The organism is Dorea sp. AF36-15AT, from assembly GCF_003477705.1.
GTDB lineage: Bacteria > Bacillota > Clostridia > Lachnospirales > Lachnospiraceae > Claveliimonas > Claveliimonas ammoniilytica.
On the sequence record NZ_QUDV01000001.1, the window covers coordinates 57,672 to 115,342 of the forward strand.

Below are 57,671 nucleotides of genomic sequence, written 5' to 3' on the forward strand. Positions count from 1 at the left end.
ATCCAAGTATACTACAAATTATATCCTGTTTACAATATTTTCATAAATTATTTGTTGATTTTAAATGGGTCGATATTTATAATTAGAACTGATAAACACAGGAGGACCACTATACTATGGATAATCAGAATAACAGAAATAGTAATAGAAATAATCAGAATGATAATAAGAATAACAAACCGGACAGACAGGGTGTCTCCTTTGTCCTGCTGATCGCGTTGATTACTACATTTCTGGTGCTGTCACTCTATCAGTTCCAGAAGACATCATCTGCAGAAGAGATTACGTATGACAAGTTTCTGAACATGATCAAGCATCACAAGGTGCAGGAAGTTACGATTTCCAGTGACAAGATCATGATCAAGGCCAAGAAGGAAAAAGGCGAGACTACAGCGAAGGAATATTATACCGGAGTTGTGGATGATAATACCCTTTCCGAACGACTGTATGAGGCAGGTATTAAATATGAACAGGAGATACCGGATACGACTTCGATGATGGTATTGAATGTGATTGCGACCTTCCTGCCGGTCGTACTGATCGTGGCGATGTTCTACTGGAGCTTCAAGCGGATGTCTAAGGGTGGAGGCATGATGGGTATTGGCAAGAGCAATGCCAAGATGTATGTAGAAAAAGAGACCGGCGTTACGTTTAAGGATGTAGCGGGACAAGACGAAGCGAAGGAATCTTTGCAGGAAGTCGTAGATTTCCTGCATAACCCTGGCAAATACACCGGTGTGGGAGCGAAGCTTCCGAAGGGAGCCCTGTTAGTAGGACCTCCGGGAACCGGTAAGACACTGCTTGCAAAAGCAGTAGCGGGAGAGGCGAAGGTGCCGTTTTTTTCGCTGTCAGGATCAGCATTTGTGGAAATGTACGTAGGTGTAGGTGCATCCAGAGTGCGCGACCTGTTTAAGCAGGCACAGCAGATGGCACCATGTATTATTTTTATCGACGAGATCGATGCTATCGGTAAGAGCCGTGATAATCAGTTGGGTGGCAATGATGAACGCGAGCAGACACTGAACCAGTTACTGGCTGAGATGGACGGATTTGATACGAACAAGGGACTGTTGCTTCTGGCAGCAACGAACCGTCCGGAGATTCTGGATCCGGCTCTTCTGAGACCGGGACGTTTCGACCGTCGTATCATCGTAGAACGTCCGGATCTGAAGGGACGTGTAGAGGTACTGAAAGTACATGCCAAGGATGTGCGTATGGATGAGACAGTGGATCTGGAAGAGATCGCACTGGCAACTTCCGGAGCAGTTGGTTCAGACCTTGCCAATATGATCAACGAGGCTGCGATCAATGCAGTTAAACATGGAAGGAATGCAGTATCGCAGAAAGACCTCTTTGAGGCTGTCGAAGTGGTACTGGTTGGTAAAGAAAAGAAAGACCGCATTATGAGTCAGGAAGAGCGACGTATCGTATCTTACCACGAGGTAGGACATGCACTGGTAAGTGCTCTCCAGAAGGATTCAGAGCCTGTACAAAAGATTACTATCGTACCGAGAACCATGGGTGCTCTCGGATATGTAATGCAGACACCGGAGGAAGAGAAGTTCCTGAATACCAAGAAAGAGCTGGAAGCAATGCTTGTCGGAATGCTTGGTGGACGTGCTGCGGAAGAGATTGTGTTTGATACGGTTACTACAGGTGCTTCGAATGATATTGAGAAGGCAACCAAGATTGCACGTTCCATGATCACACAGTATGGTATGAGCGAAAAGTTCGGACTGATCGGACTGGAATCTATTCAGAACCGTTATCTGGACGGAAGAGCCGTTATGAACTGTGGAGAGGCTACAGCAGCTGAGATCGATCAGGAAGTAATGGAGATGCTGAAGAAAGCATACGATGAAGCGAAACGTCTTCTTACAGAGCATAGAGAGGCTCTGGATAAGATCGCAGCATTCTTGATTGAGAAAGAGACTATTACCGGTAAGGAATTCATGAAGATTTTCCATGAAGTGGAAGGCATTGATCCGGATGCGCCGAAGAAGACCGAAGAGCGTATTGGTATGAAAACAGTACCGGGACGTGAGAAAGCAGTTGAAGCAGATCTGGCAGCAGAGAAGACAGTGGCAGAAGATACACCGGAAGAAAAGACGGTGCCTGAGACGTCGTCATCAGCCGATGTAGAATAAGATAAAAGGTATATGGGGAGAAAGCATTTGCTTTCTCCCTTTTCAGTATATGGGAAGATGATGTAGAATAGAGAATATGGAGAGGGGAAAGAGAGGCAGACAGATGTTTGATATACAGGAAGAATTGAAAAAGCTTCCGGGAAAACCGGGCGTATATCTGATGCATGGCGAGAAAGACGAGATTATCTATGTGGGTAAAGCAATCAGTCTGAAGAACCGGGTGCGGCAGTATTTTCAATCCAGCAGGAATAAAGGACCGAAGATTGAACAGATGGTAACGCATATTACCAGATTTGAATATATCATCACAGATTCGGAGCTGGAAGCTCTGGTGCTGGAGTGTAATCTGATCAAGGAGCACAGACCGAAATATAATACTATGCTGATGGATGACAAGAGTTATCCATTTATTAAAGTGACGGTGCAGGAGCCATTTCCGAGGATCATGATGGCAAGACAGATGAAGAAGGATAAGGCGAAGTACTTTGGACCGTATACCAATGTAGGAGCAGTGAGAGATACGATTGAGCTGATCCGGAAACTGTATAAGATCCGCAGCTGCAATCGGAGACTTCCGCGTGATATCGGGCTGGAGAGACCATGCCTGAATTATCATATCCATCAGTGTGGTGCACCTTGTCAGGGGTATGTGGATCAGCAGGAATACCGGGAATCCATCGATCAGGTACTGCAGTTTCTGAACGGCAATTATGATCTGATCCTGGGAGACCTGCAGCGTAAGATGGAAGAGGCGTCGGAGGCAATGGAATATGAACGGGCGATTGAATACCGGGATCTCCTGCAGAGTGTACAGAAAATCGCGCAGAAGCAGAAGATTACGGATACGGCCGGGGATGACAGAGATATTGTGGCAATGGCGAAGGATCTGGAGGATGCAGTCGTGCAGGTATTCTTTGTGCGTAATGGCAGACTGATCGGCAGAGATCACTTCTTCCTGCGACTGACAGGAGAGGAGACCAAGAGCGAGATCCTGTCCAGCTTTATCAAACAGTTCTATGCAGGTACACCGTATCTGCCGGCGGAACTGATGATGCAGGAAGAGCCGGGAGATATGGAGTTGCTGGAAGAATGGCTGACAGAAAAACGGGGGCATAAGGTACACATCCGGGTGCCGAAGAAAGGATCCAAGGAAAAGTTGGTCGAACTGGCACAGAGGAATGCGGCGTTGATCCTGACGAAGGATAAGGAACGCTTGAAGCGGGAAGAGGGTCGAACAATCGGTGCGGTTAAGGAGATTGAAAATCTGCTTGGAATGAAAGAGATTGTGCGTATGGAAGCCTATGACATTTCCAATATCAGCGGCTATGCATCGGTAGGATCCATGGTTGTGTATGAGAAAGGACGGCCGAAGCGCAGTGACTATCGTAAGTTCCGGATTAAGAGCGTGCAGGGACCGGATGATTATGCCAGCATGGAAGAGGTGCTGACACGCCGGTTTGAACATGGCAGAAGGGAACGTGAAGAAGGAAGCATGGAGAACAGCTTTACTGCATTTCCAGATCTGATCCTGATGGACGGCGGACGCGGTCAGGTAAATATTGCATTGGAAGTATTAGATAAATTACGGATCCATATTCCGGTATGCGGTATGGTAAAGGACGATAATCACAGAACGAGAGGGCTGTATTATAATAATGTGGAGATTCCGATCGACCGTAATTCGGAAGGATTTAAGCTGATCACGAGGATTCAGGATGAAGCACATCGCTTTGCAATTGAGTATCACAGGAAGCTTAGAGGACAGGGACAGGTGCATTCTGTACTGGATGATATACCAGGTATCGGACCTGCCAGAAGAAAGGATCTGATGCGGAGATTTCCGGGACTGGAAGCCATCCGCAATGCGGATGTGGAGACACTGAAAGAACTGCCGTCTATGAACGAAGCAGCGGCCGAATCTGTCTACAATTTTTTCCATCCCAAGGTGTAAGACGGAGGGAAGTATGATATAATAAACGTTAACGAGCGCAAATCTTTTTGTGCCATTCTATTATGGAACGAACATCAAAAGATACAGGAGGAAATAATTATGCCCAGAATAGAAATGTCTAAGCTTGTGGAGAAGATGGATCTTAAGAATCTGACACCGGATGTGGATCTGTCAGGTATTTATCTGGAAGAACCAGAAGTGAACCGTCCGGCATTACAGCTGACCGGCTATTTTGATCATTTTGACAATCAGCGTATCCAGATCATCGGATATGTAGAGTATACATTTCTGGAACGGATGGACCCGGAAGAAAAGGAGCGGATCTATGATCAGCTTCTTGCATGCCGTATTCCGTGTCTGATCTTCTGCAGAAATATGAGGCCGGATAAGATACTGGTGGAGAAAGCAGAAAAAGCTGATATTCCGGTATTTATTACAGAAAAGGTAACCTCCGCATTCATGGCAGAAGTAATACGCTGGCTGAATGTACAGCTTGCACCGTGTATTTCCATTCATGGTGTGTTGGTGGATGTATATGGTGTCGGTGTGCTGATTACAGGAGAAAGTGGTATTGGTAAAAGTGAGGCAGCTCTGGAGCTGATCAAGCGAGGTCATCGTCTGGTCAGTGATGATGTGGTAGAAATCCGCAGAGTCAGCGATGATACTCTGGTGGGTACAGCACCGGATATCACAAGGCATTTCATCGAGTTGCGGGGTATTGGTATTGTAGATGTTAAGACATTGTTTGGTGTCTTAAGTGTACGCGAGACACAGAATATTGATCTTGTAATCCGTCTGGAAGACTGGAACCGTGAAAAAGCATACGAACGCCTGGGACTGGAAGAGGAGTACACAGAGTTCCTTGGCAATAAAGTCGTATGTCATCAGCTTCCGATCCGTCCGGGACGTAATCTGGCGATTATCGTAGAGACCGCTGCAATTAACCACAGACAGAAGCAGATGGGGTATAATGCTGCTCAGGAGCTGTACAAGCGTGTAGAGGAAAGTATGACTAAGAAAGGAAAATAAAAGGATGAGATATTGTATGGGTGTGGATGTCGGGGGCACCAGTGTGAAGCTTGGTCTCTTCGAGACAGAGGGCAAACTGCTGGACAAGTGGGAAATTCCGACCAGGAAGGAGAATCATGGGGAACAGATTCTTCCGGATGTGGCAGCATCGATTCTGAAGAAATTAGAGGAGAGGAAGATCCGGAGAGAAGATGTGGCCGGAGTAGGAATGGGAATCCCTGCACCGGTTGATTCAGAAGGTGTTGTACAGCAGACAGCGAATGTCGGCTGGGGATATAAGGAAGTTACAAGAGAACTCAGCGAACTGCTTGACGGTATGCGGGTAGAAGCCGGGAATGACGCCAATGTAGCTGCTATGGGCGAGATGTGGCTGGGGGCCGGAAGAGGCGAGAAAAATGTTGTCATGGTAACCCTTGGCACAGGTGTTGGCGGTGGTGTGATCGTGAATGGTCATATGATTGTCGGGCAACATGGCGCGGGCGGCGAGATCGGACATATCTGTGTGAACCGTGAGGAAGAGGATGCCTGTGGATGTGGACTGCATGGATGTCTGGAACAGTACGCATCTGCAACTGGAATTGCAAAGCTGGCAAGAAAGGCCTTGAGTGGGGAACATGAAGAGACTGTGCTTCATGGAGAACCAAGTGCCAAAGATGTGTTTGATGCAGTAAAAGCGGGAGATGCACTTGCAACTCGCATTGCGGATGAATTCGGACGATATCTTGGAGCGGCATTGGCGAGTCTTGCTGTAGTGGTGGATCCGGCAGTGTTTGTGATCGGTGGCGGTGTGTCAAAAGCAGGTCCGGTATTGATTCCGTTTGTGGAAAAGGAATTCCAGAAGAGAGCATTCTTTGCGAATAAAGATACGAAGATTGTATTAGCTGAACTTGGCAATGATGCAGGTATCTGTGGAGCTGCAAGGTTGATTTTGAATTAAATACACGATACATAAAAGGAGTGAAGTTCCAATTGAACTTCACTCCTTTTGAGTTAACTTTTAAATTTGTAGATACCTCTCAGATTCGGTAAGAGCAGTCTCGCAGAAGGCTGTTCCGGAGTTGGTGTCTCTCCACCTCCAGTTTCGCCGCCACCAGTATTACCACCGGTATTGCCGCCAGTGTTTCCACCAGAATTGCCACCGGTATTACCGCCAGTGTTACCACCAGAATTACCGCCAGTGTTACCACTGTTATCAGTGTTACCGGTGCTGCCGGAATTATTTTCACTGTTATCGGTTGATTCTTCGTCTGAAGAGTCACTTTCTTCATAATAATTACCGTGTCCCGGACAGGTCTCATCAGGTACAGAACCTTTTGCAAAATATTCCGTTACTGTCGGGCAGGATGGTCTTGCCAGATATCCGGTGATCGAGCATACAGATTTCTTTTCTACACTGGAAGGCATGGTAAAATCTTTTTCTTCCAGATTTGCATGAACTCTGCTCATAATGCTTTTCCAGATTCGGAAACGATACTGGGTATCGATACCTGTCAGTGACTTGTTCTCGTCGTATCCGCCCCATACTGCACAGGTGTAATATGGAGTGAATGCACAGAACCAGAGGTCCTGATCGTGGTCAGTAGTACCGGTCTTACCGGCTACCGGCATGTTGTCAAGTTGTGCATTACGTCCGGTACCGCTGGTAACAACGTCTTCCATGGCACTGGTGAGCAGTGCGGCAGTGGAATCCTTAATCACGGTCTTAGTCTCTTTATTACCTTCCAGAAGAACATTACCGTCATGGTCAAGGATCTTGGTATAAAGAGTTGGCGTGTTGTATACGCCGCCGTTAGCAATCGTTGCAAATGCTCCGCAGAGCTGATAGTTATATACACCGTTAGTCAGACCACCAAGTGCGATGGATTCTACTTTGTCAGAATCCTCCAGGGTGGTGATTCCGAAATTCTTAGCATACTGATATCCCAGTGCAGGTGTTACTTCGTCAATTGTCTTAACAGCGCATACATTCTGTGACTGTTCAATGGCTTTTCTCATGGTAATGTCACCAAGATAACTTCCGGATGCATTCTTCAGAGAAGCCCCATTGGAATAATGCCATGGTTCATCGCGGATGATGGTTGCCAGTGTCTGACCACATGCATCCAGCGCAGGCGCGTAAGTGGAAAGAATCTTGAAACATGATCCCGGCTGTCTAGGGGAACCCTTGTATGCACGGTTCAGGCTCAGGCTGGATGTTTTGGTGCCACGTCCGCCGACCATTGCTTTGATCTGTCCGTTGGATTGATCCATCAGTGTGACAGATGCCTGAGGTTGTGGAGTAAGAGTAAGGTTCTCTACGTAAGTATCACCTTCCTGTGCAATGGTGGATTTCCATTCCTCTACAAAGGCTCTTGCTTCATCCTCAGAAGAATAGAGCAGCCCCTGCTTGTCACCTTTGACATTCAGTGCATAGTTACGCAGGTCGTTGGAGCCGTAATTTTCAACCGTTCCATCGGCACGGGTTACTGTCAGTGCGTAGGCAATACCAACTTCTGTCAGCCATGGATAGTTTTCTGAATTATTCATTTCTTCATCGCAGATCTTCTGCATCTCTACATTCTGAGTAGAGTAAATGCTGAGTCCACCGCTGTACAGTGCATTGTATGCCTGTGTCTCAGAGTAGCCGAGACGATCCATCAGATCACTTACTACCTGTTCAGACAATGCATCTACAAAGTAGCTGTTTGGAGAATCCTGTCCAATCTCACTGTTAACAGTCTGGATTCTGGCATATACATCATCTGCCATTGCCTCATCGTAGGCAGTCTGATCAATATATCCCTGCTTCAGCATATTGCCCAGAACCTTTTTTCGTCTTTTTGCATTGGCTTCCGGCTGAGTGACCGGATCATAACCGGATGGATTCTGAGTAATACCTGCGATTACTGCCGATTCCGAAAGCGTAAGTTCGGATACATCCTTGTTAAAATAGCGTTTGGAAGCAGCCTGAACACCCAGTGTGTTCTGTCCAAGGTTAATTGTGTTCATATAACACTCCAGGATTTCATCTTTGGACATCTGCTTTTCAATCTTCAGGGCAAGGTACTGCTCCTGGATCTTACGTTCCAGTTTTTCAGAAAATGTATTTTCAGATACGAAGTTCGGGAATACGTTGTTCTTGATCAGCTGTTGGGTAAGAGTACTGGCACCCTCACTGAAGTTACCACCGTGTGCGACACCTACAACGAAGGCACGCAGGATACCCTGTGGGTCAATTCCCTTATGATCATAGAAACGTTCGTCCTCAATTGCGACAAATGCATGTTGCAGATCAGTTGGTATCTCATCAATCGACTTGTAGATACGGTTGGATCCTGATGCAACGAAACGTTCCAGCTCTGTGGTTCCGTCATCTGCATACACAAAAGTAGTATAACCACTTGGACGTACATCATCCGGAGAGATGTCGGGCGAGTCGTTGATGATCTTTTTTACAAAAATGAGGCCGCCTACTCCCACACTTACACAGGCGACAAGTATCAAAAGCAAAAAGGCCTTGAATAATCGCACTCCCATGCGTTTTCCCTGCATGGTACCTTTGGAGGTGATTTCTTTTTGCCTTTTTGAAGCTTTTCGTCTTCCATAATTCATGAATTTAGCCTCCTTTATCCACAGTATTATACCAAACTTGATAATTTAAATAAAGAAAAAATTAAAATCTTCATATTTATGTAGGAAAATCTTAATAAATCCGTTATAGTAGTAGTCAGGACAAGAAGGAAAGGTGAAAATATGCCAGAAGAATACAAGTTGGCCTATAGAGGCGGAACAGGTGAAATTGTAGAAAAAAAGTCTCGTTTTATCGCAGATGTAATGCCGGTGTCAAGTGAAGATGAAGCACAGGCATTTATTGCTGATATTAAAAAGAAATACTGGGATGCCAGACATCACTGCTTTGCATATGTGATCGGTGACCGACATGAACTTGCCAGATTCAGTGATGACGGAGAGCCGGGAGGTACGGCGGGAAAGCCGATGTTAGATGTGCTGATGGGAGAGGATATCCATAATGTAGCAGTGGTAGTGACCAGATATTTTGGAGGTACACTGCTTGGTACGGGAGGACTGGTAAGAGCATATTCCGGAGCAACGAAAGAGGGACTGGCCCATTCACAGATTATATCCCGGATTCGGGGAATAAAGCTTTCCGTAGATACCGAGTACGGAGACCTTGGTAAGATTCAATATATATTAGGAGAGCGAAAGATTACCATTCTGGATTCTGTGTACACAGATAAAGTGCAATTGACCTGCGTGATTCCTGTAGAGGAACTTACTGCGGTACAGGAAGAGATTACCGAAGGGACGGGAGCAAGAGCTTCCATGGAAGAGATAGGAGCCTGCTTTTATGCAGAGATAAATGGACAGATAAAAATCCTGGAGGAATGACCTCCAGGATTTTTGATATCAGGGATTATCCCTGAACGATTATGCATATTGTTTACTGAAATTCAGGCTCGATCAGACCAAATGTACCGTTCTTTCTCTTGTACACGACATTAACTTCTTCTGTCTCTGCGTTAGAGAATACGAAGAAATCGTGTCCGAGAAGTTCCATCTGTACACAAGCATCTTCCGGGAACATTGGCTTGATACCAAACTTCTTGGTGCGCACGATCTGAATCTCGTCAGTGCTGTCGATGGCAGGTTCTTCTTCGAAAAATTCCTGTTTGAAAGCACTGCCTTCCTGATGCCTTGCTATCAGTTTGTTTTTATATTTGCGAAGTTGACGTTCGATCACTTCTTCTACGAGGTCAATAGATACATACATATCTGTGCTTGTCTGCTCAGAACGGATGATATCACCTTTGACCGGAATGGTTACCTCGATCTTCTGGCGGTCTTTTTCAACGCTTAAGGTTACGATAATTTCTGTGTCAGGTGTAAAATACCTCTCCAACTTACCAAGCTTACTAATGACGCTGTCCTTCAGACCCGGGGTTACTTCGATGTTCTTTCCACTGATGATAAAATTCATAAAATCCACTCCTTTAACAGTGATTTTCAGAAAAATAAAATGTCTGACAATTGATACTTCAAACAACAATCTTTCTGATATGTTGAGTATAGCACGTTTGTCAGACATTGTATAGTTTTTATTTATTTTCTTTTTCACTCTTTTTGTCGCCTTCGTCATCGGTATCGGCAGAGAGTACATGAGTGGTGAACAGGAACTTTCTTGTGGCGAACAGTACGGCAATGGCGCATACACCGATCAGGCTGGTAATCGCTGAGGTGTGGTCGATAATGACCTGCCTTGCCAGTGCAAATACCAGCAGTTCGAATACCATATCAGAAGTGTGATAATACATCATGCGGATCAGTTCTACACAGATTATCAGGTTCATGCTGTAAGAAAGGAGATGCTCGTATGCTTCAAACGGATCGCCATCCATCAGGTGAAAGATGGAACAGATCAGGCGGAAGCAGAGGAGTCCGGTGCCGATCAGCATGGCTATGGTGATGATCATTTCCAGTGCATAGGCAAGACTGGAAATGATAAGAGTACATTTTTCTTTCATGGGTATCCTCCACAGATTAGCTCTGCTTCATGTTAGCACGTTTACGGAGTCTTGGATCCAGGATCTTCTTGCGGATACGAAGACTCTTAGGTGTTACCTCCAGTAATTCATCGGTGTCGATGAAATCCAGAGCCTCTTCCAGACTCAGTACTTTTGGTGTGGTCAGACGAAGCGCGTCATCAGCACCAGATGAACGGGTGTTGGTCAGATGCTTGGTCTTGCATACATTTACTTCGATATCGTCAGTCTTACCGTTCTGTCCGATGACCATACCGGAGTATACTTTTTCACCAGCACCGATGAAGAGAGTACCACGTTCCTGGGCATTGAACAGACCGTAAGTAACAGATTCTCCGGTCTCGAATGAGATCAGGGAACCCTGTTTACGATACTGGATGTCGCCCTTGTATGGAGCATATCCGTCGAACAGTGTGTTCATGATACCATTTCCCTTGGTGTCAGTCATGAATTCGCCACGATAACCGATCAGACCACGGGCAGGGATAGAAAATTCCAGACGGGTATAAGCACCGCTGCTGGCATCCATGTTGCGAAGTTCACCTTTTCGCTGACCTAATTTCTCAATGACAGTTCCGGTAAATTCGTCCGGTACGTCAATATATGCAAGTTCCATTGGCTCCAGAAGTTTGCCTTTTTCATCTTTTTTGTACAGCACCTCAGCTTTACTTACTGCAAATTCATATCCTTCACGGCGCATATTCTCGATCAGGACAGACAGGTGAAGCTCACCACGTCCGGATACTTTAAAACTATCCATATTGTCTGTCTCTTCTACGCGGAGGCTGACGTCAGTATTCAACTCGCGCATCAGACGGTCACGAATGTGACGGGAAGTTACGTATTTACCTTCCTGACCTGCGAGTGGACTGTCGTTTACGATAAACTGCATTGCAATCGTAGGCTCAGAGATTTTCTGGAATGGGATTGCCTGCGGATTCTCCGGTGAGCACAAGGTATCACCAATGGAAATGTCTGAGATACCGGATACAGCCACGATAGAACCGATGGTAGCTTCCTTGACATCAATCTTGTCCAGTCCGTCGAATTCGTACAGCTTACTGATACGTACCTTTTCCTGGCGATCCGGATTGTGTTCATTGACTACGACCATATCCTGGTTTACACGGATGGTTCCGTTATCAACTTTACCGATTCCGATACGTCCTACGTATTCGTTATAATCGATGGTGCTGATCAGTACCTGTGTGCCGGCTTCCGGATCACCTTCTGGTGCAGGAATATAGTCCAGAATCGTCTCGAACAGTGGAATCATGTTGTCCGGGCTGTCATCCAGCTCCAGGATCGCGTAACCATTTTTAGCGGAAGCGTATACGAATGGGCATTCAAGCTGCTCCTCGTCAGCATCCAAATCGATAAAGAGTTCCAGTACTTCATCGATGACTTCCTCCGGTCTTGCTTCCGGACGATCGATCTTATTGATGCACACGATAACCGGCAGTTTCAGTTCCAGAGCTTTGCGCAGTACAAACTTGGTCTGTGGCATGGCACCTTCAAATGCATCTACTACCAGAACAACACCATTTACCATCTTGAGAACACGCTCTACCTCGCCGCCGAAGTCGGCATGTCCCGGTGTGTCGATGATATTGATTTTGGTATCTTTATAATATACGGCGGTGTTCTTGGAGAGGATGGTAATACCACGCTCGCGTTCGATGTCGTTGGAGTCCATGACACGTTCCGCAACTTCCTGATTCTCACGGAATACACCACTCTGCTTCAGTAATTCATCCACAAGTGTCGTCTTGCCATGATCGACATGGGCAATGATCGCGATATTGCGGACGTCTTCTCTTTTTTGTCTCATAAATATCTTCCTTTACAATTCAATACTTTTACCTATTTAATGTGTTCAACTTTAGTATTGTATCATATTTTTTTGAAATTACAACTACTAATCAAAGAAAAGAAAAACCAGAAGAAAAGCAGTTCTAAAGAGAAATGTGAATGCATAAACTAGGTATTACCCCGGTGAATGACAGAATAATGCCGGGAGACAAAGAAGCCTGAAATACATTTCGGAGGAAGGGAGAATTACATTGATGTCAGATAAGATTATTGAAAACAACCAGGTGACAATTATCGGAGAGATCGCAGGAAAATTTGTATTCAGCCATGAGGTTTTCGGAGAAGGCTTTTATATGGTAGATGTGCTGGTCAGACGACTCAGTAACTCGGAAGATCAAATTCCGCTTATGATCTCAGAGAGACTTTTGGATGTGACGCAGGACTATACGGGTGAATACATTATGGTAAATGGACAGTTCCGTTCCTATAATCGTCACGAAGAGCAGAAAAACCGGCTGATCTTGTCGGTATTTGTGCGGGAAGTGGAATTTATCAGTGAGGAACCGGACGGTGCTAAGACGAATTCAGTGCTGCTTGATGGCTATATCTGTAAACAGCCGATATATCGAAAAACACCGTTAGGACGTGAGATCGCAGATCTGTTACTGGCAGTTAACAGACCATATGGTAAGTCTGATTATATTCCGTGTATCTGTTGGGGACGCAATGCAAGGTACGCTTCCGCTTTTGAAGTAGGAGAGCATGTACAGGTGCTTGGAAGAATTCAAAGCAGAGAGTATGTGAAACGTCTGTCGGAGACTGAGACAGAGAAACGGACGGCTTATGAAGTATCTGTCAGCAAGCTGGAATGTATGGATGATGCAGAGGAATGATAAGGATTAAATTCGCTCCGGTCACAGAGACGCCATAATCGCTCCATTGACACGAAAAAAGAATAATGTTAGAATTTTGTACATATATAAATATTCAGCAGTTCAGGAGGGATAATATGGCAATATTTACAGGCGCAGGAGTGGCACTGGTCACACCTTTTCATGAAGATGGAAGCGTTAATTATGACAAATTAGATGAGCTGATTGATTACCATTGCGAACATGGTACAGACAGTATTATTATATGTGGAACAACAGGAGAATCTTCTACTTTATCGGAAGAAGAACATATGGAGTGCATCCGCTTTGCGGTAGAACGTACCAGGAAAAGACTTCCGGTAATTGCAGGTACCGGTTCCAACGCTACTTATACAACGATTGATATGTCGAAAGAAGCAGTAGAGTATGGCGTAGACGGACTTCTTCTGGTGACACCATATTATAACAAAGCGACACAGGATGGCTTGATCGCACACTATAAGGCAGTTGCAAAGGAAGCAAAGGCTCCGATCATTATGTACAGCGTAGCCAGCCGTACAGGCATGAATATTGCTCCTGAGACGGTAGCAACACTGGTAAAAGAGACGGATAATATCGTAGCGATCAAAGAAGCATCCGGTAATATCAGCCAGGTGGCTAAGATCATGAATCTGACAGACGGAAAGATAGATCTGTATTCCGGTAATGATGATCAGATTGTTCCGCTTCTTTCATTGGGTGGTATTGGTGTGATCTCGGTACTCTCTAATGTAGCCCCACAGTATACACACGATATCTGTGCGAAGTTCTTTGAGGGAGATGTAAAGGCTGCATGTGATATGCAGCTTAAGGCGATTCCGTTGATTGAGCAGTTATTCTGTGAGGTGAATCCGATCCCGGTTAAGAAGGCAGTGAACCTGATGGGAATGGAATGCGGAGGACTTCGTATGCCTCTGACAGATATTTCAGCAGAGCATGAGAAGAGCCTGGCAAAAGCCATGAAGGATTTTGGTATTCAGCTTGTATAAGTGAGTTAATAAGTCATATAACAAGGACAGACGGCGGGATGATCGCCCTCTGTCCTTACATAGCATATAGGAGGATTCTGATGATAAAAGTATTAATGCATGGATGTAACGGCAAGATGGGACAGGTAGTCAGCCGCATGGTGGATGAGACAGAAGGAATGGAACTGGCTGCAGGTGTGGACAGATTCCTTGGAAGAGAGAATCCATATCCGGTATTTGAAAGCGTGGAAGCGTGTGATGTGCCGGTAGATGTAGTGATTGATTTTTCCAATGCGGCAGCAGTAGATGACCTGCTGGAAGCATGTGCGAAGAAAGGGCTTCCGGTGGTTCTGTGTACTACAGGACTGAGTGAAGAACAGATTGCAAAGGTTAAGAAGACTTCGGAAAAAGTTGCAGTGCTTCGTTCTGCTAATATGTCTCTGGGAGTGAACCTGTTGATGAAGCTTCTGAAGGATGCATCTAAGGTGCTTGCTCCGGCAGGATATGACATTGAGATCGTAGAGAAACATCACAATCAGAAAGTAGATGCACCGAGCGGTACAGCACTGGCGCTGGCAGATTCTATCAATGAAGCGATGGACAATGTATACTCATATACCTACGATAGAAGTCAGGAGAGAAAGAAACGTTCTGATAAGGAAATTGGTATCGCGGCAGTACGCGGCGGTACGATCGTGGGCGAACATGAAGTAATCTACGCCGGTGAGGATGAAGTGATCGAATTCAAGCATACGGCATATTCCAAAGCTATTTTTGCAAAGGGAGCGGTGTCCGCAGCAGCATTTCTGGCAGGAAAAGAGCCGGGACTTTATGATATGTCAGATGTGATCCAGTTCTAGTTTTCCAGATACTTCCATTCATGGAATGAGCCTGATATGGTATATATTCTTAAAAAATGCAGATATTACTGGTACCAAGTATTACTTGATTATCAAAGAATATACATGAAAGGGAGATTTAATCTATGAAACAGTTAAAGAAAACGCTGGCGATCCTGCTGTGTGCAGGATTGATGTGTGGACTTACCGGTTGTGGAAACAGTGGCGATGCTGCAGATAACGGCACGGTAAATGATGGCACAATTGATGATGCCGGTGATGCGATCCGGGACGGTGCCGACGATGCTGGTGATGCAATCCGGGACGGTGTCGACGATGCTGGTGATGCAGTTCGTGACGGCGCAGATGATCTGGATGGCGATGTGCAGAACAACAGTGATAACAGAACTAACAGATAAGAGAGTTAAGCAGACGGAGGATGTGCTCCTCCGTCTGTCTTTATATAAGGAAAAAGATTGGGAGAAAGAGAATGCGGTTCAGACCATGTATCGATATACATAATGGAAAGGTGAAACAGATTGTGGGCGGAAGCCTGAAAGATGCCGGGGATCAGGCAGAAGAGAATTATATTTCGGAACAGGACAGTACCTTTTATGCAAAAATGTACAAAAAGGACAATTTGAGAGGTGGACACATTATCCTGCTGAATCCGGCAGGATCCGAATACTACGAGGCAACCCGTAAGCAGGCACTGGCAGCACTTCAGGCATTCCCAGGAGGGATGCAGATCGGTGGCGGTGTGACAGCGGAGAATGCAAAAGAATATCTGGATGCAGGAGCAAGCCACGTGATTGTGACATCTTATGTGTTCCGAGAAGGAAGAATCCGTTGGGACAGGCTGGAACAACTTCTGCAGGTAACAGGGAGGGAGCATCTGGTTCTGGATCTCAGCTGCAGGAAGCGGGAAGATGGTGCATATTATATTGTGACTGACCGTTGGCAGACATTTACGGATGAGAAGCTTACTTCGGAACTCATGGGAAAGCTTGGCGCTTATTGTGATGAATTTCTGATCCATGGTGTAGATGTGGAAGGAAAATCAGCGGGTGCACCGGAGGAGCTGGTGAGCATTCTGGCATCTTGTGAGGGGCGGCCGATTACTTATGCGGGAGGAATCGGAACTATGGAAGATCTGGAACGATTCCGAGTGCAGTCCGGAGGAAAACTGGACTTTACCATTGGCAGTGCTTTGGATCTTTTTGGCGGCAAGGTTGCTTACGATGTTGTTAAGAATTATTATTAAGAATGATAGCGGGAGTCTGATGACCTGAATCTGTACGGTTGATCCTGTACTTTCAGTAGTTGAAATGATTGAATTGGATGAGGGTTAGTGGTACAATAAAATAGTTATCTCAGTCGAGAAGACTCCCGCCTCTTTAGGTGGTGAGTAATAGCAAATTTATCTCAGTGGGAGTTAGGTCTCCGACTGAGATAAACGCTCCGCGAGGATGCACAGTGATTCTGATAAGAATATGTCAGCTTCGCTGACCAGAATCACGCGCCAAGTCTCACGGACGTTCGACTTGAATTTATAGAATTAATGAAAACGAGGAGTTACCAATATGGGCTTATTACAAAAGTTGTTTGGAACACATAGTGAAAATGAATTAAAGCGAATTTATCCTATCGTGGATCGCATAGAAGCACTGGAGCCGGAGATGCAGAAGCTGTCGGATGCAGAGCTTCGGGACAAAACCCGTGAATACAAAGAACGTTATGCAGAAGGAGAGTCTTTGGATGACCTGCTTCCAGAGGCGTACGCGACGGTGAGAGAGGCGTCTGTCAGAGTACTTGGCATGCGTCATTTCCGTGTACAGTTAGTCGGCGGTGTCGTTCTTCATCAGGGACGTATTGCTGAGATGAAGACTGGTGAAGGTAAGACACTGGTATCTACCCTTCCGGCATATCTGAATGCATTGACAGGAGAAGGCGTACATATCGTTACGGTCAATGACTATCTGGCAAAGCGTGACTCAGAGTGGATGGGACAGGTACATGAATTTCTGGGACTGACAGTCGGCGTAGTACTGAACAGTATGGACAAAGAAGAACGTCGTGCTGCTTATAACTGCGACATTACTTACGTAACAAATAACGAACTCGGATTTGATTATCTGAGAGATAACATGGTCATTTACAAGGAACAGCTGGTACAGCGCGGCATGAAGTTTGCTGTTATCGATGAGGTCGACTCTGTATTGATTGATGAAGCACGTACACCACTGATCATTTCCGGACAGAGCGGCAAGTCAACGAAGCTTTATGAAGCATGTGACATTCTTGCAAGACAGATGGAAAAAGGTGAAGCCAGCGGAGAGTTCTCTAAGATCAACGCCATCATGGGAGAAGAGATCGAGGAAACCGGAGACTTTATCGTAGATGAGAAGGAAAAGAACATCAACCTGACAGAAGATGGTGTGAAGAAGGTAGAGAAGTTCTTCCATCTGGACAATCTGGCTGATCCGGAGAACCTGGAAATCCAGCATAACATTATCCTGGCACTCCGTGCGCATAACCTGATGTTCCGTGACCAGGATTATGTGGTTAAGGATGATGAAGTACTGATCGTAGATGAATTTACCGGACGTATCATGCCTGGACGCCGTTATTCTGATGGTCTGCATCAGGCGATTGAGGCGAAGGAACATGTAAAGGTGAAACGTGAGAGTAAGACGCTGGCGACCATTACATTCCAGAATCTGTTTAATAAATACGAGAAGAAGAGTGGTATGACAGGTACCGCGCTGACAGAGGAGAAGGAGTTCCGTGAGATCTACGGAATGGACGTTGTAGAAATCCCGACCAATAAGCCGGTCATCCGTCAGGATCTGGATGATGCCGTATATAAGACGCAAAAGGAAAAATACAGAGCAGTCTGCGATGCAGTAGAAGAAGCACATGCCAAAGGACAGCCGGTGCTGGTTGGTACGATCACGATCGAGGTATCGGAACTTCTGAGTGGTATGCTGAAGCGAAGAGGTGTACAGCATAATGTATTGAATGCCAAGTTTCATGAGATGGAAGCTGAGATTGTAGCGCAGGCAGGTCAGCATGGAGCAGTAACGATTGCTACTAATATGGCCGGTCGTGGTACGGATATTAAGCTGGACGATGCGGCAAGAAAAGCCGGCGGTCTTAAGATCATCGGTACAGAGCGTCATGAGTCCAGACGTATTGACAATCAGCTCCGTGGACGTGCCGGACGACAGGGAGATCCGGGTGAATCCAGATTCTACATTTCTCTGGAAGATGATCTGATGCGTTTGTTTGGTTCTGAACGTCTGATGAGCGTGTTTAATGCACTTGGTGTAGAAGATGGCGAACAGATTGAGCATAAGATGTTATCCAGTGCAATCGAGAAGGCACAGGAGAAGATTGAGAATAACAACTTTGGTATTCGTAAGAACCTGTTGGAATATGATCAGGTAATGAATGAGCAGAGAGAGATCATCTACTCTGAGAGAAAGAAGGTCCTGGACGGCGAGAGTATGCGTGATTCTATCATCCATATGATCACAGAATATGTGGAGAATCTGGTAGACAGTGATATTCCTGCAGATGCAGATCCGGAAGACTGGGATCTGGTGAACTTTAATGTAAGCCTCTGTAATGTGATCCCGATGAAGCCGGTTGCACCGGAAGAAGTTAAGGATATGAATGCCAAGAAGTTGAAGCATATGCTGAAAGAGCGTGCGGTGAAGCTGTATGAGCAGAAAGAAGCAGAGTTCCCGGAACCGGAGCATATCCGTGAACTGGAGCGAGTGGTTCTTTTGAAGGTTATCGATAATAAATGGATGGATCACATCGATGACATGGATCAGCTGCGTCAGGGTATTGGATTGCAGGCATATGGTCAGAGAGATCCGAAGGTTGAGTACAAGATGATCGGATATGAGATGTTTGATGAGATGACAAGAGCAATTTCTGCTGATACGATCCGTGCATTATACCGTGTGAAGATCGAGCAGAAAGCAGAACGCGAAGAAGTAGCCAAGGTAACCGGTACGAATAAGGATGAAAGTGCCGTACGTGCACCGAAAAAGCGTGAGAATAAGAAAATCTATCCAAATGATCCATGTCCATGTGGAAGTGGTAAAAAGTATAAACAGTGCTGCGGACGTAAATAAACGTCCCGGTATTTCATGTATTTAAGTAGAAAGAGGTGATAGTGTGGTAGAACTGGACCAGTATAAAGGACGGCTCAGTGCTTACGAGAGCCCACTTGCTGAAATGAGGGATTCACTTTGACATCCCTGGAAAGAAACAGAGGATTGAAGAATTAGAACGTAAGATGGAAGAACCGGGATTCTGGGATGAACCGGAAGAAAGCCAGAAGATTATGAAGGATCTCAAAGATCTGAAAGATCAGGTAGAGACAGTGGAACATCTGGAACAGAGCTATGAAGATATTGGACTGTTGATTGAGATGGCGTATGAGGAAGAAGACGAATCGGTGCTTCCTGAGATAGAAGAAGAGCTGAATGCATTTGAAGAGGGTTATGAGAGCCTGCGCATCCAGACGCTTCTGTCGGGCGAATATGATAAGTATAATGCAATTGTAACACTTCATGCAGGAGCTGGCGGAACGGAGTCCTGTGACTGGGCGAGCATGCTGTACCGCATGTACAGCAGATTTGCAGAGCGCAAAGGATTCGGTGTGAAGGTACTGGACTTTCTGGAAGGAGATGTGGCGGGGATTAAGACGGTTACGTTTGAGGTCAGTGGTGAGAATGCCTATGGATATTTTAAGTCTGAAAAAGGTGTACACCGCCTGGTGCGTATTTCGCCATTTAATTCTGCAGGAAAGAGACAGACATCATTTGCATCCTGTGATGTGATTCCGGATATTGAGGATAATATTGATGATATTGAACTCAGTGATGATGAACTGAAGATCGATACCTATCGTGCTAGTGGAGCGGGTGGTCAGCATGTCAATAAGACATCATCGGCAATCCGTATCACGCATCTGCCGACAGGAATTGTGGTACAGTGTCAGAATGAACGCTCACAGCATCATAACCGTGATAAGGCAATGCAGATGCTGAAAGCGAAGTTAAAGCTCCTGAAAGAGCAGGAGCAGGCGGATAAGGTGTCAGATATCCGTGGTGAGATCAAAGAGATCGGATTCGGCAATCAGATCCGTTCATATGTTATGCAGCCGTATACGTTGGTGAAGGATCATCGGACAGGTGCGGAGAGCAGCAATGTCGGCGCAGTGCTGGACGGAGCATTGGAACCATTTATTAATGCTTTTTTACAGGAACAGAGGAAAGGGTAGAAGATATGGCAAAGATAGCAGTGCTTGGATATGGAACAGTAGGATCCGGAGTCTATGAGGTACTCCGTACCAACCGTGAAGTGATCGCACAGAGAGCAGGAGAAGAACTGGAAGTAAAATATGTACTGGATCTGAGAGATTTTCCGGGAGATCCGGTGCAGGAGGTAATCACTCATGATTTTGAAGAGATCGTAAATGACGAAGAAGTTCAGATCGTTGTAGAAGTGATGGGTGGTATTGAACCGGCTTATACATTTGTAAAGAGAAGTCTTCTGGCAGGAAAGAATGTTGCCACATCGAATAAGGCACTGGTGGCAAAGCATGGAGCAGAGTTGATTCGTGTTGCAAAAGAGCAGAATGTGAATTTCTTCTATGAAGCAAGTGTGGGTGGAGGCATTCCAATCCTCAGAAGCTTGTATGAATCTCTGACCGGAGACGTGATTGAAGAGATCGTGGGAATTCTGAATGGAACAACCAACTATATGATGACTAAGATGTTTTATGAAGGCGCCGGATACGATGATGTGTTAAAAGAGGCACAGGACAATGGATTTGCAGAGCGTAATCCGGAGGCAGATGTGGAGGGCTATGACGCCTGCCGTAAGATTGCAATCCTGGCGTCTATTATTTCCGGCAAGCAGGTAGATTTTGAAGACCTTTACTGTGAAGGTATTACGAAAGTAACAGTAGAAGATATGCAGTATGCAAAGGTAATGGGAAGAACGGTGAAGCTTCTTGCAACATGCAAGAGACATGGTGAGACGCTTAGTGCCATGGTATCTCCGTGTCTTCTGAGTCAGGATCATCCACTGTTCAGTGTTAACGGAGTCTTTAATTCGGTATTTGTACATGGCAATATGCTGGGCGATGCGATGTTCTACGGAAGTGGCGCAGGCAAGCTTCCAACGGCCAGCGCTGTAGTTGGTGATGTGGTCGAAGCAGTTAAGAATATCGGTCATAATCTTGGCTATGGATGGAGCGAGGAGAAACTTCAAATTCAGAAACAGGAAGAAGTTGAGCATCGTTTCTTTGTACGTATCAAAGGTAAGAAAGAAGAACTTCAGCAGAAACTGGAAGCATCTTTCGGAATGCTACAGTATGTTGAAGTTCCGGAGATTGCTGGAGAGTTCGGATTTGTGACAGAATCCATGAAAGAGGGCTTATATGAGAAAAAAGTGTCTGATTATACAGAAGATATTATCAGCATGATTCGCGTGGAGGACTAGTTTATGAAATATATCATCGTGTTAAGTGACGGAATGGCAGGAAGACCGCTGGAGGAATTGGGCGGTAAGACAACGCTGGAAGCTGCTGATACACCGAATTTTGACCGCCTTGCAGAGAAAGCGGAGATCGGACTGGCATCTATGGTGCCGGAAGGAATGGCACCGGGAAGTGATACTGCCAATCTGTCAGTAATGGGATATGATCCGAAGATTTATTATACCGGAAGATCACCGTTAGAAGCACTCAGTATCGGTGTAGATATGGCAGCAGATGATGTGTCGTTCCGCTGTAATCTTGTGACACTGACGGAAGATGGTGGTGCTTACGAAGATCAGAAGATCATCGATCATAGTTCCAGTGAGATCAGTACCGAAGATTCTACCGTTTTGTTAGAGGCATTAAAAGAAGGCCTGAAAAGAGAAGGTTATGAATTCTACGCAGGTACCAGTTACCGTCATCTTCTGATCTGGAAACATGGTAAAGTGTTAGAGCTTACGGCGCCGCATGATATCCTGACAAAGACCGTTGGAGAATACCTGCCGAAGGATTCAGTACTCCTTGACATGATGAAGAAGAGCTATGAGATATTGAAAGATCATCCGATCAATGTAGAGCGTAAGAAGCAGGGACTGAACCCGGCTAATTCTGCATGGTTCTGGGGTGCAGGTACCAGACCGGCACTTGCATCATTTGAAGAAAAGACCGGCAAAAAGGGTGTGATGATCTCGGCGGTGGATCTGTTGAAAGGAATTGCAGTCGGTGCAGATATGGATCGCATTATCGTAGAAGGTGCCAATGGTGGACTGCATACCAATTATGAGGGCAAAGCAGATGCGGCAATCCACGCATTGTTAGAGGATGGTTATGATTTTGCTTATGTACATGTAGAAGCACCGGATGAGATGGGACACATGGGTTCTATGACGGATAAGATTACAGCGATTGAGAATGTGGACGGTCGTGTTGTGGCAAGGATCACGGAAGCAATGGACCGGTCGGGAGAAGATTACAGACTAATGATACTTCCGGATCATCCGACGCCGATCTGTGTGAGAACACATACATCTGAGCCGGTTCCGTATATGATTTACGACAGTAGAAAGGCAATTGACGGAATTCATACATATAATGAAAAAGAAGCAGCAAAGAGCACATGCATCTGGAAGGATGGTTATCGATTGATTGATCATCTTCTGGAATGCTAAGGAGGAGCTATGTTAATTGTAAAGAAGTTTGGCGGAAGTTCTGTGGCTAATAAAGAAAGAATATTTCGCGTGGCAGAGAGGTGCATCGAAGATTATAGAGCCGGTCATGATGTAGTAGTAGTATTGTCAGCAATGGGAGATACGACCGATGATCTGATCGCTATGGCACATAGCATTCATGCTAATCCAAAGAAAAGAGAGTTGGATATGCTCCTGACCACAGGAGAACAGGTATCCGTATCCCTGATGGCTATGGCTATGCAGAGCCTGGATGTACCTGCAGTATCGCTGAATGCGTTTCAGGTGCAGATGCATTCTACAGAACGGTATGGCAATGCAAGATTCAAGAGGATTGATACAGATCGTATTACCCACGAGCTGGATTCACGAAAGATTGTAATCGTGACTGGTTTTCAGGGCGTTAATAAATATGATGATCTGACGACACTTGGCCGAGGTGGATCTGATACCACAGCAGTGGCACTGGCAGCGGCGTTACATGCTGACAGGTGTGAGATATTTACGGATGTCGACGGTGTCTACACAGCTGATCCGAGAATCGTAAAGAATGCGATGAAACTGGATGAAGTGACCTATGATGAGATGCTGGAGTTAGCCTCTCTTGGAGCGAAAGTCTTACATAACAGATCAGTGGAAATGGCTAAAAAATACGGCGTAGAGCTGGTGGTAAGATCCAGCCTGAACCGTTCAGAAGGTACAGTGATCAAGGAGAAAGTCAAAATGGAAAAAATGTTAATCACAGGCGTTGCAGCCGATACGAATACCGCAAGAATCTCAGTGATCGGAGTAGACGATCAGCCGGGAACTGCATTCCGCATTTTCAATACACTTGCAAAAAATAATATTAACGTAGATATCATCCTGCAGTCAGTGGGACGAGATGGAACTAAGGATATTTCATTTACTGTATCCGAGGATGATCTGGATGATGCAATCCATATTCTGGAGGATCACAAAGAAGCACTGACGATTAAAGAAATCACAAGCAATAGAGATGTGGCTAAGATTTCTGTAGTCGGTGCCGGTATGATGAGTAATCCTGGTGTGGCTGCTAAGATGTTCGAGACTCTCTATAATGCGAGAATTAACATCAATATGATTGCTACATCCGAGATCCGTATTACAGTACTGGTTGACAAAAAGGATGTAGAGAAAGCATTGAATGCTGTACACGACGGATTTGCCGGACAGCTGGAATAAAGAAAAGCAACACTGTTAAATCAGTGTTGCTTTTCTTTCGGAAGCATTAGGGATGTTTGCTAATGTCCGATACTTAGTTACGGTTCTTCTAGATATATGTATACCTTTTTGAATGAGGGCGTTAGTAAGAGCCTGATCGCTAAATGGTTTCGCTTTATTTTCATATTGAATCAGTTGATGTAATAGAAGAGTAACCTGTGAACAACTGATTTCTTCATTGCCTGTCTGTGATAATCCTGTAGAGAACAATGATTTGAGAGGAACGATACCATTTGGATATTGGATGTATTTATTTTTTATGCCGCGGCTAATGGTTGAGACAGAAAGATTTAATTCGTCTGCAACATCAGACATTGTCATGGGATGTAAGGGTGCAGTTCCGTTGAAAAAAGCTTCCTGACGTTGTACAACGGAATTTGAAATCGCAAGAATTGTGTTCCGTCGCTGTTCAATCTGTTGGAAAATAAAATGTACCCGTTTGTATTTTTTCTCAAAGTAATCTTTTAAAAGCACGTCTGTAGATATCTGCATCATGTGGATATAGTAATCATTTAAACTATAATTTTCTATCCAGTTATCATTCAGAGAGATATTCCAGTTGTTTTCAGATTTTTCAACAATTATATCAGGAATGATATATTCGTTTGTGGAGTCTCCAATGCCTGTTAGCGGGGGAGGCGGTAAAAGTTTGACCAGCCGAATCATCTGCCGGACTTCAGGAACAGAGATGGCGAGGTCATCTGCAATAGTTCTCAGATTTCCGGATGCAATATCATCGAGATGATTTAAAATCAAGCGGGTATAAGATTGATTTTCAATGCCGTTGATGTGAAGCTGATACAGGAGGTAATGGGCAATATCCGGCTGGAATATTCCAGAAGGTTCCAAGGTTTGTAAAATGCCAAGACATTTTGCAGAGGATTCAGCAGGAATGTGATACAACTCCATCAGATCCTCTGGTGTATATGGAAAGAATCCCTTGTCATCCATTAAAAGGATCATCAACTTCATGATTTTTAATTCTAATGTGCTGAACTCGGAATAATGGATCTGGCTCATGATAAAATTAACGAGGTAATTATTATCAAGAGCGCGTATCTCTGGCTGGAATGCCTCATCCGATGTTACTGATGCCTTTGAAAAGGGGCGACTAACTGCAGAATCTGAGCTTTTTACATCCAATAAAGGGTTTTCATTATATTCTTCCTGTAAAAAAGTACTCAATTCATAGTTGTCCATGGCAAGCAGTTTTAAAGACTGAATCTGTTTTTGACTGAATATCAGTTGTTGCTTTTGGGAAAAAATAAAACCTTGTTCCATAATGAATATCACCTCCTATAATTTATAATAGCAAAAAACGTGCCAAATTTGTGTGTTAAATTTTGAAAAGAACACACTAAAATGGCATGTTTTTTGCTTTATAAAATAATAAAAAATAAAACAAAGGAGTGTGGAAAATGTTAACAGAGAAAAGAGTAGAAGAATTAGAAAAATTTGCCACGGATATACGGATTCAGACAATCCGTCAGATGAAAACAAGAGGTTTCGGACATATGGGAGGCGCGATGAGTATATGTGATCTTCTTAGTGTGTTGTACGGAGAACAAATGAAATATGATGCAGATAATCCAGAATGGGAAGAGCGGGATTGGTTGATCTGCTCGAAAGGTCATGCGGGCCCGGCAGTGTATGCAGCGTTGGCATTGAAAGGCTTTTTCCCAATGGATTGGCTGGATACCCTAAATCAGCCGGGAACAAGATTGCCGAGCCACTGCGATCATTCAAAGACACCGGGAATTGATGTGACAACCGGTTCACTGGGACAGGGACTATCGGTGGCTGCCGGAATCGCGTTCGCTAAGAAGATTGAACAAAAAGAAAATACAATTTTCTGTATTATTGGTGATGGAGAAAGCCAGGAAGGGCAGAACTGGGAAGCTGTTATGTTTGCTGCACAGCAAAAACTTGGTAATCTGATTCTGTTTGTTGATGACAACAAGCAGCAGTTGGACAATATGACGTCTAAAATATGCAACATGGATAGCTTTGCTGAAAAATTCCGTAGTTTTCATTGGGATGTTCAGGAAGTAGATGGACATAACATTAATGAATTAAATACTGCAATTACAACTGCGAGAAATAATGATGAAAGACCCCATGTGATTGTGATGAACACAATAAAGGGAAAAGGATGTTCTTTTGCGGAGAATATATTAAAAAATCATCATATTAACGTGTCAGCAGAGCAGGCGGAAGATGCAGTCAATAAATTGAAACGATAGGAGGATTATAGAAAATGGAAAAAACATATACAGTATCTGAAAGAAAAATGGCCGGAGTATATTCAGATACGATTACAAAAATAATGCGGGAAAATAAGAATGTAGTTGAATTAGAAGCAGATCTCGGTGGTTGTATTATGGGTAGTAAAATGGATGAAATTGATCAATATCCGGGACAACTTGTTAATTGCGGAATTCAGGAAGCAAATATGGTTGGCGTAGCATGTGGTATGTCTGCAGCAGGGAAAATCCCGTTTGTACATTCGTTTGCACCGTTTATATCTAGAAGAGCAAATGATCAGATTTTTATTTCTGGATGCTATTCTCATGCGAACGTAAAATTAGTTGGCTCAGATCCGGGAATTATGGCGGCTTACAACGGAGGAACACATATGCCATTTGAAGATGTAGCCGCATTGCGGGCTTTTCCAGAACTGACAATTATAGAGCCAACGGATGAAGTGATGTTAGAAAAACTGCTTTATCAGTTGGTGGATTTAAAAGGAATGTATTATATAAGATGTGCCAGAAAAGCAGTTGTCAGGTTGTATGACAGTCAGGAAGAGTTTGAGATTGGAAAAGGGAAAGAACTCAGAGAAGGTACAGATGTGACAATTATAGCGAGTGGAATTATGACGGCAGAGTCCTTGAAGGCAGCAGATGTTTTAGCAGAAAAAGGTATTTCTGCCAGAGTGGTAGATATGTTTACTATTAAGCCATTAGATAAGGAACTTGTCCTGAAATGTGCAGAAGAAACAGGTGCAGTTGTTACAGCAGAGAACCATTCTATGTATAACGGTCTTGGAAGTGCGGTATGCGAGGTGCTTGCAGAAAACCTGCCGGTACCGGTAGAACGGATTGGCATAGAAGATGAATTTGGAGAGGTTGGAGATATGGAGTATTTAAAGAAGAGATTCCATCTGACCGCAGAAGATATTGTGAAAAAAGCAGAGAAAGCAATAGAAAGGAAAAGCAAAAAATGAAACGGATAAAAGCAAAACTTACGAAGGCTGGTCATTTTGAATTATTTGAAGAGCAGATGCCGGAACTAAAAGAAGATGAAGTATTATTGAAAATGATAAGTGTAGGTTTATGTCATTCAGATGTTCCTGCATATCTGGGAACAAGTGCAATGGGCAAAAGTCCACTGGGTTTTGAAGCCATGGTGAAAAATATTCAATATCCAATGGGACTGGGACATGAGCCCGTAGCTGTAGTACAGGAAATAGGGAGAAGTGTTACGAAATTTAAGCCGGGAGATTATGTGACAGGAGTATCTTCTGAATGCTTTACAAGTCATATGATGCTGAATGAAAATAAACGTCTTGTTAAAATTCCAGATACGGAGAAACCTATTGATGCCTGTCTTGGAGAACCAATGATGTGTGTTGCAAATATTGTTCAGGCAGCGAATCCACGTTTTGGTGATCATGTAGCTGTGATTGGATGTGGATTTATGGGACTATTGGCAATAGCTGGATTGAAAAATGATAGATTGGGAAGTCTAACAGCAATTGATTTTGATTCAGATCGTCTGAAACTGGCAGAAAAATACGGAGCTTCTGAAACTATATGCCCTTTGCAGGAAGATTTACAGTCGAGCATGATGAACATTACAAAGGGAAAAGGATTTGATGTAGTTATTGAAATAACAGGAAGCTTAAAAGGCCTGGCATCAGCATTGCAGATTATTAAAATTGCAGGAAGAGGAAAGATCCTTGCACCGTCTATGTATACGAAAAATGAAATATTTACAGAGGAAATGGCTTATAATATGATGTATCGTTCACCGATTATTCATGTAGTTCATCCTTGGTACTGCGAAAACTATATGGATGTGCTAAAAAAGGCAGTGGATGCGTATGTAAAAGATATTTTCCCAACAGATAAACTGATTACACACAGAATTCCAGTCACAGAGATTAATGAAGGCTTCCAACTGCTTACAACAAATCCAAAAGAATACATAAAAGGAATTATTACATTTAACTAGAACAAATGCTGGCAGATGGAATGATATCGGAATAAGATAGCTCTGTATACTGGACTCCTAGTAGAGAAAATGATAGAATTCTTTTAAACTATAGATGAAAACGCCTGGTTGGTGCATTGATTTACTAGAAGAGAGGGCTAAAGACTTGAATAGAAAAGAAAAAATATTGCAATGTGTTCGACAAATGGTAGATGAACAGGAAACGAAAACCGGAATAGATTCTGGTACGATTGCAGAGGCGTTAGGATTAGAACGAAGTAACGTGAGCAGAGATTTGAATGAATTGGTGCGGGAAGGTCTTGTAGTAAAATCAGAAAGTAGACCGGTACTGTTTATGGAAGCATCAGTCTGTGAAGAGTTAGTAAAAAAAGCAGAGGAAGAAGACGGTAAAACCGCATTTAGCAATCTGATAGGCAGGAACGGATCGCTGAAATCTCAAATCGAACAGGGGAAATCAGCAATTTTGTATCCACCAAGAGGCTTACATACACTTTTGGCTGGACCGACTGGGACGGGAAAAACAACATTTGCAGAAAAGATGTATGAGTATGCGGCACAATCGGGGATAATTCGTGAAAAGGAAAAACTGATTGTTTTTAATTGTGCAGAATATGCACAAAATCCTCAGCTGATCCTGTCACAGTTGTTTGGATGTAAAAAAGGAGCCTATACTGGTGCAGAAAAGGATAAAATTGGACTTGTTGAGCAGGCGGATGGAGGAATTTTGCTGTTGGATGAAATTCACCGCCTGCCTCCGGAAGGTCAGGAGATGCTATTTTTATTGATGGACAAAGGAATTTATCGGCGTCTGGGTGAAACAGATAAATTCAGAGAGGCAGATGTACTGATTATCGGTGCTACGACAGAAAATATTAATACAGTTCTTTTAAAGACATTTTTGCGGCGTATGCCTGTTGTAATCCATTTGCCAGCATTGAATGAACGCCCTATAGTGGAACGTCTGCAGCTGATAGAGATGTTCTTTGTAAATGAACAAAAAAAGGTGGGAGTGCCGATCAGAGTTTATAAAGAGGCACTCATAGCACTTCTGTTATATTATTGTCCAGGCAATATCGGACAGCTGAAAGCAGATATACAGCTGGTCTGTGCAAGAGCCTTTTTACAGTATAAGGTAGATAAACTGCAGTATGTTACGGTGGAATTGCCGGTACTGCCTGAGTATATCCAAAAAGGCCGTTTAGAACATCAAAATCAAAAGAATGATCTGATTGAATTTTTGAGATATTCGGATGATTATCATTTTTTTGAAGGTGAAGAAACAATCGGCAATCAAAAACAGTCGCTATATGATATTATTTCGGAGAAATATCAGACTTTTAAACAACAGGGAAGAACAAAGGGGCAGATTACAGGGATATTACAGGAAGATCTGGACCAATATATGGAACAGCTGATGGAAAAATATCATGTGACAGATCAGGAGGATGGCAGAAAGAATCTGTTGAAAATTATAAATGCCAATGTGTATTATGCAGTTGAAGAAGTGATTCAATTTGCAGAAGTGCGGTTGGAAAGAAAATTATCTGAACAGGCTAAGATTGGAATGACAATGCACGTAAATGCCATGCTCGAACGGATTGAAAACGGAGTTCCGATAAGGGAAGAGGTTGGCAGTGATATTGCATTAAATCATCCGAAAGAATTTCGAGTAGCAAAGACAATTAAAAGGCTACTGGAAGAGGAACTCGATGTTCAGATACCAGAACGGGAATTGGTATACCTGACAATGTTTTTATGTGTTTCGAATGAACAGATAAAACAGTATACAGGCATATTGGTTATGGCTCATGGTAATTCAACTGCGAGCAGTATGTCAGAAGTTGTTAATCAGCTGATGAATACGGATCATTGTAAAGCACTTGATATGCCGTTGGATATGTCTGCTGAAATTATGTTTGAAAAAGCTGTTGCAATGGTGAAGGAAATCGATGAGGGCAAGGGAGTCCTGCTGCTAACTGATATGGGTTCACTGACCATGATGGGAGAATTGATTGAACAGAAAACCGGAATTAAAGTGAGAACCATAACACTTGCTTCGACCGCGATTGTGCTGGAAGCATTAAGAAAGTCATTGATGCAAGATATGTCCTTGGATGAAATCTATGCAGATTTGAAACAGGCATTTCAGTTCTTGATAAAGAATCAAGATGAGAAGAAGAATATGGGGTGTATTCAGCGCAGGATTATAACGACATGTTTTACCGGACAGGGAACAGCTGTAAAAATCAAAGATATTATCATGGAAATGCTCCCAGGAGCATTGAAAGATATGGTGCATATACAGTGTATGGATTTCAGGCAGGCCGCAGACGTGCAGAATGGGAAAGAGGGATTGCGGCGGAAAAGGATTGATGCTGTAGTTGGAACAGTAGATTTGAAATTGGACGGTGTACCGTATATTTCTGTCGATGAATTGATTGCGGGAGAGGGAATGCGCCGGCTAGAACATATCTTATCGAATGCATCGGATTTGAATATTTCGAATGAACAGGAGAGCGATGTAAAGACAGAAATATTGGCTGAGACGCTTTCGGGGATACTGGCTTTTCTTAATCCGGCAAAGATTATTCCATTGCTACTGAAATCGTTTGAGGAACTGACGACTCAGGAGAAAAACAGAAAGGATATTAAATTTCGTTATGTAATTCATACGGCATGTATGCTGGAACGTATTATGCAGGGAGAAATTATACAGCATAAACAGACGGAAGAGATAAAAAAGAAGTATGAGACATTGTTTAATAGAATCAAGCAGAGTTTGGAAGATATTGAACATATGTTGCATATTGATATTCCGGATTCAGAAATTGTGTATTTGATAGAAATGATGGAAAATATATAAGATGAAAGTATCGGTTTATGACGCAGGTTATGCGTTATAGATCGATACTTTTTTGTCTAAACACACTTTATGCAGAAAAACAACACACAAAGCTGGCACGCAATTTGCTCTATAAATAAGTAAAAGAAAAAAGAAATGAGGTGATGGGTAATGATTGGTGTGTTAGTTGTGACTCACGGAGATTTCAGCGAGTCCATTATTAAAAGTATGGAGTTGATTTTCGGTCATCACGATAAGCTGGAAGCACTGACATTAAATCATGGCGATGATGTGCGTGAACTATTGCGCAAGGTAAGAGAGAAATCTAAAGAATTAGATGATGGTGACGGTGTGATCGTTCTTGTCGATCTGCTTGGCGGAAGTCCCTGCAATGTGACTGCATCCTGCTTGAGGGAAGAAAATATTCAATGCGTGACAGGTCTGAATCTACCAATGTTGATTAATGTATTGGAGAATAGAACAGAAACTTCACTAAACAGTCTTCCGGAAGTAGCAATGGAAGGAGGAAAAAATGGAATCGTAAATATGAAAGAACTGATCAGCTGATGAAGAGGTGATTAATTGATGAATGAAATATTTTTTCGGGTTGATGAACGTTTGGTTCATGGACAGATTCTTTTTAAATGGCTCGAACATGCGTCATGCAGTAAATTATATATCATTGATGATCAGGTGGCAACGGATCCTATTTTACAAGGTGTACTAACAATGACGGTTCCTGAGTCTGTAGAAGTGTTTTTTTATAGTGCAGATGAAGGTGCTGAAGCTGTTATGATAGCGGATGCAAATGTACTTGTACTGTTAAGAACATTGGATACATTGTGGAGAATATATGAGAAGGGAACTGAAATCAAAACAGTAAATATCTGCAGGCTTCCATTTGCTCCTGGCAAAAAGAAATTATATGAAAATATATATGTGTCTGGGCATGAAGAAGAAATTATAAAAAGTTTGACGGAGGATGGGACAGTTCTTTATATACAGATGGTTCCAGATAATGAAGCAGTGTATATCAGAGATCTTATATAACAGCAAAGAGGAAAATTGTATGAAAACAAAAATAATACTGTTAACACATGGAGGCTGGGGAGAAGAATTATTACAATCTGCTCAGATGGTTGTAGGAAAAATAGAATGCTGTGAAACACTGAGCCTGATGCCGGAGGATTCCATTTCTAATTATATGCAGCGCATAGATGCAGCGATAGAAAATGCAGAAAATGTTTTGCTATTGACTGATCTGGCAGGGGGAACACCGTCGAATATAGCCGGTGTCTATGCAAAGAAGTATGGAACGGTCTATGCAGTATGTGGTTTGAATATGGAAATGCTGATATGTGCGGATAATCTGAGAAATACGTATTACGGTGGAGAACTTGTTGACAAGATAGAAATAGCAGTAAAAGAAAAAATATTAAATTTAAAAAGATAGGAGAGGATTAGTATGGCAAAAATTTCATTAGTACGCCTGGATAGTCGTTTGATTCATGGGCAGGTTATCACAAAATGGGTGAAGATTGCGAAAGCGAATCGGATTATTATCATTGATGACGAATTATCAAAAGATGATTTTATGGTCATGATCTATGCGGCTGCCGCACCAAAAAATGTGTCTGTTGAGATTATATCAGTTGATAAGGCAGCAGAGGAATGGGAAAAAGATGAATTTGGAACGGGAACGGTGATGTTGTTGTTTAAAGATGTTGAATCATGTATGCGGACAGCACAGAAGGGCGTTCCGATTTCTAGCTTGCAGATTGGGGGCATACCAAGCGAACCAGGGCGAGTGACGATATTGCGTGCGGTTTCATTGAATCAGGTGGATATGGATCTGTTAGATGAAATGCATCAAAAAGGAACTGAAATTTATATTCATATCATACCGGAAGAACCAAGAATGGATTTCGATAAGATTAAAAGAACGTTTGAGGGATAGGAGGATAAGATTATGGTATTTGCATTAGCATTAGCAGCAGGAATTTGGTGGTGGATCGGACAAAGTAAAATGGGATATACATTTCATGCGGTTATCTGTCAACCGATTGTGATGGCACTTCCTTTTGGAATTATTGCAGGAGATGTCGGTACAGCGATGAAAATAGGAGCAAATGTAGAAATGGTATATCTTGGAATGGTAGCAGCTGGAGCAAATATTCCAGCAGATGAATGTCTGGCAGGATGTATTTCAATTCCAATTGCGTTATTAACCGGAATGGATCCTGCAGCAGCAGTGACACTAGCCGTTCCATTTGGTCTGCTGGGCGTATTTCAGGATCAGATTAGAAGAACGTTACAGGCAGTGTTTGCGCATAAGGCAGATGCTTATGCAGAACAGGGAAATGTAAAAGGAATCGAACGCTGTGCGGTTGCGTATCCTCTTGCACTGGGATTTTTATTGAGATTCCCGATTGTATTTGCGGCTATTTATCTGGGAGCAGATGTTGTAGAGAAGTTATTGGATGTGATTCCGGAATGGCTTACACACGGATTGTCAGTTACTGGATCAACACTCCCTGCATTAGGATTTGCAATTACGATTTTTATTATTGGCAAAAATATTTATCTTCCATTTTTTATTATTGGATTTTTTGCGGTTCAGTATTTGGGAATTAGCACAATGGCAGCTGCAATCTTTGGAACATGCATAGCATTATTGATCACGTTCCTGCGCAGAGAACAGATGGCCAAGTAAAGGAGGGGATTCAAATGGAGAATACAGTTGAAAAAAAGATGAATAGTAAAGAGCAGGTATTGTTGACAAAGAAAGATATCAATAAATCATTTTACAGATGGTATTTTGATGCTGAGGTGTCCAATTGTTACGAAAGACAGCAGGGAGTAGCGTTTTGTTATAGTATGATTCCTTGTTTGAAGAAGCTGTATACCGACAAAGGGGAATTGAGCGGAGCACTGCTCAGGCATTTGAACTTTTTTAATTCTCAGGGTACATGGAGTACACCGATTCATGGAATTACATTGTCTATGGAAGAAGAGCGTGCTAGCGAGGGTGAAATTACAGATGGAGCAATTACAGGTATTAAGACCGGATTAATGGGTCCATTAGCAGGAATCGGAGATACAATTGACTGGGGCACATTGAAAACCATCATATATGGAATTGCAGTGACATTTGGAATTACCGGAAATGTACTTGGAGCAATTATTCCATTTGCATTTATGTTGATTACGTTTTTCATAGGAAAAAATCTGTGGGCGTTGGGATACAAGATTGGAAAGGAATCTGTAAAAAATATTTTGCAGGCAGGATGGATCAAGGAACTGATTTCTGCAACAAGTATTCTGGGACTGTTCATGATGGGAGCATTAAGTGCTTCATATGTAACACTTACAACTGCCCTTAAGTTTAAAATTGCAGGAACTGAGATTATTCTGCAGGACATTTTGGATAGCATAGCTCCTGGAATTCTTCCTTTGTTAGTAGTCTTCGGCATTTATTATATTTTGAAAAATAAGAGCCAGAAATATGGACGGATTTCACTGGGGATCGTGTTGATATGTATTTTAGGTGCATTTATTGGGCTGTTTTAGCAGATTGAAATAAAATGTGCGTAGGGTAAGGAGAAAGACAATGATATTATCAATGGCAGAAATATTAAATGATGCAAAAAAAAGAAAATATGGCGTGGCAGCACCAAATGTGTTTAGCAGTATTACTGTGAAAGCATGTTTTGAGGCAGCAGAAGAGATGCATGCACCGATTATCCTTGATTGTGCAGGAATGCCTTTTTTAGAAGAAACGGCTGAGATTGCAAGGTTTTATGAAAGAAAATATCCAAATGTGTATGCAGCATTGAATTTGGATCATGGTGGTCCGTATGAAGAAATTGTAAGTGCGATTCGTTTTGGGTTTAGCTCAGTGATGATAGACCGTTCTATGGTTCCCTACGAAGAGAATGTACGAGAAGTTGCGGAGATTGTAAAAATTGCACATGCAGTTGGTGTGTCAGTCGAAGCAGAATTGGGACATGTGGGTCAGGGATTTGAATATGAAGAAACAAGAAATGCGGGGCTGACCAATCCAGAAGAAGCAGTTTCTTTTGTGAAAGAAACTGGAATAGATTGTCTGGCAGTTGCAGTAGGAACTTCGCATGGAGTATATAAAGGGAAACCGCATTTGGAATTTGATTTATTGTCAGAACTAAGTGAAAAAATACAGATTCCGCTAGTTCTTCATGGAGGTTCTGGAACAGGTGATGATAATCTTGCGAAAGCAGTATGCTGTGGTATTCAAAAGGTTAACTTGTTTACGGATTTAAGTAATGCTGGATTAAAGTCTCTGATGAAATATTTAGGCATTGATTGGGATCAGATGCAGCAGGATGGTACAAAAGGAGAATTTGCCAATATGAAAGCAAATTTGTGTGATGCTGGTCTGGAAGCAGGAAAAGGATACAAGGAATTGCTCTGCCACTATATTGAATTATTTGGAGGAGTCGGAAAAATTTAAGAAAGTTGGGGAAAGATTATGAAGAATTTTAGATTTACTTGCCCGACCACGTTTGTGTTTGGCAAGGGGGTTGAAGCAGAAGCGGGAAAAGAAGTGAAAAAATACGGAACAAAAGTATTGTTGCATTATGGCGGCGGTCATATTAAAAAGGATGGATTATATGACAGGATTGTTCAGGCACTAAAAGGAGAAAATCTAGAAGTATATGAACTTGGCGGCGTGAAAGCCAATCCAGATATTGGTCTTGTACGTGAAGGAATCAGTCTTTGCAAGAAGGAAAAAATCGATGTTATTCTTGCTGTAGGTGGAGGAAGTGTGATTGATTCGGCAAAAGCTATCGGAATTGGTAGATATTATGATGGAGATGTATGGGACTTTTTCACGAAAAAGACCCCAGTAGAAAAGATGATGCCTTTAGGCGTTGTGCTTACAATACCAGCAACCGGAAGCGAAGCAAGTAATACAACGGTAGTTACAAATTCTGAAAATGGACATATGAAACGAGCACTGTCACATGAATGTCTCCGACCAGATTTTGCACTTATGAATCCTGAACTGACTTATACGCTTCCGGCTTATCAGACAGCAGCAGGAGGAGTTGATATCTTATCTCATATTATGGAGAGATATTTTACGAATGAAGAAGACTGTGAATTAACAGACAGACAATGCGAAGCACTTATGAAAACAGTGATCAAGCAGTTGCCAGTAGTAATGGAGAAACCAGAAGATTATGCTGCCAGAGCAGAAGTGATGTGGGCTGGTACAATGGCACATAATGGTGTATTAGGAGTCGGACGTGTAGAAGACTGGGGAAGTCATATGTTGGGTCATGAACTAAGTGCATATTATGATATGACACATGGTGCAACACTTTCCATTATTATTCCGCATTGGATGGAATATGTGTATCAGAATAACATAGCAAGATTTGTGAAATATGCAGTGGATGTGTGGGGAATTGAAAATGATGTATTTCATCCGGAAGAAACCGCAGTGCGTGGCATTCAAAAAACAAAAGAGTTTTTCAAGTCATTAGGATTGCCAGTTTCTTTTGCAGATGCCGGAATTGATGGAGAAAAAATCGAAGAGATGGCAGAGAACTGTACGAAATTCGGAAGTGTAGGACACTTTATTAAGCTAAATAAAGAAGACTGTGTTCAAATTTATCAGGCTTCCTTAGAAAGATAAATATTATGTAAAAGCAGGAAAGAAGGTACTTATATGGGACGTGAGAAAATGCGTTTTTCAGTTTTGACAGAAAAAGGTCATGCAGAAGTGCGGGAGCGAAAACTTCCGGAAATCGGGACACACCAGGTGCTGGTGAAGCAGTTGGCATGTAATATTTGTACAACAGATTATGGTCAGTGGCTTGGATTGCGGGAACATCAGGGGTATCCAATGGCAGGTGGCCATGAAGGTTCTGGAGTTATAGAAGCAGTCGGTGAAGGTGTGAAAGATTATAAAGTAGGAGATTTTGTAGCAATTGCTTATGACGGATGTGGAGAATGTCTCGCATGTCGAAAAGGAGATGTTCTTCACTGCAGTAATGCAGCCTCAATGAAGGCAAAAACAGAGGACGGATATCTGGGCGGTTTTGGCTTTGCTGACTACTTTGTAAGAAATACACGCAGTCTGATCAAGATGAACCCTAAGCTGGATCCAAGCGAAGCTGCTTTTTTGGAACCTCTTGCTACTGTTGTAAAAGGAATGAAAAAATTGCGTGTGAAACCATTAGAAACAGTAGCTGTGATCGGAGCTGGAACAATGGGATTAGTGAATGCATTAGCAGCGAGAGCATTAGGGGCAAGAGTAATTGTTTCAGAGATTATGGAGAAAAAGATCAATACTGCAAAAGAGATGGGATTTGAAGTTATTGATGCCGGAAAAGAAAATCCGATTGAAAAAGTAAAGGAATTAACAGATGGAATTGGAGCAGACGCAGTAATTATCGCAGTTGGAGCTTCATCAGCCAATAAACAAGCGTTTGAAATGGTAAAGGATATGGACGGAAGAATTTTGTTTTTTGCGGCAGGATATCCAGCACCAGAATTAGAAATTGATTCTAATGTAATCCATTATAGAAGACTTGAAATGATTGGAACATATGCCGCAGATACAATTGACTTTTTTACTGCAGGAAATATGTTGAATTCTGGAGCAGTGGATGTTTCGAAAATTGTCGAACCAGTGAAATATAAACTTGATGATGTGCAGGAGGCATTCAAAGCAGCTGCAACTCCAGGAATGTACCGTGTAAGCGTGCTGTTAAATGAATAGAGGTTATGTTGCTTGTCTTTAATGATATAGATTCCTGGAAAAGGACTGTCGCTAATTAGCGGCAGTCCTTTTGGATGATAAAATGTTATATAGAAATAATTATAGTCTGCTCAGATTGCTGTTGTGATATCTGGAAGAAAATGTCACATCTTCACCAAACCATCCCGGAGGTGTGAACTGATTGGCCTCATCTTCGTCTGCAAATTCTACTTCTGCTAAAATTAATGGTGCAAGATCCCCGTGAAAGATATCCAGTTCTATTTTGTGGCGGTCATCTAAAGGGATTTCGTAGCGCGTCTTGACAATCAGTCTGCCATCTACTTTTTCACGAAGGTGTTCATATGCTTCCTTAGTTAACGGAAGATTATATTCCTGGCGAACCATAAGACCGGAAGATTTGTAAGTGAGTTCGTATTGATCATTATCTTTTCGGATGCGTACAACCGGAGAGGTACAGAGATAGCCTTGTTCCAGTTCTCTTGTCTTAGTAATATGTAGGTTATTCGGAATCTCCGGAATCAGATATTTGCGTTCTATTTCCATAAGTGTCTCCTTTTATATGTCCATTTGGTATTGCTGATATTCAGTATACACTTTCGTTTGCTTTTTTAGTAGTAGTTTGATAAACTTATAAAGAAATATGAGACTATAAAGGTGGAGGGCGACAATGAAGAAAGTAGCAGTTCTGTTGGCAGACGGATTTGAAGAGATTGAGGCTCTGACCGTTGTGGATATACTTCGCAGGGCAAGTGTGTATGTAGATACAGTATCTATTACAGATGAATACAAAGTCAGAGGTTCACATGGGATTAATGTGCAGACAGAAGATCTGTTTGATGAAGTGAATTTTGTAGAGTTTGACATGATCGTGCTTCCGGGTGGCATGCCGGGTACGACCAATCTGGATGAGCATCCAGGTGTAAAGAGAGTGGTAGAGGATTACGTGACATCCGGCAAATATGTAGCTGCAATCTGTGCAGCACCAAGCATTCTTGGAGGTATGGGACTGTTAAAGGGAAAACGTGCGGCATGTTATCCGTCGGTAGAAGATAAGCTGTCAGGCGCAGTGATTAGCAGGCTTCCAGTGGTACAGGATGGTAATATCATCACCAGCCGGGGCATGGGAACAGCAATCGATTTTGCATTAAAGCTTACAGAAATCCTATTTGACAGAGAGAAAGCAGAGGAGCTTGCAGCATCCATCATTTACGAATTATAAAGACATTATAAAATACATAAATCTATACTAGCCAAGCACAGAGGTTTGTGTTATACTAGTGCAATGAGTGTAATGTAAGATGCTTGTTCCTCACCTACCGGGGAATGAGATAGAAATAGGAGGAAATGTCAATGAGTTTACAGGTAGAAAATTTAGAGAAGAATATGGCAAAGCTTACAATCGAAGTTCCAGCCAGTGAATTTGAGAAAGCACTTCAGAGCGCATACAACAAACAGAAGAAGAGTATCAGCGTTCCGGGATTCCGTAAAGGTAAAGTACCGCGTCAGATGGTAGAGAAGATGTACGGACCAGAGATTTTCTATGAAGATGCAGCGAATGAACTGATTCCAACAGCATACGAAGAAGAACTGAAGAACTGCGATCTTGAGATCGTATCACGTCCGACAGTTGACATCGTTCAGATCAAAAAGGGTGAGAACTTCATCTTTACAGCAGAAGTAGCTGTTAAGCCGGAAGTTACACTTGGTGAGTACAAGGGAATGGAAGTCGACAAGACATCTACCCGCGTAACACAGAAAGAAGTAGAAGCTAAGATCAAAGAAGAAGCTGAGAAGAATGCAAGAACTGTAACCGTTGAAGGACGTCCGGTACAGGATGGCGACGAAGTAATTCTTGATTTTGAAGGATTCGTTGATGGAGAAGCATTCGAAGGCGGAAAGGGTGAGAACTACCCACTGACCATTGGTTCCGGATCATTTATCCCAGGATTCGAGGAGCAGTTAGTTGGTGCTGAAGCTGAGAAGGAAGTTGAAGTTAAGGTTACTTTCCCGGAAGAGTATCATGCAGAAGAACTGAAGGGTAAAGATGCTGTATTCAAATGCACCATTCACGAGATCAAAGAGAAACAGATTCCGGAGATTGATGATGAATTCGCAGCAGAAGTATCTGAATTCGACACATTAGATGAATACAAAGCTGATGTTAAGGCTAAGATCAAAGAGCAGAAAGAGAACGAAGGCAAGCAGAAGAAGGAAGATCAGGCTGTAGAGAAGGCTGTAGCTAACGCTACAATGGAGATTCCGGAAGCAATGATCGACGAGCAGGTTCGTCAGATGGTTAACGAGTTTGCTCAGAATATGCAGTATCAGGGAATCAGCTTCGAGCAGTACTGTCAGATTACAGGCATGACTCTGGAGAAGATTCAGGAGGAGACTCGCCCACAGGCTGTTAAGCGTATCGAGACTCGTCTGGTTCTGGAGGCAATTGCCAAGGCTGAGAACATCGAAGTAACAGAAGAGAGACTGGATGAAGAGATCAAGAAGATGGCAGAGTCTTACAACATGGAAGCTGATAAGCTGAAAGAGCTTATGGGCGAAGAAGAGAAGAAGCAGATGATGGAAGACATCGCTGTTCAGGATGCTGTTACATTCCTGGTAGAGAATGCTGTAGAGAAATAATTCATCCGGTTATCGCATAAACAGGTCAACGTATAGGAGGCGTGTAACATGAGTTTAGTACCTTATGTCATTGAACAGACAAGTCGTGGAGAACGCTCTTATGACATCTATTCAAGATTATTAAAAGATAGAATTATTTTCCTCGGCGAGGAAGTAACAGATGTGGCTGCCAATATTATTGTGGCACAGCTTCTATTCCTGGAGGCAGAGGATCCGGATAAGGATATCCATCTGTATATCAACAGTCCGGGAGGTTCTGTAACAGCAGGACTTGCAATCTATGACACTATGCAGTACATCAAATGTGATGTGGCTACATACTGTATGGGTATGGCAGCAAGTATGGGATCGTTCCTGTTATCAGGAGGAACCAAAGGTAAACGGTATGCAATGCCGAACTCTGAGATTATGATTCACCAGCCGTCTGGCGGAGCTCAGGGACAGGCAACGGAGATTCAGATTGCTGCAGAGCATATTCTGAAGATTCGTACCAGATTGAATCAGATCCTGGCGGAGAATACCGGACAGCCTCTGGATGTGATCCGTATCGATACTGAGCGCGATAATTTCATGAGCGCTGAGGAGGCCAAAGAGTACGGATTGATCGATGAAGTAATCAAAAACCGCAAATAAGCATTCATGCAATGGACGCAGCGCGCTTGGCGGGCTGCGTCTATGTGGTTTTTAGAATGATATTGAAATGAGAGGTGACAGAGCATGGCAGGAAGACTTGATGATCAGATCAGATGTTCATTTTGCAACAAACCACAGTCTCAGGTTCGCAAGCTGATCGCAGGACCGGCGGGATCGTACATCTGTGATGAATGTGTAGAGGTTTGTACGGAGATACTGGAAGAAGAACTGGAATATGAAGAAGGCAAAGGTCCTTTCGATGATATTACATTGTACAAACCGGAAGAAATTAAAGCATTTCTTGATGAATATGTGATTGGTCAGGAACAGGCAAAAAAGGTTCTCTCTGTAGCGGTGTATAATCACTATAAACGTATTATGGCTCAGAAAGATCTGGGCGTGGAACTGAATAAGAGTAATATTCTGATGCTGGGACCGACCGGATGTGGTAAGACACTTCTGGCACAGTCGCTGGCGAAGATATTGAATGTGCCATTTGCCATTGCTGATGCAACAGCTTTGACAGAGGCGGGATATGTCGGAGAAGATGTAGAGAATATTCTTCTGAAGATCATTCAGGCAGCAGATGGAGACATCGAGCGTGCAGAGTATGGCATTATCTACATTGATGAAATCGACAAGATTACCAGAAAATCCGAGAATCCATCCATTACCCGTGATGTATCGGGCGAGGGTGTGCAGCAGGCATTGCTGAAGATTCTGGAAGGTACGATTGCTAATGTACCACCACAGGGTGGAAGAAAACATCCACATCAGGAGCTGATTCAGATTGATACAACAAATATCCTCTTTATCTGTGGTGGAGCATTTGAAGGACTGGATAAGATTATAGAGACTCGTATCGATAAGAAGTCCATTGGGTTTAACCAGGAAATTGCGGAGAAGCATGAGGACAGTGTAGATCGTCTGCTGAAGCAGGTGCTTCCGCAGGATCTGGTGAAGTTTGGCATTATTCCGGAGCTGGTTGGTCGTGTGCCGGTTACAGTATCTTTGGAAATGTTAGATCAGGATGCATTGATCCGGATTCTTACAGAGCCTAAGAATGCGATTGTAAAGCAGTATCAGAAGCTTCTGGAACTGGATGGAGTGGATTTGAAGTTTGATGACAGAGCACTGGAAGCAATTGCGGAGACGACTCTGAAACGTCGTACAGGAGCAAGAGGACTTCGTGCGATTATGGAGAATGTCATGATGGATACGATGTATAAGGCACCGTCTGAGAAAGCGCTTAAGACATGCCGCATTACCGAAGATGTGGTTAATGGTACAGCCGATCCAATCTATGAATATGACACATTGAATACTGAAAGTGCATAAATGTGCTGAATCAGGGGCGGGGCAGAATATAACTCCGCCCCTTTCATAATAAATACCGATGAGTAGACAGGAGTGACAGGAATGAACGAAATCAGTATGCCTGTAGTTGCATTGAGAGGACTTACCATTCTCCCGGAGATGGTAGTTCATTTTGATGTGAGCAGAGAGTGCTCAATCAATGCTGTCAATGCGGCTATGGAAGAGGAGGGACAGAAACTCTTTCTGACGGCTCAGAAAGACCCCGAGATAGATGTGCCGGAGGCGGAAGATCTTCATAAGATCGGATGTGTGGCAGTGATTAAGCAGATCATTAAATTGCCGAAGAATATCCTGCGTGTACTGGTTGCAGGAGAATGCCGGGCAGAGTTTACAGAGTTTGAAATGACCGACCCATATTACCGGGCTATCATCTGTGAACTGCCGGACGAAAACCAGCTGAGTGATCTGGTGGCTGTTCAGGCCGATAATCCGAAGATTCAGGGGATGTGCAGAAGTCTGCAGGAATTATATAATAATTTTATTATGTGGCATCCGAAGTATCCGCGGGATATGGTAAAGCAGATCAGTGAATACCGAGATCTTCATAAGCTGGTAGATGCTGTTGCCGCCAATGTGCCACTGCATTATACCGATCTGCAGGATATTCTGGAAGAGCGGGATCTGATGGAACGATATGATCTGTTGTCTTATAAGCTGGTTCATGAGATTCAGGTTATGAATATCAAAGAAGAGATCCAGAATAAGGTAAAAGAACGCGTTGACAAACATCAGCGGGATTATATTTTAAGAGAGCAGTTAAAGTTAATCAGGGAAGAACTTGGTGAGGAGAGTACGGTATCAGATGCGGATGAATTCAAGGAAAAGGCGGAGAAACTGAATGCGCCGGAGGAAGTAAAAGAAAAGCTTCTGAAGGAAATCTCCAGATTCAGAAGTTCTATGAATAGCCCGGCGGAAAACGGTGTGATCCGCACATATATTGAGACAATGCTGGAAATGCCCTGGGATACCATGTCTGAGGATTGCCATGATATTGTAAGGGCACGGGAGATTCTTGACAGGGATCATTACGGTCTGGAACAGGTAAAAGAGCGTGTACTGGAATTCCTTGCAGTCCGTGCGCTTGCAGAAAAAGGCAACAGCCCGATTTTGTGTCTGGTAGGACCTCCGGGAACCGGTAAGACATCCATTGCCAGATCCCTGGCTACGGCATTGGATAAAAAATACGTACGCATTTCACTGGGCGGTGTCCGAGATGAGGCAGAGATCCGTGGACATCGTAAGACTTATGTGGGCGCGATGCCGGGACGTATTGCAAATGGATTGAAGACAGCCGGCGTGAAGAATCCACTGATGCTTTTGGATGAGATTGATAAGGTCAGCAATGATTACAAGGGAGATACATTCTCTGCGCTTCTGGAAGTTCTGGACAGTGAGCAGAATAATAAGTTCCGGGATCATTATCTGGAAGTGCCGTTAGATTTGTCTGAGGTATTCTTTGTGACAACAGCGAATACGCTTCAGACGATTCCGGGACCGCTGCTGGATCGTATGGAAGTGATAGAGATCAGCAGCTATACGGATAATGAGAAAGTACATATTGCTGTAGAACATCTGATTCCGAAGCAGCTTAAGAAGCATGGTATCAAGCCGGAGCAGCTCACTATCAGCAAAGGAGCTGTCGAAAAGATTGTCAGAAATTATACCAGAGAAGCAGGTGTGCGTCAGTTGGAGCGTAAGATCGGCGAAATCTGCAGAAAGTCAGCCCGTGAGATTCTGGAGGATAAAAAGAACCGAATCCGTGTGACAGAGACTAACCTGCATAAATATCTTGGAAAAGAGAAATACCAGTATCAGATGGCCAATGAGACAGATGAAGTGGGAATTGTCCGTGGACTTGCATGGACCAGTGTTGGTGGTGTCACTCTTCAGATTGAAGTAAATGTAATGCCTGGAAAGGGACAGATCACTCTGACCGGTAAACTGGGGGATGTGATGAAAGAATCTGCCCGCACAGGTATCAGCTATATCCGTTCTATCGGAGAGAGTTATGGTCTGGAAGAGGATTACTTTGAAAAGCATGATATCCACATCCATATTCCGGAAGGTGCAGTGCCAAAAGACGGACCGTCTGCGGGAATTACCATGGCAACGGCAATCCTGTCAGCGGTTACAGGACGTAAGGTACATGCTGATGTTGCCATGACCGGGGAGATTACACTGCGCGGAAGAGTACTGCCGATCGGCGGAGTTAAAGAGAAGCTTCTGGCAGCTAAGAATGCAGGTATTCAGAAAGTGCTTGTGCCTGTAGAGAATGAAAGAGATGTAAAGGAATTGTCAACAGAGATAACCAGGGGGCTTGAGATAGTACCGGTATCCAGAATGGAAGAGGTACTTGAGCATGCACTCGTGAAAGGAGAGACCGAATGATTATTCGAAGCCTGGAACTGGAAACCGTATGCGGTATCACCAGTACATTGCCGGAGAACACATTACCGGAGATTGCATTTGCGGGGAAATCAAATGTAGGAAAATCGTCATTGATCAATGGACTTATGAATCGCAAATCATTTGCCCGTACATCGGCAACGCCTGGTAAGACGCAGACCATTAATTTTTATAATATTAATCAGGAATTATATCTGGTGGATCTGCCAGGATATGGATATGCTAAGGTATCGGAGCAGGAAAAGAAGAAATGGGGACAGATGATCGAGCGTTATCTGCATCAGTCCAAGCAGTTACGTGCTGTTTTTCTTTTGATTGATATTCGTCATGCACCGTCTGCTAATGATAAAATGATGTACGACTGGATTCTGTCGCAGGGGTATCAGCCAATTATTATTGCGACAAAGCTTGATAAACTGAAGCGCAGTCAGGTACAGAAACAAGTCAAGGTAGTCAGACAGGGACTGGGCTTAAGCAAAGACAGTATTCTGATTCCATTTTCAGCAGTGACCAAACAGGGACGGGATGAGATCTGGGATCTGGCAGAAGAGATCTGTGGATTGAAAGAGTCAGAAGAAGGCGAAGAATAGAATTACAGGAGGCAGGAATATGAGTGTGAAAGAAGACCTTGGCGATACCAGACCTTACTGGAAAGTTCTGGTCAGCCTGGTATTCAGTCTAACGGCAACCGTATTATTTATATATGTGGGAATCAAAGCAATCTTCTATTTTATGCCGTTTGTAATCGGATGGATCCTGTCAGTGATCGCAGGCCCGCTGGTGACATTTCTGGAAAAGAAATTAAAGATTATGAAACGATTGGGCTCGGCAATTACCATTATTCTGGTACTTGCGTTGTGCATCGGTCTGATCTATCTGATCATCAGCCAGATATGGGAAGAAATTTCGGTATTGATCCGCAATTTTCCAAGCATGTATCATGATCTGGAGCGTGGACTGAGCCAGATTGGAACACAGGGGAATGCACTTTTTGAACGTTTTCCTGAACAGATACAGAACAGTTGGGCAACGCTGATGAATAATCTGGATGATACTGCATCTTCACTGATTGGACGTATCGGAGAGCCAACGATCGAAGTGGCAGGAAATGTGGCAAAGCGGATTCCATCCGTGCTGATCGGAACAATCGTAGCCTTTGTATCTGCATATTTCTTTATTGCCGATAAAGAAAATCTGGGAGAATGGGTGAAAAAAGTAGTGCCAAAGTCCATTACCAGCAGATTACTTCTGGTAGGCGAAAACCTGAAATATGCCATGGGTGGATATTTTAAAGCACAATTCAAGATTATGGGCGTCGTATTTGCGATTCTACTTGTTGGTTTTACACTGATGCAGATTCGTTTTTCGATACTGTTGGCGATTGCCATTGCATTTCTGGATTTCTTACCGTTTTTCGGAACAGGAACTGCATTGATTCCGTGGGCAATCTACAAATTTCTGGTAGGGGATTATAAGATGGTGGCTGCGCTGGTAATTTTGTATGGTGTTACACAATTAGTACGACAGCTGATTCAGCCGAAGCTAGTAGGAGATTCCATGGGATTGAATCCGTTGTATACACTGTTTTTGCTGTATCTTGGATATCGGGTCGGAAGTGTATTAGGAATGATCTTTGCAGTACCGATTGGTCTGATCCTGCTGAATCTGTATCAGGCAGGTGCATTTGATTATATTCTGAACGATGTGAAAATCCTGGCAGAAGGAATATTGAGTCTGAGAGAATAAATATAAGAATTAGGAAAGGTTACTTTATTACCGGCGAGGCGATAAAGTAACCTTTTTTATACAATTGCAATTTCACGCAATTCCAAGAATGGCTAATCCCAATTTCATCACACCTGCCAGAAGCATGACCCAGATAGGATTTAGTTTATATTTCTGAAGAAGAATCAGGCAGATGACAAAAATACCTACCAGATACCAGTTGGTAGTCGCGAGCTGAACAGTACCCTGACTGCTCCAGAACGCAGTGGTAAGGATTGTAATACCTGCCGATGCAATCATAGCTACGACAGCCGGACGCAGGGAAGTAAGGATCTGCTGCATGGCAGAGAGATTACGATACTTCATATAGAGCCAGGCAAGAAGTGTCACGATGATGCAGGATGGAGTAATGCATCCTAATGTGGCTACAAATGCGCCGAAAAGTCCGGCTATCTTGATACCGACGAAAGTAGCACTATTGACTGCAATGGGGCCCGGCGTCATCTGTGAAATAGTAATCAGATCAGTAAATTCACCAGTGCTCAGCCATCCATGAGCGGTAACAACCTGTCCCTGGATCAGTGGGAGAGCAGCATAGCCGCCACCAAAGCTGAATAGTCCAATTTTCAGGAAGCTTAAAAACAGCTGAAGGTAGATCATGATTTATGCCTCCTTCCTGCCATAAGAGCCCGACAGATCCCAATCAGAATGCAGACCAGAATGATGTAGATTACATTAATCTGGAATACACAGCCTGCAATAAATGCAGCAATCATGATCAGTACGGCGCCTGTATTTTTATCTTTGATGATGCCGGATACCATGTCCCAGGTAACCGAGGCAATGACGGCACCGACACCTGCCTGCATACCTTCCAGCATCTGACTGACAATAAAATTATCCCGGAAAGCATTATAAAAAAATGAGATAACTGAGATGATTACAAATGGTGGAATCACGGTCGCAAGAATTGTAATGCCGATACCCAGGATGCCGGCTAACCGATAGCCTATAACAATTGCACCATTGATTGCAATAGGACCAGGGGCAGACTGGGCAATAGCGACAAAATCCAGCATTTCATTTTCATCGATCCAGTGGTAATCATCAACAAATTTTTTCTTCATTAAGGAAACAATGACATATCCTCCACCGAATGTAAATGCACTGATATATAGTGTTGACAGGAACAGGCGGAAGAGCATATTATGGTTATTTTTCAGTTTGTTTTTCATAAGAAGCCCCTTTGGTTCGGAAATTATTTTTGTTAGTGCCGGGAAATATTTCCAGCACAATAATTATAACATTTTCCCTTGAAAAGGAAAGCACGCATGGATAAAATTGTAGTAATGGGATTTTTTAGATTGAATTTTTAAATTAGGAGGAGAAGTTATGTGTACAGCAGCAACTTATAAGACAAAAGATTTTTATATAGGGCGAACTTTGGATTATGAATTCTCTTATGGAGAAGAGGTTGTGGTAACACCGAGAAATTATCCATTTGCATTCCGCTTTCAGGGCGAGATGAAGAGCCATTATGCAATGATCGGAACTGCATATGTGGCAGGCGACTATCCATTATACTATGATGCAGTCAACGAAAAGGGTCTCGGCATGGCAGGACTTAATTTTGTTGGAAATGCAGTATATCAGGAACCGGTAGAGGATAAAGAAAACGTTGCTCAGTTTGAATTTATTCCATGGGTACTCAGTCAGTGTGAGTCCGTAGAGGATGTGAAAACACTGCTGGCAAACATGAATCTGACCGGAACACCGTTCTGCGAGGAACTTCCGACAGCTCAGTTACACTGGATGATCGCGGACAGAGAACAGGCAATTACGGTAGAATTTGTAGAGAGTGGTATGCATATCTATGATAATCAGGTGGGTGTTATGACAAATAACCCTCCATTTGAGATGCAGATGTTTCTGTTGAATCAGTATATGAACTTGTCACCAAAACAGCCGGAGAATCATTTTGCAGAAGCACTGCCACTTGAGACTTACAGCCGTGGTATGGGAGGAATGGGACTTCCGGGAGATCTGTCTTCCACTTCGCGTTTCGCTAAAGTTGCATTTACCAGAATGAACTCTATATCCGGAGATTCAGAAGAGGAAAGCGTTGGACAGTTTTTCCATATTCTGGGTTCTGTAGAACAGCAGAGAGGATGCTGCGAGGTAGAAGAAGGAAAATATGAGATTACCATTTATACGTCCTGCTGTAATGCAGATAAAGGCATTTATTATTATACAACATATGAGAATCAGCAGATCACAGCAGTAGATATGCATCGGGAGAATCTGGATAGTGATACTCTGGCGAGATATCCGATGGTAATGAAACAACAGATTTACTGGCAGAATTAAAAAAGAAATTAATTTAAAACAATTTTTCCGAGAAGAAAAGATGCTAATTAGATTTTTTATGTACTGTAATCTTTCATGTAGCGGCATTAGTAAAATAGTGTCGCTACAAAAAAGCTGACTTATACATTGATATTATATGCATAACTCAAAATAAAATTGTCAAAAATAAAAATAGAAGGCAATATATAACGAAAAATTCTCCAAATAAGCAAATTTGCATTGACTGAGAGAAGAGCAAAACATATAATAAAGGTGGAGGTGTATAAGAATGTTAGTAAAAGTAAGTGTTGAAAATTTTAAGTCTTTTGATAAAGCAGCAGAGCTGACAATGATTTCCTCGAATAAAATACGAACAAATGCAAATCACAGGTTAAAGATAAAAAGTACCCAGTTATTAAAATATGCAGTAGTTTATGGAGCAAATGCATCTGGAAAGACCAATCTGGTATTGTTCTTTAAATTTTTTAAAGACAGTGTCTGCAATGGTATTCCAATAGAAGCTACACAGATGTTTTGTAAGAATCGACAGGAGAATAAGGAACGAGAAAGTAGTTTTGAAATTCAGATTACTGTAGGTGACAAATTTTATGCTTATGGTTTTTCGGCAGTTTTAAGCAGACGAAAAGTAACCGGAGAATGGTTATATGAATTATATCAGAATGGTTCAGCAAAATGTCTCTTTGAGAGAGAAGGAAGTAAACGTCCGGTGTTAAATGATGGCATTACGCTGACAAACACAGAAAAAAATAAATTTGAAACCTATGCAGATGATTTTGAAGGAAATGAAACATCTTTGTTCCTGACAGAAATGAATCGAGGGAAAAAATATAGCACACGATCTAAATTGTTGTTCTTCCGGGATGTATACGACTGGATTCAGAATCATATTTCGATCATCACACCGGATACGCCATTGATTGATCTGGAATATTATTATGATAATAATTCGCTGAAGCTGATTAACAAATTGATAAAAACATTTGATACAGGAATCAGCCAGGTGAAAATTGAAGAAATTACATTGGATGAGTTATCAAATGCATTGCCGAAATCAGTATTTGATAAGATGATACAGCATGTAAAAAATAGGATGGAAGAGCAGGAAGAACCATCATTCAGAATGACGATGAGGTCGAAGGAAACTTTCTTTAATATCGAAGTTGAAGGACATTCTGAACCGAAGGTCACAACAATCCGATTGCATCATAATAAGTCATTTTATGAGTTTGGTTTTGATGAAGAGTCTGATGGAACAAGAAGATTATTCGATTTGATGGATATGCTGTTGAATAAACGAGAAGATGTTCTTTATGTTGTGGATGAATTGGAGAGAAGCTTACATCCGAAATTGACAGAACGATTTTTGCAATTGTTTATGCAGCTACATGATGAGCAGCGTATGCAGCTATTGTTCACTACACATGAATCATCTATTATGGATCAGGCTATTTTTAGAAGGGATGAAATCTGGTTTGTAGAACGTAACGCAGAAAATGCAAGCTCTATTTATTCTTTAGATCGTTTCAAGGAGAGGTATGATAAAGTGTTGAGCAAGGCATATCTGGAAGGCAGGTATGGTGCGATACCAGTATTTTCAACATTTGACTTTAGAGAGGAGGAGTAGCCTTGGCTCCAGTAAGAAGTTATACGAATTGGAATAGTAGAACTACAGATGAAGAAGAACAGATTGAGCCTTATCGTAAGTACTTTTTCATATGTGAGGGTGCAAATACTGAAACATGGTATTTCAAAAAGTTAATTGATATCCGAAAAGAGTTAAATATTCATCCATTGATCGATATCCGGTTACTTGAAAAAACAGAGGGAGACAGGGACATTTCATTTCCAAGACGTTTGATTGAGTTTGCAGAAAATCAGAAAGAAAATCCAGAAATAGCGTTTGATAAAGAACGGGATAAGATGATTGTTGTATTTGATGGAGACATTTTTGAAGAAAAGGTACTTGATTATGATGAATTGGTAGCAGAAGGTGAAAAGAATAATATATTAGCGGTTAGCAATCCGGCATTTGAATTGTTCTTGCTGTTACATTATGAAAATTCATACGAAGATGATATTGAACCAAATGCTGAACAGATTATCCAGAATGAAAAAGATGGACATCAGACATTTATCTATAAGCTGTTACTTGCCAGAACAGGAATCAATCCCAAAAAAAATTCTGCAATTGGAGACCTGGCGAAAAATATAGAGATTGCTATTGAGCAGGAAAAGAAAATCAATGAGGATATTCATCAGTGTAAGGGACAGATTACATGTAATATTGGTCGGATTATTGATGATATTCGGAATGATGATGGAAAATAAAACATAAAATGTACAGAACAAACATTCGATTTATTCTGTACTTTTTTTATCCTGAATGATATACTGGACAAGTAACATACTAAGAACGCAACTACTATTTCTAAAATATCACCGCTAGCTTAGAGCGGATCAGGAGAAATCATATGGATCATTTTGAATTAGTATCTGAATATCAGCCAACTGGGGATCAGCCGAAAGCCATCGCAGATCTCGTGGCAGGTTTTAAAGAGGGGAATCAGTGCCAGACATTGCTTGGCGTCACCGGATCCGGTAAGACATTTACCATGGCGAATGTCATTCAGGAATTGAATAAACCAACGCTGATCATTGCGCATAATAAGACATTGGCTGCACAGTTATACGGAGAGTTCAAAGAGTTCTTTCCGAATAACGCAGTGGAATATTTTGTCTCCTATTATGACTACTACCAGCCAGAAGCATATGTTCCATCCTCTGACACATATATTGCGAAGGATTCAGCGATCAATGATGAGATTGACAAATTGCGTCATTCAGCGACAGCGGCACTGTCTGAGCGGCGGGATGTCATTATTGTAGCCAGTGTTTCCTGCATCTATGGTCTGGGTTCGCCGATTGACTATAAAGATATGGTGATTTCTCTGCGCCCGGGCATGGAGAAGGATCGGGATGAGATGATACGTAAGCTGATTGATATTCAGTATACTCGTAACGAGATGGATTTTCATCGAGGTACGTTCCGTGTGCATGGAGATGTGGTAGAGATATTCCCGGCAGGATCAGGAGAATTGGCGGTTCGCGTGGAGTTCTTCGGAGATGAAGTGGACCGGATTACGGAAGTGGATGTGCTAACCGGAGAGATTAAGCGAGATCTGAAGCATATTGCGATATTCCCGGCTTCTCATTATGTCGTGTCCAAGGAGAATATGGAGCGTGCGATCACAGCAATTGAAGCGGAGCTGGAGCAGCAGGTGCGTTATTTTAAGGGCGAAGATAAGCTGTTAGAAGCACAGAGAATAGCGGAGCGTACGAACTTTGATGTTGAAATGATGAGGGAGACAGGTTTCTGCTCAGGAATTGAGAACTATTCGAGACATTTGACGGGACTTGCACCGGGACAGCCACCGCATACATTGATTGATTACTTTCCGGATGATTTCGTTATGATGATTGATGAGTCGCATATGACGGTGCCGCAGATAGGCGGCATGTATCACGGCGACCAGTCCAGAAAACGGACGCTGGTGGATTATGGATTCCGTCTGCCGTCAGCACTGGATAACCGTCCGCTTAGTTTTGAAGAGTTTGAGAGTAAGATCAATCAGGTTCTGTTTGTATCTGCTACACCTGGCAAATACGAAGATGAGCATGAACTTCTGCGCACAGAACAGGTAATCAGACCGACGGGTCTTCTGGATCCGAAGATTGATGTGCGTCCGGTAGAAGGCCAGATTGACGATCTGGTCGGTGAGATTAAGAAAGAGACAGATAAGAAGAATAAGATATTGGTAACAACGCTGACCAAGAGAATGGCAGAAGATCTGACAGATTATATGCGGGAACTTGGTATCCGTGTCAAATATCTCCATTCAGATATTGATACGCTGGAGCGTTCGGAGATCGTGCGCGATATGCGTCTGGATGTGTTTGATGTATTGGTCGGTATTAATCTTCTGCGAGAAGGACTGGACATTCCGGAGATTTCACTGGTGGTGATTCTGGATGCAGATAAAGAAGGATTCCTGCGTTCCGAGACATCGTTGATCCAGACGATTGGACGTGCTGCAAGAAATTCCGAGGGTCATGTGATCATGTATGCAGATACGATCACAGATTCTATGCGAAAGGCATTGGATGAGACCGAGCGTCGACGCAGTATCCAGATGAAGTACAATGAAGAGCATGGTATCACACCGCAGTCTATTCATAAGGCAGTCAGAGATCTGATTACGATTTCCAGAAAGGCAGCATCTGCGGAGATGCAGATAGAAAAGGATCCGGAGTCGATGAGCAAAGCAGAACTGGAGAAGCTGGTAGGGGAAGTGACCAAGCAGATGAGGAAAGCAGCAGCAGAATTGAACTTCGAGGCAGCGGCAGAGCTGCGTGATAAGATGACAGAGCTGAAGAAACAGCTACTGGACATGGATGAAACATAGAATAAGTATAGAATAAACTAAAAATAAATCATTGAATTAGTAACAAAGGAGCATGTTATGTCGGATAAGAATAAAAAATATATTCGTATACGGGGAGCCAATGAGCATAATCTCAAGAATATCAGTCTGGATATTCCAAGAGACGAGCTGGTGGTTCTGACAGGACTGTCGGGATCCGGTAAGTCTTCGCTGGCATTTGATACCATTTATGCAGAAGGACAGCGCAGATATATGGAGTCGTTGTCATCTTATGCCAGAATGTTCCTGGGACAGATGGAGAAGCCGGATGTGGAAAGCATCGAAGGACTTTCGCCGGCAATTTCAATTGACCAGAAGTCTACAAATCGTAATCCTCGTTCGACAGTAGGTACTGTGACAGAGATATATGATTATTTCCGATTATTATATGCGAGGATTGGTATTCCACATTGCCCGAAATGTGGAAAAGAGATTAAGAAGCAGACGGTTGATCAGATGGTCGATCAGATCATGGAGATGGAGCAGGGAACCAGAATTCAGCTGTTGGCACCGGTGGTACGAGGACGGAAAGGTACGCATGTGAAGCTGCTGGAGCGTGCAAAGAAGAGCGGATATGTCCGTGTGCGGATCGATGGCAGTATGTATGAATTGTCGGAAGACATTCAGCTGGATAAGAATCTGAAGCATAATATAGAGATTGTTGTAGATCGTCTGGTGGTAAAGCCGGGGATTGAAAAGAGATTGACGGATTCGGTGGAGAATGTTCTGCATCTTGCAGAGGGACTGATGACAGTCGATGTGATTGGCGGAGAACCGGTGAATTTCAGCCAGAGCTTTTCCTGTCCGGATTGTGGTATCAGCATTGAAGAGATTGAACCGAGAAGCTTCTCATTTAACAATCCGTTCGGGGCCTGCCCGGAGTGTTCCGGACTTGGATATAAGATGGAATTTGATGCTGATCTGATCATTCCGGATAAGAGCCTGAGTATCAATGAAGGTGCAATCACAGTCATGGGATGGCAGTCTGCCAGCAAGAAGGGCAGTTTTACCAGAGCCATACTGGAAGCACTTGCGGAAGAATATCAATTTTCACTGGATACGCCGTTTGAGGAATATCCGGAGGAGATTCAGAATATACTGATTCACGGTACGAATGGTAAGAATGTGAATGTGCATTATTTTGGACAGCGCGGAGAAGGGTTCTACGATATTGCATTTGAAGGTATTGTTAAGAACGTAGAGCGCAGATATCGTGAGACTTATTCGGAAGCATCCAAGGCAGAGTATGAAGAATTTATGCGGATCACACCTTGCCGTGCATGCAAGGGACAGCGCTTGAAGCCAGGAGCACTTGCGGTAACGATTGGGAATCATAATATTGCAGAGATTACATCATTTTCGATTGAGGAACTGGCTAAATTCCTGGATAATCTGGAGCTGACCAGTCAGCAGCATATGATCGGTGACCAGATATTGAAAGAAATACGTGCGAGACTGCAGTTCTTGCTAGATGTAGGATTGGATTATCTGACGCTGTCGCGTGCAACCGGAACGTTGTCCGGAGGAGAAGCGCAGCGAATCCGACTGGCAACACAGATTGGCTCCGGCCTGGTAGGTGTGGCATATATTCTGGATGAACCAAGTATCGGTCTGCATCAGAGAGATAATGATAAATTGCTTGGAACACTGAAACACCTGCGGGATCTGGGTAATACGGTAATCGTGGTAGAACATGACGAGGATACTATGTTTGCAGCAGATCATATTGTGGATATTGGACCTGGTGCCGGAGAACATGGTGGTGAAGTGATCGCAGAAGGAACGGCAGAGGAGATCATGCAGGTGCCGGAATCTATCACAGGCGCATATCTCAGTGGTCGGATTCGTATACCGATTCCGGAGGAGCGCAGGAAACCAACAGGATGGCTGAAGATCGTAGGTGCACAGGAGAATAACCTGAAGAATATTGATGTGAAGATTCCGCTGGGAGTCATGACGTGTGTAACCGGTGTGTCAGGATCAGGTAAGAGCTCGCTGGTCAATGAGATCCTTTACAAATATCTGGCGAAGAAGCTGAACCGTGCCAGAACAATTCCGGGAAAGCATAAAAAGATAGAAGGTGTGGAGCAGTTGGACAAGGTGATCAATATTGATCAGTCACCAATTGGTCGTACACCGAGATCCAATCCGGCAACTTATACGGGTGTGTTTGATCAGATCCGTGACCTGTTTGCAGCAACACAGGATGCCAAAGAACGAGGCTATAAGAAAGGGCGTTTTAGCTTCAATGTAAAGGGCGGACGATGCGAAGCATGTTCCGGTGACGGTATTCTGAAGATTGAGATGCATTTTCTGCCGGATGTGTATGTTCCGTGTGAAGTGTGCGGTGGCAAGCGCTATAACCGCGAGACACTGGAAGTACATTATAAAGGCAAGAGTATTTATGACGTGTTAAATATGACGGTAGAAGAAGCATTGACTTTCTTTGAAAATGTACCATCCATCCGGAGAAAGATTGAGACGCTGTATGATGTGGGACTTTCCTATCTGCGTCTTGGACAGCCATCGACGACATTGTCCGGAGGTGAGGCACAGCGGATCAAGCTGGCTACAGAGCTCAGCAAGCGCAGTACCGGTAAGACTATTTATATTCTGGATGAGCCGACGACGGGACTGCATTTTGCAGATGTGCATAAGCTGACTGAGATTCTGAAGAGGCTGGCATCCGATGGTAATACGGTTGTGGTGATCGAGCACAATCTGGATGTGATCAAAACGGCAGATTACATTATCGATATCGGGCCTGAAGGCGGTGCAAAAGGCGGTACAGTGATCGCAGAAGGCACGCCGGAAGAAGTTGCACTGAATCCGGTATCTTATACAGGTAAATACATCGACATGATGTTGAAGAAAGGATAAACCTGAAAAAAAGACTTTTCAACAGACACAAAGTTTACTATAATGTCATTGTTGACAGATTTCATGAATAAGAACGAATGATAAAGAGGTATAATAAGTAGAGTTACTTATTATACCTCTGTGCATAAATGTAGTGGCTGGTTCAGGAAGTAACCGGATGATGAAAGGGGAACAGGAATGGCAGTTGAAATCGGAATTGATTTGGGGACCGCAAGCGTTCTGGTGTATGTGAAGGGGAAGGGCGTAATATTAAAAGAGCCTTCCGTAGTAGCATATGACCGGGATACCAACAGCATCAAAGCAATCGGAGAAGAAGCCAGACTGATGCTTGGCAGGACGCCGGGGAATATTGTGGCAGTGCGTCCGCTGCGTCAGGGCGTGATTTCTGATTATACAGTGACAGAAAAGATGATCAAATATTTTGTACAGAAAGCAATGGGCAGGAGAGCTTTCAGTAAGCCGAGAATCAGTATCTGTGTGCCGAGTGGAGTGACAGAAGTAGAACGCAAGGCAGTTGAAGAGGCGACCTATGCAGCAGGAGCTCGTGAAGTCAGACTGATCGAAGAACCGGTGGCTGCTGCAATCGGTGCTGGAATCGATATTTCCAGACCGTGCGGCAATATGATCGTAGATATCGGAGGCGGTACGGCAGATGTGGCGGTTATCTCGCTGGGTGGAACTGTGGTTAATACTTCTATTAAGATTGCCGGAGATAACTTCGATGATGCGATCGTGCGCTATGTGCGGAAGAAGCATAACCTGCTGATTGGGGAGCGTACAGCAGAAGATATTAAGATCAAGATCGGATCAACATATCCGCTGGTAGAGGAAGAGTCTATGGAAGTGACAGGACGGAATCTTATGACCGGGCTTCCGAAGACGGTGACGGTAACATCTGCGGAGACCGAGCAGGCATTGAAGGAGCCGGTTGGGCAGATTGTAGAAGCGGTTATCAGTGTGCTTGAACGTACACCACCGGAACTTTCAGCAGATATTCTGGATCGTGGAATTGTGCTGACCGGAGGTGGGGCAATGCTGCGAGGACTGGAAGAACTGATTGAAGAACGAACCGGAATCAATACTATGACTGCAGAGAATCCTATGACAGTTGTAGCCATCGGTACTGG

49 protein-coding genes (1 of these 49 only partly in view) are annotated in these 57,671 nt (G+C 43.2%); 41 read left to right on the plus strand and 8 right to left on the minus strand.

The features are described from left to right. Positions 1-116 precede the first annotated feature (116 nt). The 4 genes from ftsH (at position 117) to DWZ93_RS00280 (ending at position 6,064) form a co-directional block, all read left to right on the plus strand. Entirely contained in the window at positions 117-2,147 is a 2,031-nt protein-coding gene (gene ftsH, locus DWZ93_RS00265) for an ATP-dependent zinc metalloprotease FtsH (protein WP_118451640.1), read from the plus strand. A 103-nt stretch (positions 2,148-2,250) separates the two neighbouring features. Beyond that, a complete protein-coding gene (uvrC, locus tag DWZ93_RS00270; protein WP_118451641.1) occupies positions 2,251-4,098 on the plus strand; it encodes an excinuclease ABC subunit UvrC in 1,848 nt (615 codons plus the stop codon). Between the two features lie 99 nt (positions 4,099-4,197). Then, positions 4,198-5,127 carry an HPr(Ser) kinase/phosphatase gene (hprK, locus tag DWZ93_RS00275; RefSeq protein ID WP_118384126.1) on the plus strand — a complete coding sequence of 310 codons (930 nt, stop codon included), beginning with the start codon at positions 4,198-4,200 and terminating at the stop codon, positions 5,125-5,127. Positions 5,128-5,131: 4 nt separating this feature from the next. Beyond that, positions 5,132-6,064, plus strand: a complete 933-nt coding sequence (locus DWZ93_RS00280) for an ROK family glucokinase (protein WP_118384127.1) — start codon at positions 5,132-5,134, stop codon at positions 6,062-6,064. Positions 6,065-6,117: 53 nt separating this feature from the next. Here DWZ93_RS00280 and DWZ93_RS00285 read toward each other — a convergent pair whose 3' ends face one another. Continuing rightward, the gene (locus tag DWZ93_RS00285) at positions 6,118-8,718 is read right to left on the minus strand and encodes a transglycosylase domain-containing protein (RefSeq protein ID WP_118451642.1); all 2,601 of its coding nucleotides are present in this window, start codon (positions 8,716-8,718) and stop codon (positions 6,118-6,120) included. Positions 8,719-8,859: 141 nt separating this feature from the next. On the opposite strand from DWZ93_RS00285, the gene DWZ93_RS00290 reads away from it, so the two are divergent. Next, on the plus strand, positions 8,860-9,516 hold the full coding sequence (locus DWZ93_RS00290; RefSeq protein ID WP_118451643.1) for a YigZ family protein: 657 nt from the start codon (positions 8,860-8,862) through the stop codon (positions 9,514-9,516). 52 nt (positions 9,517-9,568) lie between these two features. On the opposite strand, the gene hpf is transcribed toward DWZ93_RS00290, so the two are convergent. The 3 genes from hpf to typA all read right to left on the minus strand — a co-directional run bounded on the left by hpf (position 9,569) and on the right by typA (position 12,498). Then, complete coding sequence (hpf, locus tag DWZ93_RS00295; protein WP_118452050.1) at positions 9,569-10,105, minus strand: ribosome hibernation-promoting factor, HPF/YfiA family; 537 nt, start codon at positions 10,103-10,105, stop codon at positions 9,569-9,571. Positions 10,106-10,223: 118 nt separating this feature from the next. Further along, on the minus strand, positions 10,224-10,649 hold the full coding sequence (locus DWZ93_RS00300; RefSeq protein ID WP_118451644.1) for a hypothetical protein: 426 nt from the start codon (positions 10,647-10,649) through the stop codon (positions 10,224-10,226). A gap of 16 nt (positions 10,650-10,665) precedes the next feature. Continuing rightward, positions 10,666-12,498, minus strand: coding sequence for a translational GTPase TypA (gene typA, locus DWZ93_RS00305; RefSeq protein ID WP_118384131.1), 1,833 nt, complete (start codon positions 12,496-12,498; stop codon positions 10,666-10,668). Positions 12,499-12,733: 235 nt separating this feature from the next. Here typA and DWZ93_RS00310 point away from each other — a divergent pair, with 235 nt between their 5' ends. The 10 genes from DWZ93_RS00310 to DWZ93_RS00355 all read left to right on the plus strand — a co-directional run bounded on the left by DWZ93_RS00310 (position 12,734) and on the right by DWZ93_RS00355 (position 24,152). Beyond that, positions 12,734-13,372, plus strand: a complete 639-nt coding sequence (locus tag DWZ93_RS00310; RefSeq protein ID WP_118384132.1) for a single-stranded DNA-binding protein — start codon at positions 12,734-12,736, stop codon at positions 13,370-13,372. 116 nt (positions 13,373-13,488) lie between these two features. Then, a complete protein-coding gene (gene dapA / locus DWZ93_RS00315; RefSeq protein WP_118384133.1) occupies positions 13,489-14,379 on the plus strand; it encodes a 4-hydroxy-tetrahydrodipicolinate synthase in 891 nt (296 codons plus the stop codon). 80 nt (positions 14,380-14,459) lie between these two features. Beyond that, the gene (gene dapB / locus DWZ93_RS00320; protein ID WP_118384134.1) at positions 14,460-15,218 is read left to right on the plus strand and encodes a 4-hydroxy-tetrahydrodipicolinate reductase; all 759 of its coding nucleotides are present in this window, start codon (positions 14,460-14,462) and stop codon (positions 15,216-15,218) included. 125 nt (positions 15,219-15,343) lie between these two features. Beyond that, positions 15,344-15,616 carry a hypothetical protein gene (locus DWZ93_RS00325; RefSeq protein ID WP_118451645.1) on the plus strand — a complete coding sequence of 91 codons (273 nt, stop codon included), beginning with the start codon at positions 15,344-15,346 and terminating at the stop codon, positions 15,614-15,616. Positions 15,617-15,687: 71 nt separating this feature from the next. Continuing rightward, a complete protein-coding gene (hisA, locus tag DWZ93_RS00330) occupies positions 15,688-16,461 on the plus strand; it encodes a phosphoribosylformimino-5-aminoimidazole carboxamide ribotide isomerase (protein WP_118451646.1) in 774 nt (257 codons plus the stop codon). A 319-nt stretch (positions 16,462-16,780) separates the two neighbouring features. Further along, positions 16,781-19,345: a preprotein translocase subunit SecA gene (gene secA / locus DWZ93_RS00335; RefSeq protein WP_118451647.1), complete on the plus strand. Its 2,565-nt coding sequence runs from the start codon at positions 16,781-16,783 to the stop codon at positions 19,343-19,345. A gap of 43 nt (positions 19,346-19,388) precedes the next feature. After that, positions 19,389-20,499, plus strand: a protein-coding gene (gene prfB / locus DWZ93_RS00340) for a peptide chain release factor 2 (protein ID WP_118451648.1) whose coding sequence is annotated in 2 segments (ribosomal slippage) — positions 19,389-19,463 and positions 19,465-20,499 — 1,110 coding nt in all. Because the reading frame shifts where the segments join, the coding sequence is not laid out codon by codon here. A gap of 5 nt (positions 20,500-20,504) precedes the next feature. Then, the gene (locus DWZ93_RS00345; protein WP_118451649.1) at positions 20,505-21,725 is read left to right on the plus strand and encodes a homoserine dehydrogenase; all 1,221 of its coding nucleotides are present in this window, start codon (positions 20,505-20,507) and stop codon (positions 21,723-21,725) included. Positions 21,726-21,728: 3 nt separating this feature from the next. Further along, entirely contained in the window at positions 21,729-22,931 is a 1,203-nt protein-coding gene (locus DWZ93_RS00350) for a cofactor-independent phosphoglycerate mutase (protein ID WP_118451650.1), read from the plus strand. Between the two features lie 9 nt (positions 22,932-22,940). Beyond that, the gene (locus DWZ93_RS00355; RefSeq protein ID WP_118451651.1) at positions 22,941-24,152 is read left to right on the plus strand and encodes an aspartate kinase; all 1,212 of its coding nucleotides are present in this window, start codon (positions 22,941-22,943) and stop codon (positions 24,150-24,152) included. A 15-nt stretch (positions 24,153-24,167) separates the two neighbouring features. Here DWZ93_RS00355 and rpoN read toward each other — a convergent pair whose 3' ends face one another. Further along, on the minus strand, positions 24,168-25,472 hold the full coding sequence (gene rpoN / locus DWZ93_RS00360) for an RNA polymerase factor sigma-54 (protein WP_118451652.1): 1,305 nt from the start codon (positions 25,470-25,472) through the stop codon (positions 24,168-24,170). Between the two features lie 137 nt (positions 25,473-25,609). Here rpoN and DWZ93_RS00365 point away from each other — a divergent pair, with 137 nt between their 5' ends. The 13 genes from DWZ93_RS00365 to DWZ93_RS00425 all read left to right on the plus strand — a co-directional run bounded on the left by DWZ93_RS00365 (position 25,610) and on the right by DWZ93_RS00425 (position 38,038). Continuing rightward, on the plus strand, positions 25,610-26,434 hold the full coding sequence (locus tag DWZ93_RS00365; protein ID WP_118384348.1) for a transketolase: 825 nt from the start codon (positions 25,610-25,612) through the stop codon (positions 26,432-26,434). Between the two features lie 14 nt (positions 26,435-26,448). Beyond that, positions 26,449-27,417: a transketolase family protein gene (locus tag DWZ93_RS00370; protein ID WP_118384349.1), complete on the plus strand. Its 969-nt coding sequence runs from the start codon at positions 26,449-26,451 to the stop codon at positions 27,415-27,417. Then, on the plus strand, positions 27,414-28,427 hold the full coding sequence (locus DWZ93_RS00375; protein WP_118384350.1) for a zinc-dependent alcohol dehydrogenase: 1,014 nt from the start codon (positions 27,414-27,416) through the stop codon (positions 28,425-28,427). The genes DWZ93_RS00370 and DWZ93_RS00375 overlap by 4 nt, the downstream gene beginning before the upstream one ends. Positions 28,428-28,572: 145 nt before the next feature. After that, entirely contained in the window at positions 28,573-31,290 is a 2,718-nt protein-coding gene (locus DWZ93_RS00380; RefSeq protein ID WP_158574264.1) for a sigma 54-interacting transcriptional regulator, read from the plus strand. A 150-nt stretch (positions 31,291-31,440) separates the two neighbouring features. Further along, complete coding sequence (locus DWZ93_RS00385; protein ID WP_118384352.1) at positions 31,441-31,836, plus strand: PTS sugar transporter subunit IIA; 396 nt, start codon at positions 31,441-31,443, stop codon at positions 31,834-31,836. Between the two features lie 18 nt (positions 31,837-31,854). After that, positions 31,855-32,319, plus strand: a complete 465-nt coding sequence (locus tag DWZ93_RS00390) for a PTS sugar transporter subunit IIB (protein WP_118384353.1) — start codon at positions 31,855-31,857, stop codon at positions 32,317-32,319. A gap of 19 nt (positions 32,320-32,338) precedes the next feature. Continuing rightward, positions 32,339-32,722, plus strand: a complete 384-nt coding sequence (locus DWZ93_RS00395) for a PTS sugar transporter subunit IIA (protein ID WP_158567147.1) — start codon at positions 32,339-32,341, stop codon at positions 32,720-32,722. 12 nt (positions 32,723-32,734) lie between these two features. Further along, positions 32,735-33,226 carry a PTS system mannose/fructose/N-acetylgalactosamine-transporter subunit IIB gene (locus DWZ93_RS00400; protein WP_118384355.1) on the plus strand — a complete coding sequence of 164 codons (492 nt, stop codon included), beginning with the start codon at positions 32,735-32,737 and terminating at the stop codon, positions 33,224-33,226. A gap of 12 nt (positions 33,227-33,238) precedes the next feature. After that, entirely contained in the window at positions 33,239-33,982 is a 744-nt protein-coding gene (locus tag DWZ93_RS00405; protein WP_118384356.1) for a PTS mannose/fructose/sorbose/N-acetylgalactosamine transporter subunit IIC, read from the plus strand. A 14-nt stretch (positions 33,983-33,996) separates the two neighbouring features. Continuing rightward, the gene (locus tag DWZ93_RS00410; protein ID WP_118384357.1) at positions 33,997-34,839 is read left to right on the plus strand and encodes a PTS system mannose/fructose/sorbose family transporter subunit IID; all 843 of its coding nucleotides are present in this window, start codon (positions 33,997-33,999) and stop codon (positions 34,837-34,839) included. A 40-nt stretch (positions 34,840-34,879) separates the two neighbouring features. Next, positions 34,880-35,758: a class II fructose-bisphosphate aldolase gene (locus DWZ93_RS00415; RefSeq protein WP_118384358.1), complete on the plus strand. Its 879-nt coding sequence runs from the start codon at positions 34,880-34,882 to the stop codon at positions 35,756-35,758. An 18-nt stretch (positions 35,759-35,776) separates the two neighbouring features. Continuing rightward, the gene (locus tag DWZ93_RS00420) at positions 35,777-36,949 is read left to right on the plus strand and encodes an iron-containing alcohol dehydrogenase (RefSeq protein WP_118451654.1); all 1,173 of its coding nucleotides are present in this window, start codon (positions 35,777-35,779) and stop codon (positions 36,947-36,949) included. Between the two features lie 33 nt (positions 36,950-36,982). Continuing rightward, complete coding sequence (locus DWZ93_RS00425; protein ID WP_118451655.1) at positions 36,983-38,038, plus strand: zinc-dependent alcohol dehydrogenase; 1,056 nt, start codon at positions 36,983-36,985, stop codon at positions 38,036-38,038. Between the two features lie 99 nt (positions 38,039-38,137). Here DWZ93_RS00425 and DWZ93_RS00430 read toward each other — a convergent pair whose 3' ends face one another. Then, positions 38,138-38,581 (minus strand): CYTH domain-containing protein, encoded by a 444-nt coding sequence (locus DWZ93_RS00430; RefSeq protein ID WP_118451656.1) that lies wholly within the window; start codon positions 38,579-38,581, stop codon positions 38,138-38,140. A 124-nt stretch (positions 38,582-38,705) separates the two neighbouring features. On the opposite strand from DWZ93_RS00430, the gene DWZ93_RS00435 reads away from it, so the two are divergent. From DWZ93_RS00435 to ytvI, 7 genes are all read left to right on the plus strand, one after another. Continuing rightward, entirely contained in the window at positions 38,706-39,257 is a 552-nt protein-coding gene (locus DWZ93_RS00435; protein ID WP_118384361.1) for a DJ-1 family glyoxalase III, read from the plus strand. Positions 39,258-39,388: 131 nt separating this feature from the next. Beyond that, positions 39,389-40,675, plus strand: coding sequence for a trigger factor (gene tig, locus DWZ93_RS00440; RefSeq protein WP_118384362.1), 1,287 nt, complete (start codon positions 39,389-39,391; stop codon positions 40,673-40,675). 48 nt (positions 40,676-40,723) lie between these two features. After that, a complete protein-coding gene (gene clpP, locus DWZ93_RS00445) occupies positions 40,724-41,308 on the plus strand; it encodes an ATP-dependent Clp endopeptidase proteolytic subunit ClpP (protein WP_118384363.1) in 585 nt (194 codons plus the stop codon). An 84-nt stretch (positions 41,309-41,392) separates the two neighbouring features. Beyond that, positions 41,393-42,646 carry an ATP-dependent Clp protease ATP-binding subunit ClpX gene (clpX, locus tag DWZ93_RS00450; RefSeq protein ID WP_118384364.1) on the plus strand — a complete coding sequence of 418 codons (1,254 nt, stop codon included), beginning with the start codon at positions 41,393-41,395 and terminating at the stop codon, positions 42,644-42,646. Between the two features lie 81 nt (positions 42,647-42,727). Continuing rightward, entirely contained in the window at positions 42,728-45,073 is a 2,346-nt protein-coding gene (gene lon, locus DWZ93_RS00455) for an endopeptidase La (protein WP_118451657.1), read from the plus strand. Continuing rightward, a complete protein-coding gene (yihA, locus tag DWZ93_RS00460; protein WP_118451658.1) occupies positions 45,070-45,681 on the plus strand; it encodes a ribosome biogenesis GTP-binding protein YihA/YsxC in 612 nt (203 codons plus the stop codon). The genes lon and yihA overlap by 4 nt, the downstream gene beginning before the upstream one ends. A 19-nt stretch (positions 45,682-45,700) precedes the next feature. After that, positions 45,701-46,837 (plus strand): sporulation integral membrane protein YtvI, encoded by a 1,137-nt coding sequence (gene ytvI / locus DWZ93_RS00465; protein WP_118451659.1) that lies wholly within the window; start codon positions 45,701-45,703, stop codon positions 46,835-46,837. A 72-nt stretch (positions 46,838-46,909) separates the two neighbouring features. Here the strand turns inward: ytvI and DWZ93_RS00470 are convergent, their stop codons facing one another. Both DWZ93_RS00470 and DWZ93_RS00475 read right to left on the minus strand, forming a co-directional pair. Beyond that, positions 46,910-47,476 (minus strand): chromate transporter, encoded by a 567-nt coding sequence (locus DWZ93_RS00470; protein ID WP_118451660.1) that lies wholly within the window; start codon positions 47,474-47,476, stop codon positions 46,910-46,912. Continuing rightward, entirely contained in the window at positions 47,473-48,051 is a 579-nt protein-coding gene (locus DWZ93_RS00475; protein ID WP_118451661.1) for a chromate transporter, read from the minus strand. Before DWZ93_RS00475 ends, DWZ93_RS00470 begins: the two co-directional genes overlap by 4 nt. A gap of 157 nt (positions 48,052-48,208) precedes the next feature. Here DWZ93_RS00475 and bsh point away from each other — a divergent pair, with 157 nt between their 5' ends. The 6 genes from bsh to DWZ93_RS00505 all read left to right on the plus strand — a co-directional run. Continuing rightward, positions 48,209-49,183 (plus strand): choloylglycine hydrolase, encoded by a 975-nt coding sequence (gene bsh, locus DWZ93_RS00480; RefSeq protein ID WP_118451662.1) that lies wholly within the window; start codon positions 48,209-48,211, stop codon positions 49,181-49,183. Between the two features lie 268 nt (positions 49,184-49,451). After that, the gene (locus DWZ93_RS00485; RefSeq protein WP_118451663.1) at positions 49,452-50,807 is read left to right on the plus strand and encodes an AAA family ATPase; all 1,356 of its coding nucleotides are present in this window, start codon (positions 49,452-49,454) and stop codon (positions 50,805-50,807) included. A gap of 2 nt (positions 50,808-50,809) precedes the next feature. Next, complete coding sequence (locus DWZ93_RS00490) at positions 50,810-51,511, plus strand: RloB family protein (RefSeq protein ID WP_118451664.1); 702 nt, start codon at positions 50,810-50,812, stop codon at positions 51,509-51,511. Positions 51,512-51,654: 143 nt separating this feature from the next. Further along, the gene (gene uvrB, locus DWZ93_RS00495; RefSeq protein ID WP_118451665.1) at positions 51,655-53,646 is read left to right on the plus strand and encodes an excinuclease ABC subunit UvrB; all 1,992 of its coding nucleotides are present in this window, start codon (positions 51,655-51,657) and stop codon (positions 53,644-53,646) included. Between the two features lie 57 nt (positions 53,647-53,703). Next, the gene (uvrA, locus tag DWZ93_RS00500; RefSeq protein ID WP_118451666.1) at positions 53,704-56,544 is read left to right on the plus strand and encodes an excinuclease ABC subunit UvrA; all 2,841 of its coding nucleotides are present in this window, start codon (positions 53,704-53,706) and stop codon (positions 56,542-56,544) included. A gap of 177 nt (positions 56,545-56,721) precedes the next feature. Continuing rightward, a protein-coding gene (locus tag DWZ93_RS00505) for a rod shape-determining protein (protein WP_118451667.1) crosses the window boundary here: on the plus strand, positions 56,722-57,671 show its 5' portion. Its footprint extends 40 nt past the window's final position; the window shows 950 of its 990 coding nt (coding positions 1-950); its start codon is at positions 56,722-56,724; its stop codon lies beyond the right edge, outside the window.

Coding starts and splice junctions, on each gene's coding strand:
- ftsH (WP_118451640.1), top strand. CDS start 117: ATGGATAATCAGAATAACAGAAATAGTAATAGAAATAATCAGAATGAT.
- uvrC (WP_118451641.1), top strand. CDS start 2,251: ATGTTTGATATACAGGAAGAATTGAAAAAGCTTCCGGGAAAACCGGGC.
- hprK (WP_118384126.1), top strand. CDS start 4,198: ATGCCCAGAATAGAAATGTCTAAGCTTGTGGAGAAGATGGATCTTAAG.
- DWZ93_RS00280 (WP_118384127.1), top strand. CDS start 5,132: ATGAGATATTGTATGGGTGTGGATGTCGGGGGCACCAGTGTGAAGCTT.
- DWZ93_RS00285 (WP_118451642.1), bottom strand. CDS start 8,718: ATGAATTATGGAAGACGAAAAGCTTCAAAAAGGCAAAAAGAAATCACC.
- DWZ93_RS00290 (WP_118451643.1), top strand. CDS start 8,860: ATGCCAGAAGAATACAAGTTGGCCTATAGAGGCGGAACAGGTGAAATT.
- hpf (WP_118452050.1), bottom strand. CDS start 10,105: ATGAATTTTATCATCAGTGGAAAGAACATCGAAGTAACCCCGGGTCTG.
- DWZ93_RS00300 (WP_118451644.1), bottom strand. CDS start 10,649: ATGAAAGAAAAATGTACTCTTATCATTTCCAGTCTTGCCTATGCACTG.
- typA (WP_118384131.1), bottom strand. CDS start 12,498: ATGAGACAAAAAAGAGAAGACGTCCGCAATATCGCGATCATTGCCCAT.
- DWZ93_RS00310 (WP_118384132.1), top strand. CDS start 12,734: ATGTCAGATAAGATTATTGAAAACAACCAGGTGACAATTATCGGAGAG.
- dapA (WP_118384133.1), top strand. CDS start 13,489: ATGGCAATATTTACAGGCGCAGGAGTGGCACTGGTCACACCTTTTCAT.
- dapB (WP_118384134.1), top strand. CDS start 14,460: ATGATAAAAGTATTAATGCATGGATGTAACGGCAAGATGGGACAGGTA.
- DWZ93_RS00325 (WP_118451645.1), top strand. CDS start 15,344: ATGAAACAGTTAAAGAAAACGCTGGCGATCCTGCTGTGTGCAGGATTG.
- hisA (WP_118451646.1), top strand. CDS start 15,688: ATGCGGTTCAGACCATGTATCGATATACATAATGGAAAGGTGAAACAG.
- secA (WP_118451647.1), top strand. CDS start 16,781: ATGGGCTTATTACAAAAGTTGTTTGGAACACATAGTGAAAATGAATTA.
- DWZ93_RS00345 (WP_118451649.1), top strand. CDS start 20,505: ATGGCAAAGATAGCAGTGCTTGGATATGGAACAGTAGGATCCGGAGTC.
- DWZ93_RS00350 (WP_118451650.1), top strand. CDS start 21,729: ATGAAATATATCATCGTGTTAAGTGACGGAATGGCAGGAAGACCGCTG.
- DWZ93_RS00355 (WP_118451651.1), top strand. CDS start 22,941: ATGTTAATTGTAAAGAAGTTTGGCGGAAGTTCTGTGGCTAATAAAGAA.
- rpoN (WP_118451652.1), bottom strand. CDS start 25,472: ATGGAACAAGGTTTTATTTTTTCCCAAAAGCAACAACTGATATTCAGT.
- DWZ93_RS00365 (WP_118384348.1), top strand. CDS start 25,610: ATGTTAACAGAGAAAAGAGTAGAAGAATTAGAAAAATTTGCCACGGAT.
- DWZ93_RS00370 (WP_118384349.1), top strand. CDS start 26,449: ATGGAAAAAACATATACAGTATCTGAAAGAAAAATGGCCGGAGTATAT.
- DWZ93_RS00375 (WP_118384350.1), top strand. CDS start 27,414: ATGAAACGGATAAAAGCAAAACTTACGAAGGCTGGTCATTTTGAATTA.
- DWZ93_RS00385 (WP_118384352.1), top strand. CDS start 31,441: ATGATTGGTGTGTTAGTTGTGACTCACGGAGATTTCAGCGAGTCCATT.
- DWZ93_RS00390 (WP_118384353.1), top strand. CDS start 31,855: ATGAATGAAATATTTTTTCGGGTTGATGAACGTTTGGTTCATGGACAG.
- DWZ93_RS00395 (WP_158567147.1), top strand. CDS start 32,339: ATGAAAACAAAAATAATACTGTTAACACATGGAGGCTGGGGAGAAGAA.
- DWZ93_RS00400 (WP_118384355.1), top strand. CDS start 32,735: ATGGCAAAAATTTCATTAGTACGCCTGGATAGTCGTTTGATTCATGGG.
- DWZ93_RS00405 (WP_118384356.1), top strand. CDS start 33,239: ATGGTATTTGCATTAGCATTAGCAGCAGGAATTTGGTGGTGGATCGGA.
- DWZ93_RS00410 (WP_118384357.1), top strand. CDS start 33,997: ATGGAGAATACAGTTGAAAAAAAGATGAATAGTAAAGAGCAGGTATTG.
- DWZ93_RS00415 (WP_118384358.1), top strand. CDS start 34,880: ATGATATTATCAATGGCAGAAATATTAAATGATGCAAAAAAAAGAAAA.
- DWZ93_RS00420 (WP_118451654.1), top strand. CDS start 35,777: ATGAAGAATTTTAGATTTACTTGCCCGACCACGTTTGTGTTTGGCAAG.
- DWZ93_RS00425 (WP_118451655.1), top strand. CDS start 36,983: ATGGGACGTGAGAAAATGCGTTTTTCAGTTTTGACAGAAAAAGGTCAT.
- DWZ93_RS00430 (WP_118451656.1), bottom strand. CDS start 38,581: ATGGAAATAGAACGCAAATATCTGATTCCGGAGATTCCGAATAACCTA.
- DWZ93_RS00435 (WP_118384361.1), top strand. CDS start 38,706: ATGAAGAAAGTAGCAGTTCTGTTGGCAGACGGATTTGAAGAGATTGAG.
- tig (WP_118384362.1), top strand. CDS start 39,389: ATGAGTTTACAGGTAGAAAATTTAGAGAAGAATATGGCAAAGCTTACA.
- clpP (WP_118384363.1), top strand. CDS start 40,724: ATGAGTTTAGTACCTTATGTCATTGAACAGACAAGTCGTGGAGAACGC.
- clpX (WP_118384364.1), top strand. CDS start 41,393: ATGGCAGGAAGACTTGATGATCAGATCAGATGTTCATTTTGCAACAAA.
- lon (WP_118451657.1), top strand. CDS start 42,728: ATGAACGAAATCAGTATGCCTGTAGTTGCATTGAGAGGACTTACCATT.
- yihA (WP_118451658.1), top strand. CDS start 45,070: ATGATTATTCGAAGCCTGGAACTGGAAACCGTATGCGGTATCACCAGT.
- ytvI (WP_118451659.1), top strand. CDS start 45,701: ATGAGTGTGAAAGAAGACCTTGGCGATACCAGACCTTACTGGAAAGTT.
- DWZ93_RS00470 (WP_118451660.1), bottom strand. CDS start 47,476: ATGATCTACCTTCAGCTGTTTTTAAGCTTCCTGAAAATTGGACTATTC.
- DWZ93_RS00475 (WP_118451661.1), bottom strand. CDS start 48,051: ATGAAAAACAAACTGAAAAATAACCATAATATGCTCTTCCGCCTGTTC.
- bsh (WP_118451662.1), top strand. CDS start 48,209: ATGTGTACAGCAGCAACTTATAAGACAAAAGATTTTTATATAGGGCGA.
- DWZ93_RS00485 (WP_118451663.1), top strand. CDS start 49,452: ATGTTAGTAAAAGTAAGTGTTGAAAATTTTAAGTCTTTTGATAAAGCA.
- uvrB (WP_118451665.1), top strand. CDS start 51,655: ATGGATCATTTTGAATTAGTATCTGAATATCAGCCAACTGGGGATCAG.
- uvrA (WP_118451666.1), top strand. CDS start 53,704: ATGTCGGATAAGAATAAAAAATATATTCGTATACGGGGAGCCAATGAG.